Here is a 57,671-nt window from a genome sequence, read left to right on the forward strand (position 1 = left end):
CATGCGCGTACTGATCGTGCGGATCAACGCGATGGTGAGAGACGGCACCGGTTGGAGGACAGGTGCCGTGTGAAGACAGTTGCTCCTACAAAAGCAGGTTCCCCCTGTAGGAGCGGACCATGCCCGCGATGAACGGTCGAAGACCGTTCACTTCAACTGACTGGAACTCTTGCCCAGCAGCCGCCGCGCCACGATCAGCAACTGGATCTGCTGGGTGCCCTCGAAGATGTCGAGGATCTTCGAATCCCGCGCCCACTTCTCCAGCAACTCCTCTTCCCCGTAGCCCAGCGCGCCGGCCAGCTCGACGCATTTCAGCGTCACCTCGTTGGCCACTCGCCCGGCCTTGGCCTTGGCGATGGAAGCCTCCCTGGAGTTGGGCAGGCGGTTGTCAGCCATCCAGGCGGCCTTCAGGGTCAACAGGCGTGCGGCCTCCCATTCTGCTTCCAGGCGATACAGCGTGGCCTCGGCATGGCTGGCGCTGAGCAGCGGCTGGCGATAGTCGAAGCGGCAGCCGGCCTTTTTCAGCAGCTCGCGGGTGCGATCCAGCGAGGCCTTGGCCACGCCGACGGCCATGGCAGCCACCAGCGGACGGGTGTTGTCGAAGGTTTCCATCACCCCGGCAAAACCTTTCTGCACGTCAATCTCGGCGTTACCCAGCAGGTTGGCGGCCGGCACCCGGCAGTCGCTGAAGCTGATGGACGCGGTGTCCGATGCCTTGATGCCGAGCTTCTTCTCCAGACGGGTGACGGTCATGCCCGGCGTGCCCTTCTCCACCACGAAGGACTTGATCGCCGCGCGGCCCAGGCTCTTGTCCAGGGTCGCCCAGACCACCACCGCGTCGGCGCGGGCGCCGGAGGTGACGAAGATCTTCTCGCCATTGAGCACATAGTGATCGCCATCGCGGGTGGCCGTGGTGCGGATCGCCGCCGAGTCCGAGCCACAGCCAGGCTCGGTGATGGCCATGGCCGCCCAGGTGCCGGAGAAACGCTTGAGCTGCTCCTCGTTGGCTACCGCGGCGATGGCGGCATTGCCCAACCCCTGGCGCGGCATGGCCAGCAACAGGCCGGTGTCGCCCCAGCACATTTCCATCACACCCAGGCAAGCGGAGAGGTTGCCGCCGTTCTTCACGCCCTCCTCCGCGCCTGCCTTGCGCTTGCTGGCCGAGGTGGCGCCCACGGCGTCCGGCGAGCCGGCGTTCATGCCGTCCAGCAGCGCGGCCAGCAGGTCCAGTTCCTTGGGGTAGGCGTGCTCGGCCTTGTCGTACTTGCGCGAAATTGGCCGCAGGTAGTTCTCCGCCACCTGGCGGGCCTGGTTCTGCAAGGTACGGAATTTCTTCGGCGTCTCGAGGTACATGCAAAGCTCCTTACAGGTGCAGGCCGCCAGCCATCAGGCTGACGGCGCGCAGGTCGCGGTACCAGCGCTCGGCCGGGTGTTCCTGGGTGAAACCGTGGCCGCCGAGCAGTTGTACCGCGTCAGTGCCGATCTTCATCGCCTTCTCGGCACAGAGCAGCTTCGCCAGGTAAGCCTCGCGGTGGAACGCCTGGCCGCGCTCGGCCAGCGCGCAGGCGCGCCAGACCATCAGGCGCATGGCGTCCAGCTCGACGGCGATGTCCGCGACCATGAAGGCCACACCCTGGCGATGGCTGATCGGCTCGCCGAAGGCCTCGCGCTCGTTGCAGTAGGTGATCACGTAGTCCAGCGCGGCCTGGCCGGTGCCCACGGCCAACGCACACCAGGCCAGCGCCGTGTGGTCGAGGAAGGCCTGGTAGTCGAAGCGCTCCGCCGCCAGCCGCTGCTCGGCCGGAACTTTCACGCCCTTGAAGCGCACCCGAGCGGTGCCGGTGGCCTTCAGGCCCATGGCCGGTTCGGCGCGTACCTCGACGCCCTTGGCACGGGTGTCGATGAGGAACAGCGCCGGGCCGTCGCCGGCATCCGCCGCAACGATCAGCTTCTGCGCATCCACACCGCGCACGACCAGGCACTTTTCGCCGGTCAGCGTGTAGCTCGACCCCCGCTTGCGCGCCTTGGTGGACAAGCGCAGCGGATCGGCCAGCAATTGCGGTTCGCTCACCGCGATGGCGATCAGCGGCGCGGCCTCTTCGCCAACGAACGCCGGCAGCCAGCGCGCCTGTTGCTGCGGCGCCCCCCAGCGGCGAATGCAGTTGGCCGCCGACAGCGGCACCAGCAGCGCGGCAGCCAGGCTCAGGTCGCCACGGGCGAGGGCTTCGGCGATCAGCGCGTTGGTCACCACGGTGCGCTCGCCGGCCATGCCGCCATGCACTTCGCTGACGCCATAGTGGGTCAGCCCCAGTTCCTGCGCCTGGGCCAGCAGTTCGAGAGTCACGCTGGACTTGGTGTCTGCCTCATGGGCGGCCGGGCGCAGCACTTCGGCGGCGAAGCCGTCGAGCATTTCCACCAGCATCTGCTGCTCGTCGGACAGCGACAGGTCGAAGAGGCCGTCCGGGTCGGCCTTGCGCGGGGTCTTGGGCTGTTTGGCGGCACGCTCGCTGGCCAGCCGGAAGCCGGTGCGGCTGCCGCTGTAGAGGAGTCTTTCGAAGGGCTTACGCAGCTTCAGTCGGTCCGGCCAGTCGGCTTGGGCGACACGGTTCAGCACGGCCAGGGCGCGGCCCTGCACGTCGGTGGTCATGGCATCTCGCTCCGCGGAGGGTGGATGCCCCGATCATGCGCTGCAAAATGCCGCAGGGACCATGACCGCTTTGCCGCCGGTGACTGGCAGAGCGGTCAAAGAAAAACCGGCCTGACGGCCGGTTGGTGCACACCTGTAGGAGCGGGCCATGCCCGCGAACGCCGGCAAGGCCGGCGCCCCACGCAGTCGTGAACGAGATCAGCCCTGATGGCGAATCTTCTCGACGATGGCGGTGGTGGAGCTGTTTTCCACCAGTCCCAGCACGCGCACTTCGCCGCCGTAAGCCTTGACGATGTCGGCGCCGACCACCTGCTCGACGCCGTAGTCGCCACCCTTCACCAGCACGTCCGGGCGGACTTCGGTGAGCAGGCGCTCGGGGGTGTCTTCGGCGAAGCTGACGACCCAGTCCACCGCGCCGAGGCCGGCGAGCACAGCCATGCGGCGGTCGACGCTGTTGATCGGGCGGCCCGGGCCTTTCAGGCGGGTCACAGAGGCGTCGTCGTTGGTGGCGACGATCAGGCGATCGCCCTGGGCGCGGGCCTGCTCCAGGTAGGTCACGTGACCTGCATGGAGGATGTCGAAGCAACCGTTGGTGAAGACAATCTTCTCGCCGTGGGCGCGGGCGTCCTCGATGGCCAGCAGCAGTTGCTCGAGGCTCAGCACGCCACGCTCGGAGCCCTGTTCACGCTGCACGGCGCGGCGCAGTTCCGGGGCGCTGATGGCGGCAGTGCCGAGCTTGCCGACGACGATGCCGGCAGCCAGGTTGGCCAGGGCGACGGCCTGCGGCAGGTCCTCGCCGGCGGCAATGGCGCCGGCGAGGGTGGAAATCACCGTGTCGCCGGCGCCGGTGACGTCGAACACTTCGCGGGCACGGGCCGGCAGGTGCAGGGCGCTGTGGCCCGGGCGCAGCAGGGTCATGCCGTGTTCGCCACGGGTGACCAGCAGCGCGCCGAGCTCCAGCTCGGTCATCAGTTGCTGGCCCTTGGCGACCAGGTCGGCCTCGTCCGTGCAGCGACCGACAATGGCTTCGAATTCGGAGAGATTCGGGGTGATCAGGCTGGCGCCGCGATAGATGGCGAAGTCCTTGCCCTTGGGATCGGCCAGCACCGGAATGCCGCGCTGGCGGGCAGCCTGGATCAGTTGCTGGTGGTTCTTCAGCGCGCCCTTGCCGTAGTCGGACAGCACCAGCACGCGGACCTGGTCCAGCAGCGCCTCGACATCGGCGGACAGGGCCACGGCGTCGGTGCGGAAGGCTTCCTCGAAGTCCACGCGCAGCAGTTGCTGGTGGCGGCTCATGACGCGCAGCTTGACGATGGTCGGCTGGCCGGCGATGCGCTGGAAGCGGGTGGTCACGCCCACCGCCTGCAGGCTGTCGCTGAGGCTGTCGGCGGCTTCGTCGACGCCGGTGACGCCGACCAGGAAGGCAGGGGCGCCAAGGGCGGCGAGGTTCAGAGCGACGTTGGCAGCACCACCGGGGCGATCCTCATGCTGTTCGACCCGCACCACGGGCACCGGCGCCTCGGGCGAGATGCGCGAGGTCGCGCCGTGCCAGTAGCGGTCGAGCATCACGTCGCCTACCACCAGCACGGGGGCCTGATCGAATCGGGGCATGGTCAATTTCATGGGAACTCCGCAGGTCGAAATCGCCGCGGATAATACCATAGCCGCCCGCTGCGACTTGCGCCGGGCACCGGGTGGTCACGGCAATCTCTACGGGACTTTGCGCACCCAGAACAGCTCGTGGCGGCGCACCGCCTTGCGGAAGAACTCGTCGTCGCCAGTGACCGGCCACTGACGGCCGGCGAGCACGCGCTGGATCAGCCGGCGCAGGCGTTTCTTGCCGGTGAGCGGGGTCTGCAAGTCATGCTGCAGGGCCAGGGCCAGGGCCTTGTCGACGCGGGTCGCGGCGTCGAGCACCGGGCTCCACAGCGGGTCGGCCGGTAATGCCTCGATACAAGGTGGCAGGGCGATGCCGCCGTCGGCCGGCCCCATGGGCCAGCGGTCGTTGTCGTGCAGGTGGTTGGCGTAGAGCAGCAGCGTCTGCGGTTTCCAGCTGCTACGCGACATCGCCTCCAGCGTCGCCTGGGTGGCGTGCACGTGGTCGGCGTGGGGGTCCAGTTCCGGGTGCGCCGTAAGCACCACTTCCGGGCGGATGCGTTCGATCAGCGCGGTGAGGTCGGCCACCAGGTTGAGCCAGGTCGGCGCGCCATCGCTGTCGCCCGGCAAAGGGAAGGGGTTGAGGCCGCGCGCACTGCGGATATCGATATCACCAGACTCTCGCGAGCCGAATGCCTGGCTTGGATCGGCAGCCATGGCCGGCAGTTGCAAGCAGTAGTAGCCCAGTTGCACGCAGTGATCGGTAGGTACGCCGCCCCACAACGGCGCGGCGATACTGTCCCAGGTACGCAGGCGGCCCTTGAGATGGGCGGCAGCGGCCTTGTCCAGCCCCAGGCGCTGGTAGTGCTCGGCCTCGATCTCGCCCTGGGTCAGGGTGACGATCCAGGCGTCGGGACAGCGGCTGTACTGGCCGAAGGCAGCGAGCTCGGCATCGTCGGCGTGGGGCGCGACGATCAGCAGGCGCTGTCGGGTGTAGTCGGGGTTGTGGAAGGCGTGCAGCACGCCCTGCTGCGCGAGCCGGCAATGGCGGCTGCGAATGCGCAACTGGCCGGAACGCAGCGCCTCGCCCTGGCCGGACAGGTTGATGTAGCGCTTGCCGCTGACGCCGCGCTCGAAGTCCTGGCGGTCAGGCTCGACGCCCTCGACCAGTACCTGCGGGTCGAGCCAGCGGCCGAGCAACGAGGCCTTGACCTCGATCTCCAGCACCAGCGTTTCCTCGTTCTCCGGCAGCGCGTCGGTGGCGACGTGGAGGCCATGCGGACCGAGCGAAACCGGCAGAGCGATGGAGCCCTCGGGGAAGTCGTAGCGGTAGTCGTCGCGCGGCGAATAGAACAGGTGATCGGCGAACCACGCCTCATGAGCGACCCAGCCCAACAGAACGGCCAACGGCACGCTCCACCAGGGCGCGAAGATGCCCAGCAGGATCACCGCCAGCAGGGCGACGAGCAGGGTCGCGCGCTTCTTGCGACGGTGCTGTTTGAGCAGGTGCTGCTTGCGGGCGCTCATGGCGACTCTCCATCAGGCCCGCTTGCGCGGGCGGGGCGTCAGACCTGGAACACCGGCACGCGGTGGCACCAGCGGTCCTTGTACTCGCGGTCGGCGCGGCCGAAGGAATAGCGCAGCGGCTTGCCCAGCGCCTCGGCCTCGGCCCAGGCCTCTTGTGTATTGACGAAGCTGAGCACGCTGCCGGGGCTGAACTCGCGATTCTCCGGAGCCACGCCGCCGTTGATGTACTCGACGCTGACCCACTTCGGCGCTTCGACCCGATAGAGAATCTGGATCGCCACCGGCTCGCCGTCCAGGCGTACCAGCGAGCCGCGCATGAATTCGCGCATCAGGCCGAAGACTTCGGCGAGCCGCGCCTTGCCCGGCACTTCGAATTCCCAGCGGCGCTGGAACAGGTCGGCATAGATGCTCGCCTGCTCTTCAGGGCTCAGCTCGCTCATGGGCTGCAGCACGCCGCCCGCCTCTTCCAGCAGGCGCTGTTCGCGGCGTTGGTTGTAGCGGAATTTCTTCGAGAAGTCGGCCGGCGCGCGGTTCATCGCCAGCTGTTCGGGCTGCTCGCGGGCATCACTGACCTGCTCGCGGTTCAGCTCGGAGAGGTAGCGCACCTGGTGGCGCAGCTCGATGCGCGCACCCTCGGCAATGGGCAGGATGATCTCGGCGTTGCCCAGGTCGAACAGCGCCTTCTTGCCCACGCGCTTGAGCACGTCCTTGGACAGCGCAAGATTGCGCCCCCAGGTCGGCACGGCGGCGCGCAGATCATCGCTCTCGAACCAGCCCAGGTAACGCACCGGAATGCCCGCCAGATGGGCGAGACGCTCGACCACATCCGGATGGGTGGCGACGCTGCCGCCGAAGCGCTGCCAGGCGGCCGCATAGTCGGCCGCCGCGATGGGCGTCCAGCCGCGTTCGCGGAAGACTCGCAGACGATTCAGCATGCCGGAGAGGTCCGCACCTGCGTCATACCGGTTGCTCGACCGGTGCTTCTTCGGCCCCGTCGACCGGGTCGTCGGCGAACTGGCGAGCGTGCAGACGGGCGTAATAGCCGTTCTGCGCGATCAGTTCGTCGTGGGAACCGCGTTCGACGATGTGGCCCTGGTCCATCACCAGGATCAGGTCCGCTGCCTCGATGGTACTCAGGCGGTGGGCGATGACCAGCGTGGTCCGACCTTCCATGACCTTCTCCAGGGCTGCCTGGATGTGCCGCTCGGATTCGGTGTCCAGCGCCGAGGTGGCCTCATCGAGAATCAGCACCGGAGCATCCTTGAGCAGCGCGCGGGCAATCGCCAGGCGCTGGCGCTGGCCACCAGAGAGCATCACGCCGTTCTCGCCGACCTCGGTCTCGAAACCTTCGGGCAGGCGGTCGATGAACTCGCGGGCGAAGGCGTCATCTGCCGCCTTCTCTACCGCCTCGCGCGGTTTGCTGGCGAGGTCGCCATAGGCGATGTTGTTCAACACGCTGTCGTTGAACAGGTTGACCTGCTGGGTGACCAGGGCGATGTGCTTGCGCAGGTTGCTCAGCTTGTAGTCTTCGACATCGGTACCGTCGAGCAGAATTTGCCCGTCGCTGTGGTCGTAGAAGCGCGGGATCAGGTTGGCCAGGGTCGATTTGCCGCTGCCGGAGCGGCCGACCAGCGCCACCATTTGGCCTGGCTCGACGCTGAAGTTCAGATCGTTGAGGACCGTCTTCTGGGTGCCCGGGTAGGTGAAGCTGAGGTTCTTCACTTCGAGGCGGCCCTGTACGCGTTCACGCTCGACTGTGCCGTTGTCCACCTCGGGCTGCTCGTCGAGCTGCTCGAAGATGCTTTCCGCGCCGGCCACGCCCTTTTGGATGGTCGAGCTGACTTCGGACAGCTGGCGAATCGGCTTGGGCAGCAGGCCGGCCATGGAGATGTAGGCCACCAGGTCGCCTACGGTGGCATCGCCACGCAGCAGCAGCACCAGGTACAGCAGCACCGCCATGGCGCTGTAGATCACCAGCTGCAACATCGGCGTGTAGATCGCCGAGGTCTTGTTCATGCGCAGGTTCTTGCTGGTGTTCTCGTTAGTCACGTGGCGGAAGCGCGCGCGCTCATAGGGCTCGCCGCCGAAGCTGCGGACTACGCGATAACCCTGGATGGTCTCGGACGACACATGGGTCACATCGCCCATGGCGACCTGGATCTTCTTGCTCTGCTTGCGGAACTTGCGGCTGGCGGTCGTCACCATCACCGCGATGATCGGCAGGATCGCCAGCATCACCAGGGTCAGTTTCCAGTTCATCCACAGCAGCGAGAGGAACAGGAAGACCACGGTCATGCCTTCGCGGATCACCACCTTGATGGCATCGGTGGCCGCGCCGGTGACCATGGTCACGTTGAAGGTAATGCGCGAGATCAGGTGCCCGGAGTTGTTGCTGTCGAAATAGCGGTTGGGCAGGGTCAGCAGATTATTGAACAGCGCGATGCGCAGGTCCTGCACCAGCCCCAGGGAAACCTTGGCGATGAAGTAGTTGCCGAGGAAGGAGCCGACGCCTTGCCAGACGGCGATCAGCACCACCAGCAGCGGCACTGCGTAGAGCAGCGACAGGTCACGGAGCCAGGCCACGGAGGAGTTGGGGAACAGCTTGGCATCCGGATGGGCCAGGCCGTCGACGAAATACTTGAGGATGCCCGCCAGCATCGGCTGAGTCGCGGCGAAGATCAGGAAGCCGATGATGCTGAGCAGGAACATCCCGATGTACGGACGCATATAGGACAGCAGTCGGAAGTAGATCTTCAGGCTCGAAGGAGTCTGGGGTTCTTTACCGGACATGTAGGAATCGCACGCTTAAAAGGTCGACGATTATAACACAGCGTTCTCGTTTGCCCGGCGGCTGGGCTACTATAGCCGGCTATCGATTCAGGGACCCGTTATGCAAGACCTCGCTCTCTCCGCCTACGAAGCGCTGCGCGCCGGCGCCCAGGTGCTGGAAGCCGACAAGCATGGCGACAAGGTCCTGCGCCTGGCCGATGGCAACTTCCTGAAACTGTTCCGACGCAAGCGGCTGATTTCCTCGGCGGCGCTCTATCCCTATGCGCAGCGTTTCGCCGACAACACCCGGGCACTGCAGAAGCTCGGAGTCCCGTGCCCCCAGATCATTGGCGTGTATCGCATCCCGGAGATCGCTCGCGACGCAGTGCACTACCATCCACTGCCAGGCCTGACCCTGCGCCAGTTGATCAGTACCGACCAAACCGAAGAGTGGCTGCGCGTTGACCTCGGCTCGCTCATCGCCGGGCTGCATGATTCCGGCGTGTACTTCCGCTCGCTGCACCTGGGCAACGTCGTGCAGACCCCCGAAGGTGATCTAGGGCTGATCGACATCGCGGACATGAAAACTCAACGCCGAGCCTTGAGCCGACTGCAGCGTAAACGCAACTTCGCCCACATGCTGCGCTATACGCAGGACCGCGCTTGGCTGCTGGCGGATGATGGCGCGCAACTCTGCCAAGGCTATCGACAAACCAGCTCGATGCCCTGGCCGCCCGGCTCACTGGAGCAAACGCTGCAGCAACCCTAGATCAGGGCTGCTGCGCACCGCCACGACGCAGGATCACGTAGGTCTCACCCTTGCGGTTGTGGAACTGTGCCAGTGGCACCAGGCCTTGCTTCAGTAGCGCGGGCAGTTGCTGATCAGCCTTGCGCTTGAGGTCTAGGACAAAATACTCGTAGGTACCCTTGCCAGTCAGTGCCAGCGCGTGATCGCGGTCCAGGCTTTCCCGGCCATATCCCCAGCCCGCATAGTAGCTCACCCGGTTGTCATCCTGATACACGCTCGCCGACTTCGGCAGATGCGCTCCCACCCAGTGACCGGCCTCGCGCAGGTGAGTCTTGGGCGCCGACAGCGACACTACGTTCGCCAGGGCCATCGCCACCAGAATCACCACCATGGCACCACGGGTTCGCGGCCAGCGCTGGGCCATCAGGCTCAGCCCCCACGCCACCCGGGGCAGCAGCAGAAAGCCGGCGAATGCCACGTACCGACTCGACAGGAACAGGTGGCTCAGGGCGAAAACCAGCAGCAGGGCGATGTAGCCAACGGCAGCGATATCCAGCAGCAGCCAGCGGTTTTCCCGCGCCCGCCATTGCTCGACGGCACCCACGAACAGCGGCAACATCAGGACGCCGAAAACGCCGAGAACCTTGCTGGCCACATAGCACAGCAAGCCGAAGAGAATGATCTGCGGAGCACTGTCGCGGGCATACTCGAAGGGCATCGCCTGCGCCACGCCATCCGCGAAGGTGTAGAAATTCCGCAGGACGCTCGACAGGTCCAGATAGTCCACCAGCTCGGCCACCCGCCCCTGGGGAAGCAGGCCGTGACGGCCGGCCCACAGCGTCCCTGCGACTACCGCGCCGATCAACGCAATGCCAATGGCCGCACGCATGCCGCGATGCATGGAATTCCCACGGACTCTCAGCACCTCCATCACCGGCACGACCAGCAGCAGGTAGACGGCCTCGAAGCGAAACGCCGCCGCCACGACGACAGCCAGGAAGGCCAGCAATAAACTGGCGGGACGACGCTGCTGCACCCAGCTCTGCATGTAGCACAAGCCGATGAGCGAGAAAGCCCAGAAACCGTTCTCGCGCAGGATGTCGCCGCGATAGTCATTGAACGCCGGCACTGCCAGCACGGCGAAGCAGGCCCAGGGCAGCGACGCCGGGCGGAATCGGCGGACCAGATCGACGCAGGCGACACAGGCGACAGCCGTGAGCAGCTCGCAGAACACCCGGGCAAGCAGCTCAAAGCTCAGGCCCGTCACCTGGCTCGTCATGCCCAGCAATATGGAGAACCAGGGCCAGTCGAAGCGCTGCAACGCACCGGTGACACCCTGCTGCTGATAGATGCCAGCAAGATCCATGTACAGGGCCGCATCACGTCCGATGATCGGGTTGCAGAAGGATGCGATCAATGACAAAACGAGGCTGGCAAGGAAAACGCACCACAGTAGCTTTCCTTCGCTGACTGCGGAAAAAAACGAACGCCCGACTACATGACTTCCCATGAAACCCTTCATCTTGGATATGAATCACCAGAAAGGCAGCATTCAGCAGTTTCCTGCTCAAAGAATCAACCCGGAGCAAGCACTCTCCTACGCCTGAAGTGTCGAAACAGCGCCCTATAAAGGGTTGCCCGGCGAAACTCGACGACCGGCTCAGGCCGTCTGTAGAACCTTGGATACAAGTCTTTCAACAGGATACTATTCGTCGCCCGGAACGACTTGTGCAGTGGCACTCGCGTCGAGTCACCCAGGGCCCGAGCAGGCACAAGCCGCTGCGACTTGATTTGAATCTGCTGTGACGAACGCCCCAAGGCAGATCGCAGCCTCGCATATCCTGATGCCAGCTAGTGGATGGACAGCTACGCAATGACGCTCTTCTCATGACAGCAAGACCACTGATCAGCGTTGTAATCCCCGCGTACAACTATGCGCACGTGCTCCGACGCGCCGTCGAGTCCGTCGCTGCTCAATTGGATGAGCACAGCGAGTTACTGATCATCGACGACGGTTCGTCGGACGGTACGCCGGCCCTGATCGAAGCCCTTCATCATCAGTTCGGCAATTTCCGCAGCCTGCGCAAGGAAAACGGCGGCCTCGCCACCGTACGCAATCGCGGGATCGCCGAAACCCGGGGGGACTATCTGATCTTCCTGGACGCCGACGATGAAATGACCCCTGGAGCCTTGAGAGCCGCGCGTCAGCACATCGAGCAGTTCCCGCACAGTCGCATGGTGATTGGCGGCTACCTGGCAAAGACCTGCGATCGGACGGTGGAGCGAACGCCACAGGCGCTTCCGCGGACACCGTTGGAAAGGGTGCGCGGCTACCTGATCGACAAGAGCATCAACCTTTCCAATGGTGCCTGTGTCATGCATCGGGAGGTGTTCGAGCGGGGCCTGTACCCGGAAAATTTCCGCAATGCCGAGGACATCCCGGTGTTTGCGCAGGTGCTGGCCAGCTATCCCTGCACCATCCTGGAAAAGCCCCTGGCGACCATCCACCGCCACGATGACAGCCTGCGCCACCAGTTCCACTACTCGAAGGAGATCGGGGTAGAACTGGTAGAGGAAGTCTTCCGGCGCCTCGATGGCGACTGGCAGAAGCTGAGCAAGGCCTATTACACCCAGCGCTGCCTGTCACTGTTCCGCGAAGCCTACCTGACGGACGACGACCTCTCGGCCAAGCACTTCTTCCGTATGGCCCTGAAGCGCGACTGGCGCGTCATCTTCAAGCTGTCCTATACCCGCAAGGCGCTGCGACTCTGGCTCAATGCCAAGCGCAGGAAGAAGGTCGCCAGATAGTTTCTGACGCCCCGCTTCGACCCGGCCAGGCGGGGCAACCTGGCTGGCCGCAGCTTTCACCGCAACCTAGAGAATACCGTGCCTGTCCAGCCAGGTTCGCAGCTGCGCGCCCTTGTGGAAGTAGCGATTCTCCCGTTTGCCCATCGAGCGCTTCGATGAGAACGGTTCCTCCGCGAACTGTCCGTCGATGCGCACCCGCGAGGCCGTAGTATCCATCAGGCAGACCCGCGCGCCATGGCGTTGCAAGACGAACTTCAGCAACCGCTCGGAGTGCAGCGAGCGCCCGGTTGCATCACAGAAGTCCAGCATCTCCTCGGCCCGGCAGCCGTAGGCCCGGTACACCTCACGACCGCAGATGGCAAAGCGGTCGTTGAGCCCGCCCCACCACTGCCAGTTGGGCACGTAGACATTCTTGCGGCGCCTCTGCGGCTGTGCGAACACGTAGCCCGGCAAAGGATCATGGAAGAAGATGTCCGGGCGTACGTAGACCACGAAGTCCGGATCAGTCAGGGCCAGCAGCGAGGTCACCTGGTGCAGGGAGTTGAGTTGGTGGATCAAGTTGCGGATGGAGCGGAAATCGTCTTTCCAGGTATCCCCGCGCTGCTGGAGCGCTTCGTAGTTCCAGCGCTCCAGGCAAAGCTCCGGCTCTTCGATCAGACCGGTCATGCCCTGGAAAGGGGCGAAGTTCTCTTCGCCGAGTACCCCGGCCTCACCCGAGCGCGGGTTGAAGACCTCGCGCAGGCGATAGAGGTGATAGAAGCAGGACACCTGCGCGCCGGCCGGAAGGGCCTGCAGGATGTTGCGCTGAATCTGGGGGAAACACAGCTCGGAATTGCGCGGAATACCGAAGAAGGCAACAGCAATCTTCACGGAGCGACTCCGGCGACAAGGCTCGACTGGTGACCGCTCATTTCCCTTTCTTCCCTCCGAAACGCCAAGAAGGCCACCACCAGCGCTTTCCGGCGCTTTCCAGGGCAATCACACGCACGCGGGATGCATGCATCCAGGCGCGCTCGTAGTCCCACGCATGTCCTTTCCACAGAGTGCCCGCCTCATTGGAAAACCCCAGAGCGAACAACTCGTAGGTATAACCCGGCCGGCCCAGCAGCCAGTCGAACACCACCATGGCGTTGAAGCCGGTGGAAGGACCGGCGAACGGTTTGCCGCTGGGACGCATGCGGGGATAGTCGAGCAGGGTCGGCAGCGGGATGCGATCCTCGTAGATCGCCACCCGGGACAACGCAGACATCGGATTGACCACTCCCACCAGCAGGGTGAAACAGCGCTCCGGCGATTGCTCGAACAGCCTCGTTATGCACGGGCGGCACGGCAATCCGAAGAAGTGGAAGTCCTGCCCGTGGTAGCCATGGACGAACACGTTGCCCGTCTCGGGGCTAAGCAATTCGGCTTTGACAGCGGTATTGAAGCTCACCACGACATCGCGCGGGCCAAGCGCCAGAGCGTCGAAATCCCCGACACTGATTGCCGGGTTGTTCGCCACCAGGATGACTCGCTCGGCTCGCCCGAGAAGCATCCGGAGCTCCGGTGGCAGGTTGTCTTCCACCCATTGCGCAGAATGAAGACTCTGACTCACGACCGCCCCTTGGCTACGGCGCCACCGGGCGAATGCTGCATTGACGTCATGTCAGCCCACCCGGAAACCGAAGCGCACACGGGCCCACCAACGGGTCTGCGCGCCGGGCATCGACCAGCCCCGCATGGGTTCCGCGATGGCTGCCGCCAGGTCCTTGCCGACCCGGGCGAAGGTGTAGCGCTCCTCAACGAATGCCTGGCCAGCCTGGGCAATCCGCCGGGCCAGTTCGGGGTCGGCCTGAAGCTGGCGGATCTTTTCCGCCGCCTCGTCCACCGAGCGATAGAACACCACGTTGTGCATATCCTCGAAGCCCAGCAGGCGGTCCTCTTCCCCCTGGCTCCAGGCCAGCAGGACGCAGCCGCAGGCCATGGCCTCGAAGTTCTTGATCATGAACTCGCCCATGCCGATATCGGCACTGACGAAGATCGCGATGCGGTTTAGGGTCTCCAGGTACTCCGCACCCGAGGCTGTGCGGGTGATGAGCATCGGCACGCGCTTGGCGATGCTTTCCAGCATGTTCTTGCGCTGGCTGTACTCGCTGCTCTTCAGGCTGCCGAGGAAGCCGACCGGGATATCGCGTTCGCTGCCGATGTTGCGCAGCATCTCCTCGTCATATCCCTTGGAGACAAAACGCACGTCGATTCCTTCGTCCGCTAGCCGCTGGGCCACCAGCGCCCCCGACACGAGGATGCGCGCTCCCGGGAGCCTGTGCAGTAGCGCCGAGTACTTGCCCCGATACTTACTGCCGGGCATGTAGTTCTGATAGGCGTCGTGCTCGAGGATCACCAGGTTGGGCAGGCTGCGCAGCACAGCGAGCTGCGGCACCATGCGCTTGAGGCGCGAGAAGATCACGATGCGGTCGAAACGACGGAAATCGGCAGCGATGAGGTACGGCCCCAAGTTCATCTGCTGCGCCTTGCTCAGGCGATGAATCTCGCACTCGGAGCAATTGCTCTGGATGACCTCATAAAGACGATCGAGGATGACCCTCTGCTCGTCCATCACCATCAACATCACTTTCACGACGCGTCTTCCCGACATGGAAACCGGCCCCCTGGCGGAGCCGGCTGGAAACAACCTGGCGGACTCAGCCTGCCTGGCTGGCGGCGGTGCCATCCTTGACCACCAGGATGTCCTGCATGATCAAGTACTGCAGGTCCGAGCCGTAGAACATGTTCAGCGCATCGGTCGGCGAGCACACCATGGGTTCGCCACGGCGGTTCAGCGAGGTGTTGAGCGCCACACCGTTGCCGGTGAGCTTCTCCAGTTCCTTCATCATGTCGTAGTAGCGCGGGTTGAATTCACGCTTGAGGACCTGGGCGCGCGAGGTGCCGTCCTCGTGGACGACCTCCGGCACGCGGGTCTTCCACTCTTCGTTGACTTCGAAGGTGAAGGTCATGAATGGCGCCGGGTGATCGATCTTGAACATCTGCGGGCCGACAGTATCGAGCATCGACGGACAGAAGGGCCTCCAGCGCTCGCGGAACTTGATCTGCGCGTTGATGCGGTCGGCGACGCCGGCGATGCTCGGGCAACCGATGATGGAACGGCCGCCCAATGCGCGCGGGCCGAACTCCAGGCGACCCTGGAACCAGGCCACCGGGTTGCCTTCGACCAGCACCTTGGCGATGTGCTCGGGGACGTTGTCGATCTTGCGCCACTGCGGCTTGGCCTCGTGGCGGGCGCAGGCGGCGATGACGTCTTCGTTGCTGTATTCCGGGCCGAGGTAGACGTGCTCCATCTTCTCGACCGGCACGCCACGCTCCCAGGAGGCGTAGGCCGCCGCACCGACCGCGGTGCCGGCGTCGCTGGCCGCGGGCTGCACGTACAGCTCCTTGACCTCGGGACGGGCGATGATCTTCTGGTTGAGCTTGACGTTCAGCGCGCAACCGCCGGCGAAGGCAATCTTGCCGGTCTCGCGGATGATGTCGCCCAGGTAGTAATCCATCATCTCCAGCGCCAACTTCTCGAACAGTGCCTGGATGCTGGCGGCATAGTGGATGTAAGGATCGTCGGCGATATCGCCTTCCCGCTTCGGACCGAGCCACTCGATCAGCTTGGGCGAGAAGTAGTAACCCTTGCCCTTTTCCTTGTAGCGACGGAAGCCGATGACATTGGCGTAGTCGGTGTTGATGATCAGCTCGCCGTTCTCGAACTTGGCGAGGCGGGAGAAATCGTACTTGCTGGCATCACCATAGGGCGCCATGCCCATGACCTTGAACTCGCCGTCGAGCATGTCGAAGCCGAGGTACTCGGTCAGCGCGCCGTACAGGCCGCCCAGGGAGTCCGGATCGTAGAACTCCTTGATCTTGTGGATCTTGCCGTTCTCGCCGTAGCCGAAGAAGGTGGTGGCGTACTCGCCCTTCCCGTCGATCCCGAGGATCGCCGTCTTCTCCTTGAAGCCCGAGCAGTGGTAGGCGCTGGAGGCGTGGGCCAGGTGGTGCTCGACCGGCTGGATCTTGGTCTTCTTCAGATCGAAGCCCAACTGCTGCAGGCACCACTGGATGCGCTTGTAGTAGCGGTGGTAGCGGCGATTGCCGAGCAGGATAGCGTCCAGCGCACGGTCAGGTGCGTAGGCGTAGCGCTTGGCGTAGTGCCAGCGGGCCTTGTCGAAGATGCTGATGGGGGCGAAGGGAATGGCCACCACGTCAACGTCCGAAGGCTTGATCCCGGCCTGCTCCAGGCAGAACTTGGCCGACTCGTAGGGCATGCGGTTCTTCGCGTGCTTGTCGCGGACGAAGCGCTCTTCTTCGACAGCCGCGACCAGCTTGCCGTCGATGTACAGGGCGGCGGAAGGGTCATGGCTTACGGCGCCGGACAGGCCGAGGATGGTCAATGCCACAGGGTCTAGCCTCTTTCATCTGGGCGGGTGCCTGGCACCCGCGGTAAACGTTCGTCGAGCAGCCGGTGCAGTGCGCTGCCCTCTGGCCAGTTGCGCAGGAAGCGCGCACGGTCGCGGGCATAGGCGCGGGCGAAGCTCGCTTCTCGCGAGTGGCGCTGCATGGCATCGAGGTCGATCAACGACCACTGCCCGCCTTCGCCCTGCTCCTGCCAGAACAGGTTGTGCCCTTTCAGGTCGCCGTGGCTGATGCGCTCGCGCACCAGCGCCGCGAACAGTCTGTCCAGGGCCACAAGATCCGATTCCGGCGGCAGGCCGCCCCCTGCCTGTTGCTCCAGGTAGGGTTTGAAACGGGCGATTATATCCTGACCCGCCAGGTAATCGGTAATCAGGAAGGCCGGGCCACGCAGCCACAGCCAGCGGCGCTCGATGACCGCCAGCGGCTTTGGCGTGGCAATGCCGAGGAAATCCAGTCGATTGCCTTCACGCCAGGAGGCCCAGGCACGGCTGGGTCGCCAGAAGCGCTTGAACCAGTGCAGCAGGTTCTTGATGTTGTAGCGCTTGACCAACAGCAGCCGGCCGTCGAGTTCGACGCGGGCGACCGTCGCGGCGCCGCCGGTCTTATAGATATGCCCCTTGGCAATGAAGGCGTCGGGATCGGCCAGCAAGGGCTGCAGCCCTTCCTCTTCCTCGCGGCGCACCGCGCGCAGACCGAACGGTCCCTTGAACACACTGAACAGGCTGCAGTCGCGGGCGATCTTCTTCATCAGGTCGCCGACGCGCCAGCGCCGAACCCTGGCGATTTCCTTCTGCAAGGCCTCCAGGGGCAGCGCGTGCTCGCCATTGGCCAGCAAATAGTGGATCAGCAGCTCTTCGAGATAGGGGTCGAGGCTCGCCGGCAGCTGGGCGAAGAACACGCCGAGGTTTTCCAGCACATGCTTGCGCGACAGCGGCCGGCCGGGGGTTTCCGCGCGGATGCCGGCGCCATCGATCAGGTACGTCTGCCCGGCGTGGCGCAGCAGGTTGTCCAGGTGCAGGTCTTCCTGCCACAGGCCCTTGGCGTGCATACGGGCGATGGCAGTCAGCGCCTCGGAGATGACCGCGGCCTGGCCATCGGATAGCAGTGGCTCGCCCTCCGCGGCACGCCAGGCACCCCAGAGGCTCTCGGCGCTCTCGAGGAACTCGAAGAGCAACCAGCCGCCCTCACCGTCCTTCAGGCCGTCGGCGAGCAATTGAGGCGTGGTCAGGCCTTGCTCGGCGAGCAGGCGCACGCCCTCGCGTTCGCGCTGGAAGTGCCGCGCGGCTTTGCCTCCGACCAGCAGCTTGGCCAGCACCGGGCGGCCGCGCCAATTGGCCGCAGCGACGTAGCGCTGGCCGGGCAAGACGCGCAGCAGGCTGTCCAGGCGCAGTTCGGCCGGGCCGGCACCGTCTTCCAGCTCGATACGCAGGGGCAGCGCCGGAGCGCGGCCGGCATCGCGCAGGGCGGACAACCTCATGCGCGGTTTTCCTTCTTCTTGCGGCGCGCACCCAGACGGCGATACCAGTCATCCACTTCGGGGCCAGTGGACGAGGTACCCAGGTAGGCCGCCAGCAGGTTGCGCACGTCGGTCTCGCTCCAGTCCGGCGCGCGGCGCAGCAGCGGCTCGAGATCGCGCACGCGGTCGCGCTGACCGAACCACAGCGGGCGGGTCTTTTCCAGGTCGATCAGGGTCGCCTCGAAGGCGTCGTCGGTTTCGCGCAGGAAGATGTGCTTGGGATAGAAGCAGCCATGCATCTGCCCGGCTTCGTGCAGACGCCGGGCGAGCATGCCGCAGGCGCGCAGGATGGCCTGGCGGCGCTCGCCAGGCAGGCTGGACCAGCCCTGCAGCAGGCTGTCCAGGTCACGCCAGCCGTCCAGCGCGCGGGTCATGAGGATCGCCCGGCGCTCGTCGCCGACTTGCCGCGCACCGAAAAAGGCCGCCTGCATGGAGGGAATGCCCAGCTGATGGTAGCGCTGGATATTGCGGAACTCGCGGCTGAAGGTCGGCTCACCGAACGGGCGCTTCAGGCTGCGGGTCAGGTGGTTGCTCTGGCGCTTGAGGTAGTAGGCGGTGCCGTCGAGCTCCAGGCGGTAGACGCTGCTATAGCCCCCACGCTCGGTGTTGGGCTCGTCGACGGCCACCAGCTCCAGGGCCCACAAGGCATCGAAATCGGCCAGGGCGTTGCTTTCCAGCAGGGCCTGGTCGCCCTCGGCAATGAAGTCCTTCACTCGCGTCCCTCGAAGAAATGAACGATGTGGCGGATGCGCTTCTTGTCAGACGCGTTAAGACGCTCGCGCCGGCGGTACAGCAGATAGAAGCGCAGGCGCTGGGTGGCGGACAACTGGCGCTTGGCGACCTTGTCGAGCGTCGCCAAGTCCTTGGTGATGCGGTAGCGCAGCATGAAGCCGATCCAGAAGTCGCCGATCGGGCAGTCGATGAAGTACACCATCCCCTCCCCGTCGACCAGGATGTTGCGCCACTTCAGGTCGTTGTGGGTGAAGTGGTGGTCATGCATGGTCCGGGTGTAGTGGGCCAGTTGACGCATGACGTGCTCGACCCAGGCGCGATCCTTCAGACGCGGATCGGCCTGCTTGGCCAGGGCATGCAGGTCCTCGGTGCCGACCAGTTCGCGGGTAATGATCGCGCCACGGGAGAAACCGCCGTTGACGCGTTCCAGACCGTAGGCCACCACCTTCGCGGTCGGTATGCCCCACTTGGCGAACTGCTTGAGATTCTGCCACTCGGCCTTCACCCGCGGACGCGGCAGAAAGCGCCGAAAACCCTTGCCCGGCTTGCGGTAGCGCTTGACGTAATAACGCACGCCCTCGCGCTCCACGCGCACGACGTCGGACATCGCATCCTTGGTAATTCGCTCGCCCTCCAGGGCGAACACGGCATCCAGGCTACCGAAATCGGCGGCGAGATGCTGGTAGTCGGCTTCGAGTACCCAGCCGGCCATCAGAGCAGGTCTCCGTAACGTTGTTTGCGGTCGTAGAGCTTGGCAGCCTTGCGCTCCATCCACGCCAGCAGCGCGGCCTCCTCGCGGAGGATGTCACGCAGCGGGCGCCGGAAGTAGCCGCGCAGGAAGCGCAATTTGTCACGGCGCGTAAGGCCGATATCCAGCGCAGAGAAGTACAGCGCAGCCAGGTCCTTGTCGCGCCAGCGGCGCGGCGTGGCGTCGCGGGTCTGGGCGCGGTGCAGGTCGATGACCGACAGGCGTAGGTCATCAGCGCTGATCGGGCGGTCGGTGTGCAGCAGGAAGTGACAGATGTAGCAGTCGCGGTGGTTGACCCCGGCGCGGTGCATGGTGCCGACCATCTTCGCCACCTCGGAGATCAGCGCGCGCTTCAGGCGCGGTTCGGGCGGCGTCTGCAGCCAGTCCAGCGAGAGGACTTCCAGGTCGATGGTGGGCGCCAGTTCTTCGGTGATGATGAAAGAGTGCTGCGCGGCCGGATTGCCGCCGCGTTCGCCGTAGGCCACCGCAGTCATGGTCGCCACGCCGGCCTGGTGCAGGCGCTCCAGGGCACGCTGCTCCTGGCCGGCGCCGAGCACTGGGAGCTTCGCGCTGAACAGGTTCTTGACGATTTCGCCCCAACCGATGCCACGGTGGATCTTCACGAAATAGCCGCGACCTTCGACTTCGGTACGCAGCGTGCGGCGGCCTTCCAGTTCGCGGTAGACCTTGCCCTGCAGGCGCTCGACCTCGATGAACGGGTCCTTGCCAGCCCACAGGCGCATGAATGGCTCGTGCAGTTCGAGCTTCATGCGCGCTCCCGCAGGATCAGGTCGGCGGCGTGCTGCGGCATGCTGTAGAGATCGGCGCTGTCGGCGAAGGCCAGGCCATTGCGCCCCCACTCTGCGCGCGCTGCATCATCTTCCAGCATCTGCTGAAGCATCGCGTTCAAACGATCCTGCTCGAAGGGCGACGGCACCACACGCCCAGCTTTGGCCTCGTCGATGTAGTGCGCGTAGCCGCAGACGTCGGTGACCAGCACTGGCAAGCCCGCGACCAGCGCTTCGAGCAGCACGGTGCCGGTGTTCTCGTTGTACGCCGGGTGGATCAGCAGATCGGCGCCGAGCAAGAAGCGCGGAATGTCGCTGCGCCCCTTGAGGATCTGCACGTTGTCCGACAGCCCCAGCGCCTTCACCTGCAGCAGGAATGGTTTGGGATCGTCCTGGCCGATGGCGATCAGCCGGGTGCGCTTGCGCAGCGCGCGCGGCAGCGCGGCCAGCGCCTTGAGGCTGCGGTCCAGGCCCTTGGTCTTGAAGCCGGAGCCGATCTGCACCAGCAGCAGGTCGTCGTCGCCCAGCTTGAACTCGCGACGGAACTGCGCGCGGATTTCCCCGGCATTGGCCGGTGCACGACGATCCTGGGCGATGCCCGGCGGCAGCAGGTGGAAGCGCGCCTCGGGGGTGCGGTAATGCTTGATGAACAGCGGTTGCTGCACTTCGGAGATCATCAGGATCTCGGTCTTCGACTCCGGCGCAAACACCGCGCGCTCGTAATCGGCGAAGTGCTTGTAGCGACCCCAGCGACGGTAGAAAGAGTTGCGCAGGGTCTGCGCCTTGTCCTCGAAGCAGCCGTCGGCGGCGTAATACACATCCAGGCCAGGCATCTTGTTGAAGCCGATCACCCGGTCCACCGGCGAGCGAGCCAGGTCCGCCTGCAGCCAGGCGCTGAATTTCTCGTTGCGGCGATGGTTGAACAGCGACTTCACCGGCGCCACGCGCACGTCGAAGCCAGGCGGCACTTCGCCTTCCCAGATCGGTGTGTACACGCGGATGGAGTGGCCACGCTGCTGGCATTCCAGGGCGATGCGCATGAAATCACGCTGCAGCCCGCCGAACGGGAAGTATTTGTAGAGGACGAAAGCCAGGGTCATCGAAGCGTCTCCGGGGCCAGCAGCAGTGCCTCCAGCTGGTTCGCCACGCGCTGAGGATTCAGGCGCGTGAAGCACAGAGGCTGTTCATGCCGCAGGTCGAACTGGCGCTTGTCTTCGGCCGTCGGCTGGTAGGTACAGGTCTTCTGCAGGCAGGGCGCGCACGAGGGCCAGTCGCTGGCCAGGTGCACCTGCGAGCGCCCGTAGGCACCGGTCAGACCGGGGTTGGTCGGGCCGAACAGAGACAGCGTCGGCACGTCCAGGGCGGCGGCCAGGTGTCCCAGCCCGGTGTCGACCGCCACGCAGGCGGAAGCGCCGGCCAGCACCTTGGCCATGCCTGCGAGGCTTAACTTGGGGAGCACAGAGGCGTTTTCCAAGCCTTCGGCGAGCCGCTCGGCACGCTGCCGCTCGGCATCGTTGCCCCACGGCAGGCGGACATGCCAGCCGCGCTCGCCCATGCGCTGGGCCAGTTCGCGCCAGTACACCTCGGGCCAGTGCTTGGTCACCCAGGTGGTGCCATGCAGGAACACCAGGTAGGGCTCGGTTTCCACCGCGTCCAGCAGGCGATTGCGATCCAGGCCGTAGTTGCCGGTGCCGGCGGGTAGCGGGTAGTCCAGCGCCTGGGCGAACAGCTGGCGCACGCGCTCGACGGCGTGCTGGCCCCAGGCGACCGGATAGGTACGGTTATAGAACCGACTGGCGGCCGGCTCGCGGGCCGACTCCTTGTCCAGCCCGGCGACGGGCGTGCGACGGCGCGCATAGCGGGTCAGCCAGGCGCTTTTGAGCAGGCCTTGGGCGTCGATCACCAGGTCGTAGTCGACCTCCTTCAGGCGGCGCTTGAAGCGACCCCACTCGCCACTCTTGAGGGTCTGCCAGAGGTTCTTGCGCCAGCGGCGAATCGCCACCGGGATCACCTGGGCCACGGCGGGATGCCAGGCGGGTATCTCGGCGAAGCCCTCCTCCACCACCCAATCGAACTGGATGCCGGGAATAGCGCGGGCGGCGTCGGTCAACGCCGGCAGGGTGTGGATGACATCGCCCAGGGACGAGGTCTTGATCAACAGGACCCTCATTCAGCGCTTTCCACATCCACCGGGTCGGCGACCAGTCGGTCCAGCGCTTCGATCACCGGGCGCGGCTTCAGCTCGCGCAGGCAGTTGTAGTGACCGAAGCGGCACACCCGATCGAAGCAGGGGCTGCATTCCAGGCCGAGACGCACTATCTCTACGGCATCGGCCAGCGGCGGGGTGAACTGCGGCGAAGTGGAGCCATAGACTGCCACCAGCGGGCGATTCAGGGCGGCGGCCACGTGCATCAGGCCGGAATCGTTGGTGACCACGGCGCCGGCGCAGGACATCAGGTCGATGGCCTCGGCCAGGGCGGTCTCGCCGGCGAGGTTCACCGATTCTTCGCGCAGGCCGGGAATCAGGCGCATGCGGATGTCTTCGCCGCCGGGATGATCGTTCTTCGAACCGAAGATCCACACCTGCCAGCCGGCACGGATCTTCGCCTCGGCGACCTTGGCGTAGTACTCGGCGGGCCAGCGCTTGGCCTCGCCGAACTCGGCGCCGGGGCAGAGCGCCAGTACCGGGCGGTCCAGGCTCAGGCCGAACCTGGCCAACGCGGCATCGCGGGTCTGCGGGTCGATGGACAGACGCGGCTGCGGATAAGGCTGCGGCAGCTCGGCGCCCGGCTCATAGGCCAGAGCCATGAAGCGCTCGATCATCAGCGGATAGCGCTCTTTATCCAGCGTACGGATGTCGTTGAGCAGGCCGTAGCGCATCTCGCCCTTCCAGCCGGTGCGCCTGGGGATGCCGGCGAAATACGGCACCAGCGCCGACTTGAGCGAGTTGGGCAGGAGGATCGCCTGGTCATACTGGCCCTTGAGGGTCTTGCCGATGCGCCGGCGCGAGGCGATGTCCAGCACACCGTGGCCGAGCGGGAAGCTCAGGGCCTGGCGCACTTCGGGCATGCGCTCGAGGATCGGCCGGCTCCAGTCGGGCGCCAGCACGTCGATCACGCAGTCCGGATGCTGCCGCTTCAGACACTGGAAGAGCGTCTGCGCCATCACCATGTCGCCCACCCAGGAGGGGCCTACGATCAGAATTCTCATGCCTTTTCCGAAAAACGACCGGGGAGGCTCTCGCCTCCCCGTACTCCATTCATCCAGCCGTGCGGCGCATGCCGTCACGACCGGGTGCCGAGCATCGAATGCCGGCAGTCTAGCCCAGCGCACCTTGCAGCCGGGCGGATTTCGTCACTCCCTGTGACCTGGCGCAATGGCATCACGCGCCCAACTCCTGACATTCATATAGCTGCACAAGCAACCGACAGCGCAGCCCGCTCCGGCGATCATCATCCCGCCGGATGCTGGCTATTTCATGGAAAATCGCAGCGAATCAGGTCAGCTCGAAGGCCTTCCACATCTGCATCACCATGCGACGTTCCGCATGGAAGTGGTCGCCGCTCACCACGCCCGGCTGCTTCTGTAGGGACAATCGGTGCGCCGCCGCCCGGTAGGCCTTGTAGGCGTCCTGCAGCTTCAGGACATCCTCGCCGGACATCAACCCGACTCGCTCCAGCGCTTCCAGAATGCGGATATTGTCGGTGAACTCCACCAGCTCCGGGTGCTGCCACGACCAGGCCAGGGCCGCGTATTGCACCATAAATTCGATATCGACGATACCACCGGCATCCTGCTTGAGATCGAACGGGGCCGCGGCCTCGAAGGCATTCGGCGCGGTGCCGGCGACAGTGCTGGGGGTGCCGAGGTTGTCGCGCATCTTCGCGCGCATCTCGCTGACCTCCTTGCGCAACTCCGGCAGATCGCGTTGCTGGCCCAGCACTTTCGCGCGGATCGCCTCGAAGGCCACCGCCACGCGCTTGCAGCCGGCGAGCACGCGAGCGCGCACCAGCGCCTGGTGCTCCCAGGTCCAGGCCTCGCCCAGCTGGTAAGCCTCGAAGGCGCGCAGCGAACTGACCAGCAGGCCGGAGGCGCCGCTGGGGCGCAGGCGCATGTCGACCTCGTAGAGCATGCCAGAGGGCGTCTGCGCAGTAAGGAAGTGAATGATCTTCTGCCCTAGGCGCGTGTAGAACTGCGCCCCGTCGATGGGCTTGGCGCCGTCGGTCTCGCTCTGCGGGTCACCGTCGTGGATGAACACCAGGTCCAGATCGGAACCGTGGCCCAGTTCCAGGCCGCCGGACTTGCCGTAGCCAATGATGATGAAGTCCGGATCGCAGGGAGTGCCGTCCACGCGGGTCGGGCGGCCGTGGCGCTGCACCAGTTGGTCCCAGGTCAGGCTCAGCACCTGTTCGAGGATCGCCTCGGCCAGCCAGGTCAGGTAGTCGCTGACCTTCATCAGCGGCAGGGTTCCGGCGATTTCCGAGGCCACCACGCGCAGACCGTGGGCCAGCTTGAAGTGGCGCAGAGTTTCCATCTGCTGTTCGAGGTCGTCCTCGGGGATGCGCATCAGCCGCTCGCGCAACTCGGCGCCTAGTTCGGCAGCCTGCGGCGGACGGAACAGCCGCCCTTCATTCAATAGCTCGTCGAGCAGGATGGGGAAGCGGGCGATCTGCTCGGCCACCATCGGACTGGCCGCGCAGAGCGTCAGCAGGCGCTCCAGCGCGCCGGGGTTCTCGGTGAGCAGCACGAGATAGGCCGAGCGCCGCGCCACCGCCTCGATCAGCGGCAGCACCCGCTCCAGCAACACATCCGCCGGACCGCGCTCGGCGATCATGTTCAGCAGGCGCGGCATGAAGGCATCCAGCCGCTCGCGACCCAGGCGCTGCATGGCGCGCACCTGCGGGCCATTGCGCAAATCGGTCAGGCGTTTCCAGGCCGCCGCCGGCTGGGCAAACCCGGCATCGGCGAACTGCCGGCAGGCGGACTCTTCATCCACTGCCTCTTCCCACAGCGGAATCCACTCGCCGCCAATGGTGGTATCCACCTGACCCTCTTCATCTTCGTCCGGGTCAGCGATGACCTGGCGGAAGTGCCAGTCGATGCGATCGCGCCACTGGTTGGTGGCCTGGTGGAAGGCCGACCAGTTGGCGAAGCCCATGATGAAGGCGACGCGAATACGCTCGAATTCGTCCTCGGGCAGCATCTGCGTCTGCCGGTCGGCGATGGCCTGCAAGGCGTGCTCGGCGTAGCGCAGGAACTCGTAACCCTCGCGCAGCTCGCTGACCACCTGCGGCGGCAGGTAGCCCTGCCCTTCAAGGATCGCCAGCACGCGCAGCAGCGGTCGCTGCTGCAGGCTGAGGTCACGACCGCCGTGGATCAGCTGGAAGGCCTGGGCGATGAATTCCACTTCGCGGATGCCACCGGCGCCCAGCTTGATGTTCTCGCTCATGCCCTTGCGCCGGACTTCCTGCTGGATCAGCTGCTTCATGGTGCGCAGCGCCTCGATGGCGGAGAAGTCCAGGTAGCGCCGGTAGACGAACGGACGCAGCAATTCCAGCAGGCGCTGGCCGGCCTCCTGGTCGCCGCCGACCACGCGGGCCTTGATCATCGCGTAACGCTCCCAGTCGCGGCCCTGGTCCTGGTAGTACTGCTCCAGCGCGGCAAAGCTGTGCACCAGTGGGCCGCTGGAGCCGTAGGGGCGCAGGCGCATGTCGACGCGGAAGGCGAAGCCCTCGACGGTGATGGCGTCCAGCGACTTGATGAGCTTCTGCCCCAGACGGGTGAAGAACTCCTGGTTATCCAGCGCGCGCTTGGCGCCCTGGGTCTCGCCCCCCTCGGGGTAGCCGAAGATCAGGTCGATGTCGGAGGACAGGTTCAGTTCGCCCGCCCCCAGCTTGCCCATGCCCAGCACGATCATCTTCTGCGGCAGGCCGGAGCGATTGCCGATGGGCACGCCGAACTGCTGGCAGTGGCGCTGGTAGAGCCAGGCCAGGGACTGGTCGATGCAGGCGTCGGCGAGGTCCGACAGGTCGCGGCAGGTGCCGGCCAGGTCGCTGCGGCGGGTCAGGTCGCGCCAGATGATGCGCATCTGCTGACGCCGGCGGAAGCGACGCAGGCGGCGGCCCAGTTCGTCTTCGTCAGCGCAGTCGGCGAGCAGCGCTTCCAGCTGCGCGCCCATCTCGCCGGGTTGCAAGGCACGCTCCAGCTCACCGGTCGCTGCCAGCGCCAATAGAAAGGCAGGATCGCGCTGGACCTGCTCGGCGACGAAATCGCTGCCGGCGGTGACGCGAGCGAAATCGGCATGCCGCTCGTCGGACCAGCTGTCGAAGCTTTCGATCTGCTCGGGGGAAAGCGTGGCGATGGCGGTGCGGAAATTCTGCTCAGCGCGCTCGGCGAGAGGCTTGAGAGTAGCCGGCAAAGCGGCCAGGGACGGCAGGCTCATGGTCTATCCTGAGTGGTCGGCGAGGCGCCGGCATTCCTGTCTTTTCGCGCCCCTGTAGTTTTACTACTAACTTTTTCTGGCGGAGGGATGTATCCGCTAGCGATTTGTAGTAAAACTACAACCCGCCGGGCGTACCCCCGGTGCACTTCCAAGAATTCGCCGCGTCGCCCACGAGGTTGGCGCAGCTGTCGGCAACGATCTACTGGCTTCCGATTCTGGAAGCCTTTCCGCCCTGGAGCAAGCCATGCAAGACCTCGATCCCGTCGAAACCCAGGAATGGCTGGACGCCCTGGAATCGGTCCTGGACCGTGAAGGTGAAGACCGCGCCCATTACCTGATGACCCGTATGGGCGAGTTGGCCAGCCGGTCCGGCACCCAACTGCCCTACGCGATCACCACGCCTTACCGCAACAGCATCCCGGTCACCCACGAAGCCCGCATGCCCGGCGACCTGTTCATGGAACGCCGCATCCGCTCCCTGGTGCGCTGGAATGCCTTGGCGATGGTGATGAAGGCCAACAAGAACGACCCGGATCTGGGTGGCCACATCTCCTCCTTCGCCTCCTCGGCGACCCTGTATGACGTTGGCTTCAACTACTTCTTCCAGGCCCCGACCGAAGAACACGGCGGCGACCTGGTGTTCTTCCAGGGCCACGCCTCCCCCGGCGTCTACGCCCGCGCCTTCCTCGAAGGCCGCATCAGCGAAGACCAGCTGAACAACTTCCGCCAGGAAGTGGACGGCAACGGCCTGTCTTCCTACCCGCACCCCTGGCTGATGCCGGACTTCTGGCAGTTCCCGACCGTATCCATGGGTCTGGGCCCGATCCAGGCGATCTACCAGGCGCGCTTCATGAAGTACCTGGAAAGCCGCGGCTTCATCCCTGCCGGCAAGCAGAAGGTCTGGTGCTTCATGGGCGACGGCGAGTGTGACGAGCCCGAATCCCTGGGCGCAATCTCCCTGGCCGGCCGCGAGAAGCTGGACAACCTGATCTTCGTCATCAACTGCAACCTGCAGCGCCTCGACGGCCCGGTTCGCGGCAACGGCAAGATCATCCAGGAACTCGAAGGCGTATTCCGTGGCGCCGAGTGGAACGTCAACAAGGTGGTCTGGGGCCGCTTCTGGGACCCGCTGTTCGCCAAGGACACCGCCGGCCTGCTGCAGCAGCGCATGGACGAGGTCATCGATGGCGAATACCAGAACTACAAGGCCAAAGACGGCGCCTACGTGCGTGAGCACTTCTTCGGTGCGCGTCCGGAGCTGCTGGAGATGGTCAAGGACCTCTCCGACGAAGAAATCTGGAAACTCAACCGCGGCGGCCACGACCCCTACAAGGTCTATGCGGCCTACCACCAGGCGGTCAACCACAAAGGCCAGCCGACCGTCATCCTGGCCAAGACCATCAAGGGCTACGGCACCGGTTCGGGCGAAGCGAAGAACATCGCGCACAACGTCAAGAAGGTCGACGTCGAGTCCCTGAAGTCATTCCGCGACAAGTTCGACATCCCGATCAAGGATGCCGACCTGGAAAACCTGCCGTTCTACCGCCCCGAGGAAGGCAGCGCCGAAGCCAAGTACCTGGCCAACCGCCGTGCCGCGCTGGGCGGCGTGATGCCGGTTCGCCGCGAGAAGAGCTTCCAGGTCCCGGTTCCCCCGCTGGAAACCCTCAAGGCCATGCTCGACGGCTCGGGCGACCGCGAAATCTCCACCACCATGGCCTTCGTGCGGATCATCTCGCAGCTGGTCAAGGACAAGGAACTCGGCCCGCGCATCGTCCCGATCGTGCCCGACGAAGCCCGTACCTTCGGTATGGAAGGCATGTTCCGCCAGCTGGGTATCTACTCCTCCGTTGGCCAGCTGTACGAGCCGGTGGATAAAGACCAGGTGATGTTCTACCGCGAGGACAAGAAAGGTCAGATCCTCGAGGAAGGCATCAACGAAGCCGGCGCCATGTCCAGCTGGATCGCCGCGGGTACTTCGTACTCCACGCACAACCAGCCGATGCTGCCGTTCTACATCTTCTATTCGATGTTCGGCTTCCAGCGTATCGGCGACCTAGCCTGGGCCGCTGGCGACAGCCGCGCGCACGGCTTCCTGATTGGCGGCACCGCCGGCCGTACCACCTTGAACGGTGAAGGCCTGCAGCACGAAGACGGTCACAGCCACCTGCTGGCGGCGACCATCCCGAACTGCCGCACCTACGATCCGACCTATGCGTACGAGCTGGCGGTGATCATCCGCGAAGGCTCGCGCCAGATGATCGAAGAGCAGCAGGACATCTTCTATTACATCACCGTGATGAACGAGAACTACGTCCAGCCGGCCATGCCCAAGGGCGCCGAGGAAGGCATCATCAAGGGCATGTACCTGCTCGATGAGGACAAGAAGGACGCCGCGCATCACGTGCAGCTGCTGGGTTCGGGCACCATCCTGCGCGAAGTCGAAGCCGCCGCGAAGATCCTGCGCGAAGACTTCGGCATTGGCGCCGACGTCTGGTCCGTTCCGAGCTTCAACGAACTGCGCCGCGACGGCCTCGCCGTGGAGCGCTGGAACCGCCTGCACCCGGGCCAGAAGCCGAAGCAGAGCTACGTCGAAGAGTGCCTCTCCGGTCGCAAGGGCCCGGTGATCGCCTCCACCGACTACATGAAGCTCTACGCCGAGCAGATCCGCCAGTGGGTTCCTAGCAAGGAATTCAAGGTCCTGGGCACCGACGGCTTCGGCCGCAGCGACAGCCGCCGCAAGCTGCGCGACTTCTTCGAAGTCGATCGCCACTGGGTGGTGCTGGCCGCGCTGGAAGCCCTGGCCGATCGCGGTGATATCGAACCGAAAGTGGTGGCCGAAGCCATCGCCAAGTTCGGCATCAACCCCGAAAAACGTAACCCGCTGGACTGCTGAGGAGAGGCACGATGAGCGAATTGATTCGTGTACCCGACATCGGCAATGGTCAGGGTGAAGTCATTGAGCTGCTGGTCAAGGTCGGCGACACCGTCGAGGCCGACCAGAGCCTGCTGACCCTGGAATCCGACAAGGCCAGCATGGAAATCCCCTCGCCCAAGGCCGGCGTGGTGAAGAGCCTGAAGGTCAAGGTGGGCGACACCCTGAAGGAAGGCGACGAGATTCTCGAGCTGGAAGTCGAGGGTGGTTCGGCGGAGGCCGTTGCGCCCAGGGCCGAAGCGCCGGCCCCGGCCGCCGAGGCACCGAAAGCAGAGGCCCCGGCCGCTGCTCCGGCGCCGGCTGCCGCGCCTGCCGCTGGTGCCAGCGTCCAGGACATCCACGTCCCGGACATCGGCTCGGCCGGCAAGGCCAATGTCATCGAAGTCATGGTGAAAGCCGGCGACATGGTCGAGGCCGACCAGTCGCTGATCACCCTGGAATCGGACAAGGCCAGCATGGAAATCCCCTCGCCGGCCTCCGGCGTGGTGGAAAGCGTGTCGATCAAGGTCGGTGACGAAGTCGGCACCGGCGACCTGATCCTCAAGCTCAAGGTCGCGGGTGCTGCTGCCCCGGCCGCCGCCGAAGCTCCGGCTGCTGCTCCGGCCGCTGCCGCTCCTGCTGCAGCTCCCGCACCGGCTGCCGCGGCTCCTGCCAAGGCACCGGAAGCCGCGCCGGTGGGCGCGCCCAGCCGTGACGGCACCAAAGTCCACGCAGGCCCCGCAGTGCGCATGGTCGCCCGCGAGTTCGGCGTCGAGCTGGGTGAAGTCAAAGGCACCGGTCCGAAAGGCCGCATCCTGAAAGAAGACGTGCAGGCGTTCGTCAAGGAGCAACTGCAACGCGCCAAATCCGGCGCGCCGGCTGGCACCAGCGGTGGTGCGGGTATCCCGCCGATCCCGGAAGTCGACTTCAGCAAGTTCGGCGAAGTGGAAGAAGTGGCCATGACCCGCCTGATGCAGGTCGGCGCCGCCAACCTGCACCGCAGCTGGCTGAACGTGCCGCACGTGACCCAGTTCGACTCGGCCGACATCACCGAGATGGAAGCCTTCCGCGTGGCCCAGAAAGCCGTCGCGGAGAAGGCCGGCGTCAAGCTGACCGTTCTGCCGATCCTGCTGAAGGCCTGCGCCCACCTGCTCAAGGAAATGCCGGACTTCAATAGCTCGCTGGCCCCCAGCGGCAAGGCGCTGATCCGCAAGAAGTACGTGAACATCGGCTTTGCCGTGGACACGCCGGACGGTCTGCTGGTCCCTGTGATCAAGAACGTCGATCAGAAGAGCCTCCTGCAGCTCGCCGCCGAAGCCGCCGAACTGGCCGAGAAAGCGCGCACCAAGAAGCTCTCCGCCGACGCCATGCAGGGCGCCTGCTTCACCATCTCCAGCCTCGGCCACATTGGCGGCACCGGCTTCACGCCGATCGTCAACGCGCCGGAAGTGGCGATCCTGGGTGTCAGCAAGGCAACCATGCAGCCGGTCTGGGACGGCAAGGCCTTCCAGCCGCGCCTGATGCTGCCGCTGTCGCTGTCCTACGATCACCGCGTGATCAACGGGGCGGCCGCCGCGCGCTACACCAAGCGCCTGTCCGACTTGCTGGGTGATATCCGCACCCTGCTCCTGTAAGTGCGGCAGCTGTAAGTGTTGTACAGGGCAGGCCCAGCCTGCCCCTTCCTCTCGACGAGCACGCCACGCTCGTTCTCTCCAGCCCTGCCGGATGGCGGGGCTTCTTTTTGTCCGGACCGGCGGTCACGCCCCGCTCCCGGCACTGCCTCAACTTAGCTCTGTGACGGCCGATACAGTCTTGGCTTGTCATGGCCCCGTGCCTCATGCAAATCTTGCCAACGCCCATAGAAGTCGGGCGGGGCCATGTACCTCGTCCAGCACCCTGGAAATCTCCCGCGCATGAAGAGTCATCCCGATGCCGCCAGCCGTCAGGCGGCCGAGGTTGTCACGCAGCTTCCCGTCCCTTCGAGGCTTGGGATGCTGCGCTTCGAGCGTCTGAACGAACCGAGCTGGACCCTGCTGTTCCTGGACCCCGGTTGCGAACGCCAGATCGGCGTGCCGGCCCAGGACCTCTGCGGCATCCTCGACGCCCCCTACGCCAGCCTGATGGAGCCCGAAGCGCGCCATCGCCTGCATGAGCAGGTGCAGCAGCAACTGCTCAAGGACGGCCGTTACCGGGTGCGCTACCTGCTCCACTCGCCGCGCGGCACGCTGAACGTGCTGGAGGTCGGCGAAAGCTTCCAGCAGCACGGTCGCCAACTGCTCCACGGCTACATCCTGCAGGACGAGGGCAACGAGCAGAGCAGCGAGCTGGACCCGCGCCTGCTGGACCTGGAAGCCCAGAACATCCGCCTGAAGATGTCCCTGGAGATGTACCAGCGCTCCCAGGACGAACACCTGCAGCATCTGGTGCGTTCGCGCACCCAGCAGAACCTGATCGTGCGCCTGGCGCGGCACCGCTACCTGTCCAGCGACCCGCTGCTCGAAGCGGCCCAGCTGATCGCCCAGGCGGCCTGCGAGGCCTATGACGTGGCCCGTGCCGGCATCTGGCGCCTGCACACCGACCACCGCCTGGAAGCGGTGACTATCTACCGCCGCGACACCGACCAGTACGAAAAGCCACAGGACATCGACGCCAGCCACTTCCCCAACTACCTCGACGCGGTGCACAGCGGCCGCGCCATCGACGCCCACAACGCCCAGCAGGACCCGCGCACCCAGGAACTGGCCAAGCGCTACCTGCGCCCGCAGGGCATCAGCGCCATGCTCGACGCCACCATCCGCGTCGGCGGCGAAGTGGTCGGCGTGCTCTGCCTGGAACACGTCGGCGAAGTGCGCATGTGGCAGAGCGACGAGATCGCCTTTGCTGGCGAACTAGCCGACCAGTACGCCCAAGTGCTGATGAATCACGAGCGGCGCAACGTCTCCAGCGCCCTGCACCTGTTCCAGCGCGCCGTCGAGCAGAGCGCCAGCGCCTTCCTGCTGATCGACCGCGACGGCCTGGTGGAATACGTCAACCCAAGCTTCACCGCGATCACCCAGTACGGCGCCGACGAAGTGCGCGGCCGCCGCCTGCCGGAGCTGCCGGCGCTGGCGAACCTCAGCGAGCTGCTGTTCGACGCGCGCTCCACGCTGGTCACGCAGAACAGCTGGCAGGGCGAGTTCCGCAGCCGGCGCAAGAACCTCGAGCCTTACTGGGGCCAGTTGTCGCTGTCCAAGGTCTACGACGACAAGGGCGAGCTGACGCACTACATCGGCATCTACGAAGACATCACCCAGAGCAAGCTGGCCCAGCAGCACATCGAGAAGCTCGCCTACCGCGACAACCTCACGGGCCTGGCCAACCGGCACTTCTTCATCAACGCCCTGGAAGAACGCCTGCAGGTGGGCAGCGAACATTCGTTGAGCCTACTGCTGGTGGACATCGACAACTTCAAGCGGATCAACGACAGCCTCGGCCACCAGACCGGCGACAAGCTACTGGCCAACCTTGCCCGCCGCCTGCGCAGCAGCCTGAGCGACAGCGCCACCCTGGCGCGCTTCGCCAGCAACGAATTCGCCGTGCTGCTGGAGGAGTCCGTGGCCGGCCGTGGCGAGAAGATCGCCGCGCAGATCCTCGACGTGCTCGACAAGCCGCTGTTCGTCGACAACCAGCTGATCAGCATCACCGGCTCCGTGGGCATCGCCTACGCGCCGCAGCACGGACAGGACCCGCAGACCCTGATGAAGCATGCCGGCCTGGCGCTGCACAAGGCCAAGGCCAACGGCAAGCACCAGGTGCAGACCTTCACCGAAGCGATGACCGCCGAGGCCAGCTACAAGCTGTTCGTCGAGAGCAACCTGCGCCGCGCACTGGTGCAGGACGAACTGGCGGTGCACTACCAGCCCAAGCTGTGCCTGCGCAGTGGCGCGCTACTCGGCCTGGAAGCACTGCTGCGCTGGCAGCACCCGGAGAAGGGCATGATCCGCCCGGACCAGTTCATCAGCGTCGCCGAGGAAACCGGGCTGATCATCCCCATCGGCAAGTGGGTGATCCGCCAGGCCTGCCGCCAGGTGCGCGAGCTGGCCGCCAAGGGCCTGGGCGAGCTGCACATGGCGATCAACCTGTCGCCCAAGCAGTTCAGCGATCCGGACCTGGTCGGCTCCATCGCCGCGATCCTCCACGAGGAAAGCATCCCGGCCAGCCAGCTCGAGCTTGAGCTCACGGAAAGCCTGCTGCTGGATGCCACCGACGACACCCGCCAGCAGCTGGAGCGCCTGAAGAGCCTCGGCCTGACCCTGGCCATGGATGACTTCGGCACCGGCTACTCGTCGCTGAGCTACCTGAAGAAGTTCCCCATCGACGTAATCAAGATCGATCGCAGCTTCATCAAGGACATCCCGGACAACCAGGACGACATGGAAATCACCTCGGCGGTGATCGCCATGGCCCACAACCTCAAGCTGCAGGTGGTCGCCGAAGGCGTCGAGACCGCCGCTCAGTTGGCGTTCCTGCGGCGCAATCGCTGCGACATCGGCCAGGGCTACCTGTTCGACAAGCCCATCCCCAGCCACGACCTCTCCTCCAGCCTGCAGCGCTACCCCTGCCGTCCGCACTGAGCCGCGCCGGCACGGCGTGCCCGCAGCCATCCCCGCTCCTGGAAAAAACGCTGTAATCTTCGGCGAGTACCCGAGTCTATTGCCGCCCCTATTCAGAGGAGACGAATGCCATGACCCTGCGCTCGCAAATACTTGCCCACAAGCTGGAACTGCCCAGCTCCGCCCAGGCCCTGCCAGGGCGCGAAAGCCCGATGCCGGTACCCGAAGCGCATTACGTCAATGGCCGCCCGCTGACCGCGCCCTTCCCCGCCGGCGTACAGCAGATCGTTGTCGGCCTGGGTTGCTTCTGGGGTGCCGAGCGGCGCTTCTGGCAACAGCCGGGCGTGTGGGTCACCGCGGTGGGCTATGCCGGCGGCTACACGCCGAACCCGACCTACGACGAAGTCTGCTCCGGCCTGACCGGCCACAGCGAAGTGGTGCTGGTGGCGTACGACCCACGCGAAACCAGCATCCATGCGCTGCTCAAGGTGTTCTGGGAATCCCACGACCCGACCCAGGGCATGCGCCAGGGCAACGACACCGGCACTCAGTACCGCTCGGTGATCTACTGGTTCGATCAGGCGCAGAAAGCCGCTATCGACGCCAGCCGCGCCGCCTTCCAGAAGGAACTGAGCGCCAAGGGCTACGGCGAGATCACCACGGAAATCCGCGAGGTACCGCCGTTCTACTACGCCGAGGCCTACCACCAGCAGTACCTGGCCAAGAACCCCAACGGCTACTGCGGCCTGGGCGGCACCGGCGTCTGCTTGCCGGCCTGAGCCTGCTTTTGTAGGAGCGAGCTTGCTCGCGAACCGGCCTCACAGTGAATCTGTTAGCGAGCAAGAACGATGGCGTCCCCCTCGCTCCTACATAAAGACTTCACGATCGGAGCCGCACCACAAAAAAGCCCCGGCAGTGCCGGGGCTTTTTTCATTCGGCGATCAGCCAGTCCACCTGGCTGCTGCCTTCGCTCTGCGCCAGCGTCTGCGCCAACCACGGGAGCAGGCCACGCAGTTCCTCATCCAGCGGCCAGGGCGGGTTGACGATGACCAGCCCGGAGCCATTCAGACGGTCAGCCGTATCGGCCGGGTGCACGCACAGCTCCACGCGCAGCATCTTCGGCGCCGAGCTTTTCTCCAGGCGCTGATAGAAACGCTTGAGCTGGCGGCGGTCCTTGATCGGGTACCAGATGGCAACCACGGTCTGGCGCATGCGGCCGATGGCCTCGTCCAGTGCGGTCACGCAACGCTCCAGATCGTCCGGCTGCTCGAAGGGCGGGTCGATCAGTAGCACGCCGCGCTTCTCGGAAACGGGCAGGAAGGCACGGGGCAGCAGCCAGCCGTCGCCCTGGTGCACCGAAATGCGGCGCTCGCCTGTCATGTTGGCCTTGAGCAGGCGACCATCTTCCGGATGCAGCTCGTTGAGCATCACCCGATCCTGCGGGCGGGTCAGGCGACGCGCCAGCTCCGGGGAGCCTGGGTAGAACTCCAGGCCGCCATCGGGATTCAACGCGCGGACGACGTCCAGGTAATCCTGCAACAGCTCCGGCAGGTCATCGCGCTCATACAGGCGGCCGATGCCCGACTCCCACTCGCCAGTGCGGCTGGCTTCGTCGCCCAGCAGGTCGTACAGGCCGATGCCGGAATGGCTGTCGAGGTAGGCGAACGGCGTGTCCTTGCGCGCCATCAGCGCGAAGATGCGGGCGAGGACGATGTGTTTCAGCACGTCGGCATGGTTGCCGGCGTGGTAGGCATGGCGGTAGTTCATGGATAGCGGACTCCTCAAGGCGCGCAGTTTAGGTCCTGGGCGGGTGCGGTGCGAGTCCGCCGTCGCCTGGGCTCGCCGGGAGGCCAGGTGTTTTAGCCCTTTATCACGCTCATGGATGATTCTGTGCGCGCTTCATTCACCAGACTAGACTGCGCCGATTCCCACGGAGGTCGATCCATGTCCGAGACTCTGCTCAGCTCCCGCAACCTCGCTTTCGAACTCTACGAAGTGCTCGACGCACAGGCCCTGACCCAGCGCGAACGCTTCGCCGACCACAACCGCGAGACCTTCGACGCCGCCCTGAGCACTGCCCGCGGCATCGCCGAGGAACTGTTCGCCCCGCACAACCGCAAGAACGACGAGCACGAACCGCAGTATGTCGACGGCGCTGCGGTGCTCATCCCGGAAGTGAAGCCGGCGGTGGACGCCTTCAACGAGGCCGGCTTCCAGAACGCCTCGCGCAGCTTCGAACAAGGCGGCATGCAGTTGCCGCACCTGCTGTCGCGTGCCTGTTTCGCGCACTTCCAGTCAGCCAACATCGCCACCTCGTCCTACCCGATGCTGAGCATGGGCTCCAGCCATCTGATCGAGACCTTCGGCAGCGAGGAGCAGAAACGCCTGTTCCTGCAGCCGATGATCGAAGGCCGCTGGTTTGGCACCATGGCGCTGACCGAGCCCCACGCCGGCTCGTCCCTGGCCGACATCCGCACCCGCGCCGAACCCGCCGCCGATGGCAGCTACCGGATCAAGGGCAACAAGATCTTCATCTCCGGCGGCGACCACCCACTGTCGGACAACATCGTCCACATGGTGCTGGCCAAGCTGCCGGACGCCCCGCCCGGGGTGAAGGGCATCAGCCTGTTCATCGTGCCCAAGTTCCTGGTAAACGACGACGGTTCCCTCGGCGCGCGCAACGACGTGACCCTGGCCGGTCTGTTCCACAAGATGGGCTGGCGCGGCACCACCTCCACCGCGCTGAACTTCGGTGACAAGGGCGAGTGCGTCGGCTACCTGGTCGGTAAGCCGCACCACGGCCTGGCTTACATGTTCCAGATGATGAACGAGGCGCGCATCGGCGTCGGCATGGGCGCCATCATGCTCGGCTACGCCGGTTACCTGTACTCACTGGAGTACGCCCGCGAGCGCCCGCAAGGCCGCCCGGTAGACGCCAAGGACCCGACCTCCGCGCCGGTTTCGATCATCGAGCACACCGACGTGCGCCGCATGCTGCTGACCCAGAAGGCCTACGTCGAAGGTGCCTTCGACCTCGGCCTGTACGCCGCGCGCCTAGTCGACGACTGCGAGACGCTGGCCACCGAAGAAGAGCGCAAGCAGGCCCACGAGCTGCTCGACCTGCTCACCCCGATCGTCAAATCCTGGCCCTCGGAGTTCTGCCTGAAGGCCAACGAACTGGCGATCCAGATCCTCGGCGGCCACGGCTACACCCGCGAATACCCGGTGGAGCAGTACTACCGCGACAACCGCCTCAACCCGATCCACGAAGGCACCCATGGCATCCAGTCGCTGGACCTGCTCGGCCGCAAGCTGGCGCAGAACAACGGCGCCGGCCTCAAGCAGCTGACCCGCCTGATCAGCCAGTGCTGCGAGCGCGCCAGCGCGCACCCGTCGCTGGACAAGCTGCGCGAACCGCTGGAGCAACTGATGGCGCGCCTGTCCGCCACCACCCTGAGCCTGCTCGGCGACCTGATGCAGGGCCGCGTGGCGCAGGGGCTGGCCAACTCGGCGCTGTACCTGAAGGTCTTCGGCCACGCCGTGATCGGCTGGCGCTGGCTGGAGCAGGCGATTCGCGCCGAGGAAGGGTTGGCAGCCGGCAACGCTGCCGACACCGACTTCTACCGCGGCAAGCTGCAGGCCGCGCGATACTTCCTGACCTGGGAAGTGCCGTCCTGCCACCATGACCTGACGCTTCTCGAAGCCCGCGACGATACCTGTTCCACCATGCAGGACGCTTGGTTCTAGGTTCCTGCATGACTCTTGCGCCCCGGTCACGTCCGGGGCTTTTTTATGCCCGCGGATAAACCGCCGCGACGCAGCAGAGCTGCCGATTGAATTGAAGGAATTTTCAGACACCAACACCTGACCAGGCTGACAGCGAAGCCAGGGCCATTTGCCGTTGAATGGCGCCCGCGCAACTTTTCGCCTTCATGACCATGGCCACCTATACCTCTTTCCCCGCTATCGCCTCACAGCGTTTCCTTCAATTGTTGCCGCTGCTCGCCGTCACGACGGCGCTGGGCCTGGTGCTTTGCCTGTTCAACACCGGCCCGGCAGACGCCCTGCCCAAGGATGCTTCCCTCAGCAACGCAGCCTTGTCGCTGAATGCGCAGCCCATCTTCAGCGCCCCCAGCGCGGAAGCCTTCCAGCACGCCGACGACTTCCTGCTGAGCATCGACAAGGCCATGGCCAATGGCCTCGAGGTGCTGCGCGACGGCGATGGCAAGTCGATCGCCTCGCAGAGCCGCTACTTCAACGCCCTGGTCAACGCCGGCTACGCCCAGTTCGGCTCGTCCTACTACGACCCGCTGGGCAGCTGCGGCGCGACAGGCAGCTCGGCCCGCCATCTCTGGCACACGCAGATCCGCGCCGCCAGCGGCGCAGCGAACAGCGCTGGCGAGATGAGCAAGGCCCGCACCACCTTGCAGCGCGACCGCCTGGCCTGCCTCGAAGCAGTCCGGCCGCCCCTGGACGAGGCCGTCGTCTGGGCGCCCGACGAGCTGGCCTCGCCGAGTCTGGTTCCCACCTGGGCCACCCGCGGGCCGTGGCCGGAAAGCGCCGCTGCACGGTCCGCAACAAACCTTTGACAGCCTTGTAAATCCGCAGGTTAGAATCGATTGGCATGCGGCCTGCATCCTGATCCTTGAGTAGCGTCGCCACCCCCCATTCCCCAGGAGGTCGACACCTTGGATGCCGTGGCCATCAACAGCTATTTCCTGATCGCTGCGGTGCTGATCGGCATGAGCATCCTGGTCAGCTCGCTGTCCTCGCGCCTAGGCATCCCGATCCTGGTCATCTTCCTCGCTGTAGGGATGATCGCAGGGACCGACGGCCCCGGCGGCATCGGCTTCTCCAACTACCCCATGGCCTACCTGGTGGGTAACCTGGCACTGGCGGTGATCCTCCTCGATGGCGGTCTGCGCACGCGGGTGTCCAGCTTCCGCGTCGCCCTCTGGCCAGCGTTGTCGCTGGCCACTGCCGGGGTGCTGATCACGGCCGGCCTCACCGGCATTGCCGCCGCCTGGCTGTTCAAGCTGAGCTGGATGGAAGGCCTGCTGATTGGCGCCATCGTCGGCTCCACCGACGCCGCGGCGGTGTTCTCGCTGCTGGGCGGCAAGGGCCTGAACGAGCGGGTCACCGCCACCCTGGAAATCGAATCGGGCAGCAACGACCCCATGGCGGTGTTCCTCACCGTCACCCTCATCGACATGCTCGCCCATGGCGAGAGCGGTCTGTCCTGGAGCTTCCTCTGGCACTTCCTGCGCGAGTTCGGCATCGGCTCCATCCTGGGCCTCGCCGGCGGCTGGCTGCTGCTGCAGGTGATCAACCGCATCCACCTGGCCAACGGCCTCTACCCGCTGCTGGCGATCAGCGGCGGCCTGCTGATCTTCGCCCTGGCCAACGCGGTGCACGGCAGCGGCATCCTCGCCATCTATCTGTGCGGCCTGGTGCTGGGCAACCAGCCGATCCGCTCGCGCCACGGCATCATGCATATGCTCGACGGCATGGCCTGGCTGGCACAGATCGGCATGTTCCTGGTGCTGGGCCTGCTGGTCACGCCCCACGATCTGTGGCCCATCGCCCTGCCCGCGCTGGGCCTGGCGCTGTGGATGATTCTCTTCGCCCGCCCGCTGTCGGTGCTGGTCGGCCTGTTCCCCTTCCGCGCCTTCCATGCCCGCGAGAAGGCGTTCATCGCCTGGGTCGGCCTGCGCGGCGCCGTACCGATCATTCTTGCGGTGTTCCCGTTGATGGCCGGGTTGCCGAACGCCCAGCTGTTCTTCAACGTGGCCTTCTTCATCGTGCTGGTTTCGCTGCTGGTGCAGGGCACCAGCCTGCCCTGGGCGGCCAAGCTGCTGCGCGTGGTGGTGCCGCCGGACCCGGCGCCGATCTCCCGCGCCGGCCTGGAAGTCCACCCGACCAGCGAGTGGGAGCTGTTCGTCTATCACCTGAGCAAGGAAAAGTGGTGCATCGGCGCCGCCCTGCGCGAACTGAAGATGCCCGAGGGCACCCGCATCGCCGCGCTGTTCCGCGGCACCCAGCTGCTGCACCCCTCGGGTAGTACCATCCTCGAAGCGGACGACATCCTCTGCGTGATCGGCCACGAACATGATCTCTCCGCGCTCGGCAAGCTGTTCAGCCAGGCGCCGGACCGCGGCCTGAGCGCGCGCTTCTTCGGCGACTTCGTCCTCGAGGGCGATGCCCAGCTGTCCGCCGTGGCCTCGCTCTACGGCCTCAAGCTCGAAGGCGTGGATGGCGAACAGAACCTGGGCCGCTTCATCGCCCACGAAATCGGCGGTCAGGCGATCATCGGTGACCAGGTGGAATGGAACGGCCTGACCTGGACCGTTGCCGCCCTGGACGGGAACAAGATCCGCAAGGTCGGGGTCAAATTTCCCGAAGGCCGCCCCGGCCCCGGGCTCTTCCTCTGACCGCCCACCGGCACCCGCTTGCGGGTGCCGGCCTGCCAGAACTACCCTCACTCCACTTTTTTGCACGAGCCGCTGAACGCGACCATGTCATTCCTGCTGCGTACTCTCCTGACTGCCGCCCTCCTGGGCGGCTCGCTCACCGGCCTGCCCGCTCTGGCCGCCGATACCACCGTCCCCAGCGCCGAGAAGGTGCAGCAGAGCCTCGACGGTCTGGCCGACCGCAAGCTCAGCGATGCCGAAGCCAAGCCGCTCAAGGCCAGCCTGGAGAACACCCTCAAGCTGTTGGCGGCCAAGGATGACAGCGAGAAGCAGCTCAGCGAGCTCAACGGCCGCCTGGCCGATGCGCCCAAGCTGATCAGCGAGAACCAGAAGGCCCTCAGTCGCCTCAAGGGCAGCGCGGACAAGCCCGCCGCCCAGCGCTACGGCGGCTACAACGCCACCCAGCTGGAAATGCTCCTCAACGAGCAATCCACTCAACTGGCTTCCTGGCAGAAGGAGATGATCGACGCCAAGAGCGAGATCCTCACCGCGCAGACCCGCCCCGAGCGCGCCCAGGCCGACCTGAGCAAGAACCAGGAGCGCCTGCTGGAGATCAGCACCGCCCTCAAGGCTGGCAAGGAAGGCGCCAAGCCCCTGACCGACGAGCGCCGTAATGAGGTGCTCGCCGAACAGGCTGCACTGACCGCGCAGAACCTGCTGCTGCGCAAGCAACTGGCCGGCAACAACCTGCTGCTCGACCTCGCCTCCAGCCAGCGCGACCTGCTGGCCGAGCGCATCGGCCGCGAAGAGCGCGAAACCCTCGAGCTGCAGGCGATGATCAGCGACAAGCGCCGCGAGCAGTCCGAGAAGACCGTCGCCGAGCTGTCCAAGGACGCCGACCAGGCCGCCGGGACCGACAGCCTGCTCAGCCAGGAGAACGCCGCCAACCTCAAGCTTTCCGACTACCTGCTGCGCACCACAGATCGCCTCAACACCCTGACCAGGCGCAACCTGGAAACCAAGCAGCAGCTGGACAACCTGACCCAGGGCGAGCAAGCCCTCGACGAGCAGATCAACGTGCTGCGCGGCAGCCTGCTGCTGTCGAAGATCCTCTACCAGCAGAAGCAGTCGCTGCCTGTCATCAAGACCGACCAGGACCTCGCCGACGAGATCGCTGACCTGCGCCTGTACCAGTTCGAGCTGAACCAGAAGCGCGACGAGATCAACAACACCCAGGTCTATATCGACAACCTGCTGGCCCAGCAATCGCAGGAAAGCATCACCCCGCAGCTGCGCCACGACCTGGCCGAGCTGGTCGACACCCGTCTGGAACTGATGGAGCGCCTCAACCACGAGCTGAACGCGCTACTCAACGAAGCCATCACCCTGCAGCTGAACCAGAAGCAGCTCAAGGAAACCAGCAGCAGCCTGCGCGCCACCCTCGACGAGCAGATGTTCTGGATTCCCAGCAACCGCCCGCTGGACCTGTCGTGGTTCAAGATGACCCCGACCCTGCTGCACCACCAGTTGGCCGAAGTGCCCTGGGGCTCGGGGGTGAAGGAGCTGGGCGAAGGCCTGATCGACCGGCCCTTCCTGTTCCTGCCGCTGCTCCTGCTGGTCGCCGCCCTGCTGTGGAAGCGCAAGTTCCTCTACGACAAGCTGGAGTCGCTGAACGACGACATCGGCCACTTCAAGCGTGACAGCCAGGCCCACACCCCGCTGGCCCTGCTGCTCGCCGTACTGCTGGCGCTGCCCGGCACCCTGGCCCTGGCCATCGCCGGCCTCGCCCTGCTGCTCGACGCCCGCGGACAGAACGCCACCCTGGGCAGCGCGCTACTGGAGATGGCGCAGGTCTGGCTGGTGTTCTACACCGCGCACCGCATCCTGCGTCCGGGCGGCATCGCCGAGCGGCACTTCCACTGGAGCCAGCCGCAGGTGCAGTTCCTCGGCAAGCTGATGCGCCGACTGGGTCTGGTGGTGATGTCGCTGGTCGCGGTGGTCACCGTCGCCGAACACGCACCGGCCTCGCTGGCCGATGACGTGATCGGCATTGCCGTGGTGCTGTTCGGCTACGGCGCCATGACCTGGCTGCTCGCCCAGCTGCTGTTCAACAGCCCGTCCAGCGAGCGCCCGTCGATGATCAAGATGATCGTCGGCCTGGGCTTCACCGCCCTGCCGGTGGCGCTGTTCCTGGCCGTGGGCTTCGGCTACTACTACACCGCGCTCAAGCTCACCGACCGCCTGATCGACACCCTGTTCCTGCTGATGTTCTGGATGGTGGTGGAAGCCACCTTCGTCCGCGGCATGGGCGTCGCCGCCCGCCGCCTGGCCTACCAGCGCGCCCTGAAGAACCGCCAGAGCGCGCCCAAGGAAGGCATCGAGGGCACCGAGGTGGTCGAAGAGCCGACCCTGGGCATCGAGCAGATCAACGAACAATCCATGCGCCTGATCCGCCTGGGCCTGCTGATCGGCTTCGTGGTCACCCTGTACTGGGTCTGGGCCGACCTGATCAGCGTCGTTTCCTACCTCGATAATGTGACCCTCTACCAGTACACCAGCGGCACTGGCGACGCGGCGTCCACCACGCCGATCAGCCTGAGCGACTTCCTCATGGCGCTGGTCATCGCCGCCGTTACAGTCGCCCTGGCGCGCAACCTGCCCGGCCTGCTCGAAGTGCTGGTGCTGCAACGCCTGACCCTGGCCCAGGGCAGCGCTTACGCCATCACCACCCTGCTGTCCTACACCATCAGCGGCATCGGCTTCGTCAGCGCGCTGTCCACCCTCGGGGTGAGCTGGGACAAGCTGCAATGGCTGGTGGCCGCGCTGTCGGTCGGCCTCGGCTTCGGCCTGCAGGCGATCTTCTCCAACTTCGTCTCCGGCCTGATCATCCTCTTCGAGCGCCCGGTGCGGATCGGCGACGTGGTGACCATCGGCACGCTGTCCGGCACCGTCAGCCGGATCCGCATCCGCGCCACCACCATCACCGACTTCGACCGCAAGGAAATCATCGTCCCCAACCAGACCTTCATCACCGGCCAGTTGGTGAACTGGTCGCTGAGCGATACGGTGACGCGGGTGACCATCAAGATCGGCCTGGCCTACGAGAGCGACCTGCCCCTGGCGCGCAAGATCATGCTCGACGCCGCCCACGCCAACACCCGCATCCTGCGCGACCCGGAACCAGTGCTGTACTTCACCACCATCAGCGCCAGCACCTTCGACTACGAGCTGCGCTTCCACGTGCGCGAACTGGGCGACCGCAACCCGGCGGTGGACGAGACCCTCACGCGCATCGCCCTGGCTTTCCGCGAAGCCGGCATCGACATGGCCTTCAACCAGGTCGATGTGTTCCTGAAGAACTTCCAGGGCCAGGAAGCCCAGGTCATCGTCGGGCAGCAGCCCGCCGCCACACCAGTGAAGATCAGCGCCCCCCAGGGCACCGACAAGCCCGGCGGCGACAAGGCCTGAGGGTGGACGCCTTCGGACAAGTCCGAGCACAATGCTCGGACTTGTCCGGAGTTAGCCTGTGAAAAAGCTCGACGAACTGACCTTCGATAACCGCTTCGCCCGCCTGGGCGACGTGTTTTCCACCCAGGTCCTGCCCGATCCTATCGCCGACCCGCGCCTGGTCGTCGCCAGCCCCGCCGCCATGGCCCTGCTCGACCTCGACCCGAGCGAGGCAGACACCCCGCTGTTCGCGGAAATCTTCGCCGGCCACAAGCTCTGGGAAGAAGCCGATCCGCGCGCGATGGTCTATTCCGGGCACCAGTTCGGCTCCTACAACCCCCGCCTGGGCGACGGCCGCGGCCTGTTGTTGGGTGAAGTGGTGAACGAGGCCGGCGAGCACTGGGACCTTCACCTGAAAGGCGCCGGACAGACGCCCTACTCGCGCATGGGCGATGGCCGCGCCGTGCTGCGCTCGTCGATCCGCGAATTCCTCGCCAGCGAGTACCTCGCCGCCCTGGGCATCCCCAGCAGCCGTGCGCTGTGCGTCATCGGCTCCAGCACCACAGTGTGGCGCGAGTCAAAGGAAACCGGCGCCATGCTGCTGCGCCTGGCGCCCAGCCACGTGCGCTTCGGCCACTTCGAATACTTCTACTACACCAAGCAGGAAGACCAGCTGCGCACCCTCGGCGAGTTCGTCCTGCAGTCGTACTACCCGCAGTGCCTGGATGACGAGAAGCCCTACCTCGCATTCTTCCGCGAAGTGGTCGAGCGCAACGCCGAGATGATTGCCTACTGGCAGACCTACGGCTTCTGCCACGGGGTGATGAACACCGACAACATGTCGATCCTGGGCATCACCTTCGACTACGGCCCCTACGCCTTCCTCGATGACTTCGACGCCAACCACATCTGCAACCACTCCGACGACACCGGCCGCTACTCCTTCAGCAACCAGGTGCCCATCGCCCACTGGAACCTCGCCGCCCTCGGCCAGGCGCTGACGCCCTTCGTCGAAGTGGACGACCTGCGCGCCACGCTGGACCTGTTCCTGCCGCTCTACCAGGCCAGCTACCTGGACCTGATGCGCCGCCGCCTCGGCCTCACCACTGCCGAAGAGGGCGACCTGGAGCTGGTGCAGCGCCTGCTGCAGACCATGCAGAAAGGCGCGGTGGACTACTCGTTGTTCTTCCGCCGCCTTGGCGAACAGGCACCGGAGCAGGCGCTGGCCGTGGTGCGGGAAGACTTCGTCGACCTCGCCGGTTTCGACGCCTGGGCCGCCGACTACCAGGCCCGCGCAGAACGCGAAGGCGGCAGCCAGGACGAGCGCCGCGCCCGCATGCACGCGGTCAACCCGCTCTACGTGCTGCGCAACTACCTTGCCCAGGAAGCCATCAGCGCCGCCGAGCAAGGCGACTTCAGCCTGGTGCGCCGCCTGCACGAAGTGCTCGGCAAACCCTTCGACGAGCAGCCAGACGCCGAGGTCTTCACTCGGCGCCCGCCGGACTGGGGCCGTCACCTGGAGATCAGCTGCTCGTCCTGAGGCGGTTATAAGCTCAGCGAAAAGCGATCTAGCGGCGCCCGGCCAGCATTGCTCCCGGTCATTGACCGGGGCCGGGCGCCGCCAGCATCCTCGGGGCTTTCTGCCACAAGGACGCTCGAACAATGAAACCGGAAACCCTGGCCATCCACGCTGGCTACAGCCCCGACCCGACCACCAAGGCCGTGGCCGTGCCGATTTACCAGACCAGCTCCTACGCCTTCGACGACACCCAGCACGGTGCCGACCTGTTCGACCTGAAGGTCGCCGGCAACATCTACACGCGCATCATGAACCCCACCAACGCGGTGCTGGAGGAGCGCGTGGCCGCACTTGAAGGCGGCGTCGCCGCGCTGGCGGTGGCTTCCGGCATGGCCGCCATCACCTACGCCATCGAGACCGTCGCCGAAGCCGGCGACAACATCGTCTCGGTGGCCAAGCTCTACGGCGGCACCTACAACCTGTTCGCCCACACCCTGCCGCGCTTCGGCATCCAGACCCGCTTCGCGCCGCACGATGACATCGCCGCCCTCGAGGCGCTGATCGACGAACGCACCAAGGCGGTGTTCTGCGAATCCATCGGCAACCCGGCGGGCAACATCGTCGATCTCCAGGCCCTGGCCGATGCCGCGCACCGCCACGGCGTGCCGCTGATCGTCGACAACACCGTCGCCACGCCGATCCTCTGCCGCCCGTTCGAGCACGGCGCGGACATCGTCGTGCACTCGCTGACCAAGTACATCGGTGGCCACGGCACCAGCATCGGCGGCATCGTCGTCGACTCCGGCAAATTCCCCTGGGCCGACAACAAGGCGCGCTTCCCGCTGCTCAACACGCCGGATCCGTCCTACCACGGCGTCACCTACACCGAAGCCTTCGGCCCCGCCGCCTTCATCGGCCGCTGCCGTGTCGTGCCGCTGCGCAACACCGGCGCCGCGCTCTCACCGTTCAACGCCTTCCTCATCCTGCAAGGCCTGGAAACCCTCGCCCTGCGCATGGAGCGCCACTGCGAGAACGCGGTAAAAGTCGCGCAATACCTGCAGGACCACCCGCAAGTCAGCTGGGTGAAATACGCCGGCCTCGCCGATCACCCCGAGCAGGAACTGGCGCTGCGCTACATGGGCGGCAAGCCCGCGTCGATCCTCTCGTTCGGCATCAAGGGCGGGCAGGAAGCCGGCGCGCGCTTCATCGATGCGCTGAACCTGGTGGTGCGCCTGGTGAACATTGGCGACGCCAAGTCCCTGGCCTGCCACCCGGCCTCCACCACACACCGCCAGCTCAACGACGAAGAACTGGAGAAGGCCGGCGTGCCGCGCGACATGGTGCGTCTGTCCATCGGCATCGAGCACATCGACGACATCCTCGCCGATCTGGCTCAGGCGCTGGACGCCGCCGGAGCCTGACACCCGCTTCCCGCTCGCTTCAACCGAACCGCCGACCTGCTGCGCAGCAGGTCGGCGTTTTTTTTCGCCTCGACCATACGGTTCTGCCGAACGCTGCCGATAGCGACTGAGCGCGGTACTCCCGCCTGGCCCCCAACAAGAACAATCTCCGAACGGCCTGACTTCACACAACCTTTCCTGGAGATCGTCAATGAACAGCTGGATTTCCAACCTGAGCGTGAATCTCAAGTTGGCCCTGGGCTTCGGCCTGGTCCTCGCCTTCACCGCCATCCTCGCCATCGTCAGCTGGGTCGGCCTGGGCTCGCTGATCGACCGCAGCAACTGGATGAGCGACATCACCGAACTGAACTCGCGCCTCACCAAGCTGCGCATCACTCGCCTGCAGTACATGATCGCCGACGGCGCCGAGCAGGAAGCCGCCAACGTCATGAGCACCCTGGCCGACTTCAAGGCGCAGCAGCAGAAACTGCGCGCGTCCTTCGTCAGCCCCGAGAACGTGCGCATGCTCGATCAGCTCGGCGGCATCATCGGTGACTACGAGAAATCCCTGGCCGCCATGCGCGCCGGCTACCAGAGCGCCGGCATCACCCGCCGCATCCTGCAGGACAACGCCGCCCGCGCCAACGAGCTGACCGCTCAGATCCAGCAGGACATCCTCAAGGCCCCGGCCGACGAAGAGCGCGCCACCCGCTTCCAGGCCATCACCGGCACCCGCGAGGACCTGCTGCAAGCCCGCTACGACGTGCGCGACTATCTTGCCACCGCACTCACCAGCAACGGCGACGGCGTGACTCGCGGCCTCGACGAAAGCATCGCCGGCCTGCCGGCCCTGGAAAACGTGCTCGGCGTCGCCGAAGCGCAGTACATCCAGCAGCTCGGCAGCGCCCTGCGCACCTACCGCGACGCCGTGCAGACCCTGCGCCAGAACATGGCCGCGATCGTCCAGGCGCGCAAGGAAATGACCGCCCAGGGCCAGGACATCGTCAAGATCAGCGAAAATCTCTACCAGCTGCAGCTCGATCGCCGCGACGTCGAAAGCGCCAAGGCCCGCAGCCTGCAAACCCTCGTGACCCTGCTCGCGCTGGTACTGGGCAGCATCGCTGCGCTGATCATCACCCGCCAGATCACCCGCCCGCTGCACGACACCATGGCTGTGGTCGACCGCATAGCCGCCGGCGACCTGTCACAGACCATCCAGGTCAGCCGCCGCGACGAACTCGGCCGCCTGCAGCAGAGCATGCAGCGCATGAGCCAGAGCCTGCGCGAGCTGATCGGCGGCATTCGCGACGGCGTCACCCAGATTGCCAGCGCTGCAGAAGAACTCTCCGCCGTCACCGAGCAGACCAGCGCCGGCGCCAACACCCAGAAGGTCGAGACCGACCAGGTCGCCACCGCCATGCACGAGATGTCCGCCACCGTGCAGGAAGTCGCGCGCAACGCCGAGCAAGCCTCCCAGGCCGCCTCCGCCGCCGACCACCAGGCCCAGGACGGCGACCGCGTGGTGAACAAGGCCGTGGAACAGATCGAGCGCCTGGCCGAGGAAGTGGAACGCTCCGCCGAGGCCATGCAGCGCCTCGAACAGGAAAGCGAGAAGATCGGCAAGGTCATGGACGTGATCAAGTCAGTGGCCGAGCAGACCAACCTGCTGGCCCTTAACGCTGCCATCGAAGCCGCCCGCGCGGGCGAGGCCGGGCGCGGCTTCGCCGTGGTCGCCGACGAAGTGCGCGGCCTGGCCCAGCGCACCCAGCAGTCCACCGAAGAGATCGAAGCACTGGTCGCCGGTCTGCAGAGCGGCACCCGCCAGGTCTCCAGCGTCATGCTCGGCAGCCGCGAACTCACCGCCAGCAGCGTCGCCCTGAGCCGCCAGGCCGGTGAGTCCCTCGGCGAGATCACCCGTACCGTTTCCAACATCCAGGCGATGAACCAGCAGATCGCCACCGCCGCCGAGGAACAGAGCGCAGTGGCCGAGGAAATCAGCCGCAGCGTGGTCAACGTCCGCGACGTCTCCGAGCAGACCGCCTCGGCCAACGAAGAAGTCGCCGCGTCCAGCGTCGAGCTTGCCCGCCTGGGTGGGCAACTGCAGACACTGGTCAGTCACTTCCGCGTGTGATGCACATGGGCCGACATCCAAGTCGGCCCATCTTCGGAAAAGCATTCAAGGTGCCGTTGAGATCGGACCTCCGAGACTCCATCTTTGCTTCATAGCCTCTGGAGCCCCGCCATGTCCGATTCCCTGATCATCCCCTGCCCCAACTGCAACGGCCTGAACCGCGTGCCCGCCACGCGGGTGAACGATTCGCCCAGTTGCGGGCGCTGCCAGTCACCGATCGTGCTGGATACGCCGTTCGACCTTGACGAGGCCGGCTTCTCCGCCCAGGCCAAGGGCGACTTGCCGTTGCTGGTGGACGTCTGGGCCGACTGGTGCGGGCCGTGCAAGGGCTTTGCGCCGGTGTTCGAGCAGGCCGCCGCGCGGCTGTCGGGCAAGGTGCGTCTGGCCAAGCTGGACAGCGACGCCAACCCGAACCTCTCCACGCGTCTGGGCATCCGCTCGATCCCGAGCCTGATCCTGCTGCGCAATGGCCAGGAAGTGGCGCGCCAGAGCGGTGCGATGCCGCTGCCGCAACTGCTCGACTGGCTATCCCGCCAGGGCATCTGAAGGCGAGCGTTTCGGTCAATCCACGCGGTCATTGCCAGGCCGCGTGGTGTGGCTAGGCTTGGGTGCACACCCCGCTGGCGAATCGGAGCGCGCCCATGCGTCATAACCTGGAATTCATCCGTCAACTCACCGAAGAGCACATCGCCTTCGTCAAGCGCACCGGCCTAAAGGCCGAGGTGCTGGAACCGGGCCTCGTGCGCCTGCGCATGCCGCTCAAGGGCAACGAAAACCACCTGCGCAACATGTACGCCGGCGCACTGTTTACCGTGGCCGAACTGCCCGGCGGCGTGCTGATGCTGACCAGCTTCGACGCCCGGCACTTCTATCCCATCGTCAAGGAAGCCGGCCTGCGTTTCCTGCGCCCTGCAGCGAGCGACGTGACGGTCGAGGCGCGGCTCAGCGAAGAGGACATCCAGCGTATCGGCGAGGAAGCCACGAACCTCGGCAAGGCCGAATTCGTCCTCGACCTGCAACTGAAGGACGAAGACGGCAACGTCGTCGCCGAAAGCCACGCCATCTATCAGCTGCGCAGCCGCTGAATCCGGGCCATTGCCCTGCATCAAGGTGAAATTTCCTACGTGGCGCGACAGTGGAGGCGCCACAGAGGGAGCCCACCATGTACAGGAACCTGCTCGTCGCCCACGACCTCAGCGTCGAGGCGGATATCGCCGTGCGCCGCGCCGCCCAGCTGGCCCGCCAGCACGGTGCCAGCGTCACGCTGCTGCACGTCATCGAGGAATTCTTTCCCGACCGCATGATGACCACGGTGCGCGAAGCCGCCGAAGTGGCGCTGCGCGATGCGGCCCGCGCCAGTGACATCACCGACTACCAGTTGGTGATCCGCCAGGGCCGCGCGGCGAATACGGTCACCCAGGCAGTGCAGGAACTGAACGCCGACCTGCTGGTGATCGGTGCGCACCATCAGCAGTTGCTGGAGCGCTTCGATGGCACCACCCTGGAGCGCATCGCCCGACATTGCCGCGCGCCGATCCTGCTGGCCGTGGACGAATCGGCCAAACCTTACGCGAAGGCTCTTGCCGGCCTGGACCTGTCGCACTGCGCCTGCCAGGCCTGGCGCGCCGGTTACCGACTGCTCGCGCCCGACGCCGAGCTGCTGGCGCTCAATGCCTACCAGCCAGGCAAGAGGGCCGGGCGCGTCGACAGCCACCTCGACACCCAGCGCGAACTGCTACGCCAGGCGCTGCAGGATGAGCGCACGCAGGTGCCGGCCGCCGGACCGCAATTGCTTTGCGCAGTGCAGCAGGGCACGCCCCAGCAGGCGCTGGAAACGGCATTACGGGAATGGACGCCGGACCTGCTGGTGCTCGGCAGCCGCAGCCGCGGCGCCATCGAGCAGGCCATGCTGGGCAGCTCGACGCGCTATTTCCTGCGCCGGCCGCCCTGCGATGTGCTGATCAGCCAGTAAGCGTTCAGGCTTCCAGCAGGCTGTGCAGTTCGACGAACTGCTGGGTCAGTTTGTGCCGCGGCTCGAGGAAGATCAGCGGGGTGCAGGCCTGGTGCGACTCGCGCATCTTCACCGAGCTCATCAGGTACACCGGCAGCACCGGCAGTTCCTCTTCCACCAGCTCATCCAGCAGTTGCTGCGGCAGGGTCGCGCGCGGCTGGAACTGGTTGACCACGATGCCTTCGACTTCCAGCTCTTCGTTGTGGTCTTCCTTCAGCTCTTCGATCTCCTGCAGCAGGCCGTAAAGCGCCTGACGGGAGAAACTGTCGCAATCAAAGGGGATCAGGCAGCGATCAGCGGCGATTAGCGCAGAAACCGTATAGAAGTTCAGCGCCGGCGGGGTATCCAGGTAGATGCGATCGTAGTCTTCGGACAGCTCGTCCAGCAGTTTGCGCAGCTTATTGATCTTGTGCTTCTGCTCGAGCTTGGGCTGCAGGTCCGCCAGCTCCGGGCTGGCGGTGACGATGTGCAGGTTGTCGAAGGGCGTCTCGTAGATATCGACCTTGCCCTTGCGACTGAAAGGCCCGGAAGACAGCGTCTGCTTGAAGAAGTCGGCGATGCCCACCGGCAGGTCCTCGCCGGTCAGGCCGGTGAGGTAGTGCGTGGAGTTGGCCTGGGCATCCAGGTCCACCAGCAAGGTGCGATAGCCCTCCGCTGCGCTCACTGCCGCCAGGTTGCAGGCGATGCTGGACTTGCCGACCCCGCCCTTCTGATTGAACACCACGCGCCGCATGAGCCATCCCTCCAGAACCATTCAAGACTTCGGGATTCTATGCAAAGCCCATGACAAGGGCGAGCACCCTTCGCCACACGACCGCTCGGCGGCTCCTGACCATTCATACCAGCGTCCCAACAGTGGCCAACCAAGGTTTCAGCGCCTGATCTCGAGACCGACGGCGCCTGGTCCGCTGTGGAGGGCTGTCACTTCCTGGGTCACCAGGTCGAAGAACGACTGCGCCAGGCGCGACGTCTCGTTGCGCCGTCGCACCAACCACACCGAACTGGTCGCGCCCGGATCGCTCAGGGTGCGATAGACCACGCCATCCACCCGCGTCCGACGGAACGACGCCGGTAGCATCGAGACGCCGAGCCCTGCGGCCACCAGGCCGATGATGGTCATCGCCTCGCCCGCTTCCTGGGCGATGCGAGGGCTGAAGCCGGCCTGCCGCGACAGCGCCATCAGCTGACTGTAGAGGCCCGTGCCATAGCTGCGCGGGAAGAACACGAACGGCTCGTCCGCCAGCAAGGCGAACTCCAGACCCTCCTGGCTGGCCTGCGCCAGCGGGTGATCGGCACGCAGCACTGCCACCAGCGGCTCGCTGAACAGCTCCACGGCTTCGAGGGTTTCCGGCAGCGGGATCGGGCGGATCAGGCCGACCTGCACGCGCTCTTCCAGCAGCGCCTGCACTGCCTGGCCGCTGCTCAGCTCCTGCAGGTCCAGATGCACATCCGGGTAGGCCTGGCGGAACGCCAGGATGGCGCGCGGAATGCTGGAGGTGAACGGCGCCGAGGCGGTGAAGCCGACCTTCAGCTCGCCGATCTCGCCCTGATGCGCACGCCGCGCCAGCAAGACGGCGCGATCCACCTGCTGCAGCACCTGCCGCGCTTCGTCGAGAAACAGCTTGCCGGCCTCGGTGAGCGCCACACGGCGGTTGGTTCGCTCCAGCAAGCGCGCGCCGATCTCTTCCTCCAACGCCTGGATCTGCTGGCTGAGGGGCGGCTGGGAAATTCCCAGCTGCTCGGCGGCGCGGCCGAAGTGCAATTCTTCCGCCACGGCGATGAAATAACGCAGGTGTCGCAGCTCCATCCGGCCCCCGCCATCAATGATTCGTAAAACGACTCAAACGTGTCGATTAATATATTGGAAATAATAAATCCCGCTCCTTATCCTTTCCACACAAGCCCAATAACGACTACCAACCTGCTCTCTGCCTGGCCGCGCGGGCCTTTGCCGCCATTCCAGGCCCTCCTGCTTTTACCAACCTGAGGTGTGTCGTGAGTCAACCTGCCCTGCGGGCTTTGCGGGAAGAACATTCCATGGCGGCCGAACCGGCTGTCATCCAAGAGCCGTCCGCCGCCAACGATCCGGTAGAGGTGCTGCCTGACCTGCGCGAAAGCGCGCGTGAAGCCAACGACGACGTGGTGCGCGCCGTCGAAGAGATCGAAACCTACATCGAGAAAGGCACCCCGGAATTCATGCGCACATCGCTTGCGTTGTTCTCCGGCGGCTTCGCCACCTTCGCCCTGCTCTACTGTGTGCAGCCGATGATGCCGGTGTTGTCCAAGGCGTTCAGCCTGACCGCCGCGCAGAGCAGCCTGGTGCTGTCGATCTCCACCATCACCATGGCCTTCGGCCTGCTGGTCACCGGCCCGATCTCCGACGCCATCGGTCGCAAATCGATCATGGTCGCCTCGCTGATCTTCGCGGCGCTGTTCACCATCGGCAGCTCGCTGATGCCGACCTGGCACGGCGTACTGGCCATGCGCGCGCTACTCGGCCTTTCCCTCAGCGGCCTGGCGGCGGTGGGCATGACCTACCTGTCGGAGGAAATCCACCCGCAGCACATCGGGCTGTCCATGGGGCTGTACATCGGGGGCAACGCCATTGGCGGCATGAGCGGACGGCTGATCAGCGGTGTGCTGGTGGACTACGTGAACTGGCACGTGGCGCTAGCCACCCTGGGCGTGCTCGCCCTGGCCGCGGCCCTGCTGTTCTGGCGCATCCTTCCCGAATCGAAGAACTTCCGCCCGGCACCGCTCAAGCCGCGCCGGCTCATCGAGGGCTTCACCGGGCACTTCCGCGATGCCGGCCTGCCCTGGCTGTTTCTCGAAGCCTTCCTGCTGATGGGTGCCTTCGTCACCCTGTTCAACTACATCGGCTATCGCCTGCTGGCTGAGCCTTATCACCTGAGCCAGGCCATCGTCGGCGTGCTCTCGCTGGTCTACCTCTCGGGCATCTACAGCTCGGCGTGGGTCGGTTCGCTGGCCGACAAGCTGGGCCGGCGCAAGGTGCTCTGGGCGATGATCGCGCTGATGCTCGGCGGCGTGCTGATCACCCTGCTGCAACCGCTGGCCGTGGTCCTGGTCGGTCTGCTGATCTTCACCTTCGGCTTCTTCGGCGCGCATTCGGTGGCCAGCAGCTGGATCGGCCGCCGCGCTCTGAAAGCCAAAGGCCAGGCCTCCTCTCTGTACCTGTTCAGCTACTACGTCGGCTCCAGCGTCGCCGGCACCGCTGGCGGGCTGTTCTGGCACCAGTACGGTTGGAACGGCGTGGGCCTGTTCATCGCCAGCCTGCTGGGCATCGGCCTGCTGGTGGCCCTGCACCTGGCACGCCTGCCAGTGTTACCGTGCGACCTTCCTGGACTCAACAAAGCTGGGTAGTTTCTACACACACGACATCGTGCATGCCTGAAAACGACATGGAACTGTCGTGCAAAGACATTAATCTCATATCCGACAACGCCTGCCAGGCGGGCGTTGTAGGATAAATTCCCAACCTACGACTTAAGTCGTAACAAAGTGTGGCGCGATCCTTGCGTTCACAATGTCGAACGACTTGTTGGAATCCTGAAACGGACCTCGACTCCCGCAGTACGCAATTCCCTCCGTAGTTGTAGGTAAAGCATGAGCAGCACCCCAACCTCCGGGCTCTCCCAGGGCCTGCAAAATCGTCACGTCACGATGCTTTCGATCGCCGGCGCCATCGGCGCAGGCCTGTTCGTAGGCTCCGGCCACGCCATCGCCGAAGCCGGCCCGGCCGTCATGATTTCCTATCTGGTCGCCGGCCTGCTGGTGGTCCTGGTGATGCGCATGCTGGCCGAAATGGCCGTCGCGCAGCCGGACAGCGGCTCCTTCTCCACCTACGCCGACCGCGCCATCGGTCACTGGGCCGGCTTCACCATCGGCTGGCTGTACTGGTGGTTCTGGGTCCTGGTTATTCCGCTGGAAGCCAACGCCGCCGCGGCCATCATCCATGCCTGGTTCCCCGGCGCCCCGATCTGGGTACTGGCCTTCCTGATCACCTCGGCGCTAACCGTGACCAACCTGTTCAGCGTGAAGAACTACGGTGAGTTCGAGTTCTGGCTGGCGCTGATCAAGGTCGTTTCGATCATCGCTTTCCTGGTGCTGGGCTGTGCGGCCATCTTCGGCTTCTCGCCCAACAGCGAAGTCTCCGGCATCGGCCACCTGACCAGCGAAGGCTTCCTGCCCAAGGGCTGGGGCGCCGTGCTCGCCGCCCTGCTGACCACCATGTTCTCCTTCATGGGCTCGGAAATCGTCACCATCGCCGCCACCGAATCCAAGGACCCGGAGCAGCAGATCACCCGCGCTACCAATTCGGTGATCTGGCGTATCGCGCTGTTCTACCTGCTGTCGATCCTGATCGTGGTCTGCCTGGTGCCGTGGAACGACCCGCGCCTGGTGAGCATGGGCTCCTACCAGACCGTACTGGAACACCTGCATATCCCCTACGCCAAGCTGATCGTCGACATCATCGTGCTTGTCTCGGTGACCAGCTGCCTGAACTCGGCGCTCTATACCGCTTCGCGCATGATGTACTCCCTGAGCAAGCGCGGTGACGCGCCGAAGATCGCCCAGGTGACCAGCGCCAGCCGCACCCCGGTCTACGCCGTGCTGCTGTCCACCGCCATGGCCTTCCTGTGCACCTTCGCCAACTACCTGGCCCCGGCCGAAGTGTTCAACTTCCTGCTGGCCAGCTCCGGCGCCATTGCCTTGCTGGTGTACCTGGTGATCGCCATGTCACAGCTGCGCATGCGCAAGAAGCTGCTCGCCCAGGGCCACCAGTTGAAGCTGAAGATGTGGCTGTTCCCCTGGCTGACCTGGGCGGTGATCCTCTTCATCGTCGGCGCTCTGGTGATCATGCTGATCCGCCCGGACCACCGCATGGAAGTGGTCGCTACTACCCTGCTGACCGTCGTGGTGGTCTGCTCCGGCCTGCTGGTGTCCAACCGCCGCAAGTCCCAGCGCGCCGCCGGCCTGGTGGGCGATGCTGCGTGATGCACTCTGAAGGGGCCTGAGGCTCCTTGAGGGAATGAAGAAGCCCCGCTGCAGAGCGGGGCTTTTTCATTGCGTCGTGGAACCTCGTGCGTTGCGGTTCGCGAGCAATAACGATGGCGTCCCCCTTGCTCCTACGAATAGCCGATGCCCCGCTTTGCTTTAGCTCTGGCTCTTAAGGTCTTCCAGAGAAACACCCGCACACTCCAACTGCCCCGTTCAGGAGGCCTCGTTGAAGCGGAGTTTCAGGGGTTGAGCGACATGGATGTCGCGAGAGCGCTGTCGGGCCAGGGATGGCCCGTAAGCGCGTGCCCCTGAAACTTCGTTTCAACGAGGGTATTTTTCGCCTAGGCGAAAAACCGGATGTCCGGGCAAGACCTTTGCCTACTTTGGGGCGTTTGCCAAAGTAGGTCGCCCGAGGGGGCGAAATACAGCGTCCGCACGCACGTCGAAGCGGCGCTGAAACTCCAAACCCAACGCAAAAAGCATCGCGGAGAAGCTCCGCTCCTACAGAAAGCCCACTTCGCAGGCCTGCACTAGATACAAAAAAGCCTCGCAAATACGGGACTTTTTCAATCAAGCATCAGGCTCAGTGGTACTGCGCCGACAGCTCGTGCACCGCCTCGAAGAAGGCGCCGGCATGGGCAGGATCGACTTCCGGGGTGACACCATGGCCAAGGTTGAACACGTGGCCATTGCCATTACCGAAGGAACCGAGGATACGCGCCACTTCAGCGCGGATGGCTTCCGGCCTGGCGTAGAGCACCGCCGGGTCCATGTTGCCCTGCAGGGCCACCTTGTCGCCGACGCGGGCGCGAGCGCTGCCGATGTCGCAGGTCCAGTCCAGGCCCAGCGCTTCGGCGCCGGTATTGGCCATGGACTCCAGCCACAGGCCGCCACCCTTGGTGAAGAGGATCACCGGCACACGGCGCCCTTCATGTTCGCGGATCAGGCCGTCGACGATCTTCTGCATGTAGGCCAGGGAGAATTCCTGGTACGCCGCTGCCGACAGCGCACCACCCCAGGAATCGAAGATCTGCACCGCCTGTGCGCCCGCGAGAATCTGGCCATTCAGGTAGCTGGTGACCGACTGCGCCAGCTTGTCCAGCAGCGCGTGCAGGGCCTGCGGGTTTTCGTAGAGCATCGCCTTGGTCTTGCGGAAGTCACGGCTGGAACCACCTTCGACCATGTAGGTGGCCAGGGTCCAGGGGCTGCCGGAGAAGCCGATCAGCGGCACACGGCCGTTCAGTTCGCGGCGGATGGTACGCACGGCGTCCATCACGTAGCCAAGGTCCTTTTCCGGATCAGGGATCGGCAGGGCTTCGATGTCGGCCAGGTTGCTGACGACCTTCTTGAAGCGCGGGCCTTCGCCGGTCTCGAAGTACAGACCCTGGCCCATGGCGTCGGGGATGGTGAGGATGTCGGAGAAGAGGATCGCCGCGTCCAGCTGCGGGTAGCGATCCA

The 57,671-nt window shown here is 65.2% G+C and carries 41 protein-coding genes (1 of these 41 running past the window's edge); 18 read left to right on the forward strand and 23 right to left on the reverse strand.

Annotated elements, in window-relative coordinates; all coding sequences use genetic code 11:
• Positions 1–147 precede the first annotated feature (147 nt).
• The 6 genes from ACIPK7_RS25635 to msbA all read right to left on the reverse strand — a co-directional run bounded on the left by ACIPK7_RS25635 (position 148) and on the right by msbA (position 8,560).
• On the reverse strand, positions 148–1,353 hold the full coding sequence (locus ACIPK7_RS25635) for an acyl-CoA dehydrogenase family protein (RefSeq protein ID WP_401091005.1): 1,206 nt from the start codon (positions 1,351–1,353) through the stop codon (positions 148–150).
• A gap of 10 nt (positions 1,354–1,363) precedes the next feature.
• Positions 1,364–2,647 (reverse strand): acyl-CoA dehydrogenase family protein, encoded by a 1,284-nt coding sequence (locus tag ACIPK7_RS25640; RefSeq protein ID WP_401091007.1) that lies wholly within the window; start codon positions 2,645–2,647, stop codon positions 1,364–1,366.
• 198 nt (positions 2,648–2,845) lie between these two features.
• A complete protein-coding gene (hldE, locus tag ACIPK7_RS25645; protein ID WP_192434016.1) occupies positions 2,846–4,270 on the reverse strand; it encodes a bifunctional D-glycero-beta-D-manno-heptose-7-phosphate kinase/D-glycero-beta-D-manno-heptose 1-phosphate adenylyltransferase HldE in 1,425 nt (474 codons plus the stop codon).
• Positions 4,271–4,357: 87 nt separating this feature from the next.
• Positions 4,358–5,770: a PIG-L deacetylase family protein gene (locus tag ACIPK7_RS25650; RefSeq protein WP_192434014.1), complete on the reverse strand. Its 1,413-nt coding sequence runs from the start codon at positions 5,768–5,770 to the stop codon at positions 4,358–4,360.
• A gap of 38 nt (positions 5,771–5,808) precedes the next feature.
• On the reverse strand, positions 5,809–6,705 hold the full coding sequence (locus tag ACIPK7_RS25655; RefSeq protein WP_192434012.1) for a GNAT family N-acetyltransferase: 897 nt from the start codon (positions 6,703–6,705) through the stop codon (positions 5,809–5,811).
• 22 nt (positions 6,706–6,727) lie between these two features.
• A complete protein-coding gene (msbA, locus tag ACIPK7_RS25660) occupies positions 6,728–8,560 on the reverse strand; it encodes a lipid A export permease/ATP-binding protein MsbA (RefSeq protein ID WP_401091010.1) in 1,833 nt (610 codons plus the stop codon).
• Positions 8,561–8,660: 100 nt separating this feature from the next.
• Here msbA and ACIPK7_RS25665 point away from each other — a divergent pair, with 100 nt between their 5' ends.
• Positions 8,661–9,308 (forward strand): toluene tolerance protein, encoded by a 648-nt coding sequence (locus ACIPK7_RS25665; RefSeq protein WP_192434008.1) that lies wholly within the window; start codon positions 8,661–8,663, stop codon positions 9,306–9,308.
• Between the two features lies 1 nt (position 9,309).
• Here ACIPK7_RS25665 and ACIPK7_RS25670 read toward each other — a convergent pair whose 3' ends face one another.
• On the reverse strand, positions 9,310–10,809 hold the full coding sequence (locus ACIPK7_RS25670; RefSeq protein ID WP_401091012.1) for a hypothetical protein: 1,500 nt from the start codon (positions 10,807–10,809) through the stop codon (positions 9,310–9,312).
• A gap of 332 nt (positions 10,810–11,141) precedes the next feature.
• Here ACIPK7_RS25670 and ACIPK7_RS25675 point away from each other — a divergent pair, with 332 nt between their 5' ends.
• On the forward strand, positions 11,142–12,095 hold the full coding sequence (locus ACIPK7_RS25675; RefSeq protein WP_401091014.1) for a glycosyltransferase family 2 protein: 954 nt from the start codon (positions 11,142–11,144) through the stop codon (positions 12,093–12,095).
• 66 nt (positions 12,096–12,161) lie between these two features.
• Here ACIPK7_RS25675 and ACIPK7_RS25680 read toward each other — a convergent pair whose 3' ends face one another.
• From ACIPK7_RS25680 to glnE, 12 genes are all read right to left on the reverse strand, one after another.
• Entirely contained in the window at positions 12,162–12,965 is an 804-nt protein-coding gene (locus ACIPK7_RS25680; RefSeq protein ID WP_192434004.1) for a hypothetical protein, read from the reverse strand.
• Between the two features lie 37 nt (positions 12,966–13,002).
• Positions 13,003–13,689, reverse strand: coding sequence for a hypothetical protein (locus tag ACIPK7_RS25685; protein WP_401091016.1), 687 nt, complete (start codon positions 13,687–13,689; stop codon positions 13,003–13,005).
• Between the two features lie 51 nt (positions 13,690–13,740).
• Positions 13,741–14,712, reverse strand: a complete 972-nt coding sequence (locus tag ACIPK7_RS25690) for a glycosyltransferase (RefSeq protein WP_192433999.1) — start codon at positions 14,710–14,712, stop codon at positions 13,741–13,743.
• Positions 14,713–14,776: 64 nt separating this feature from the next.
• The gene (locus tag ACIPK7_RS25695; protein WP_192433997.1) at positions 14,777–16,531 is read right to left on the reverse strand and encodes a carbamoyltransferase; all 1,755 of its coding nucleotides are present in this window, start codon (positions 16,529–16,531) and stop codon (positions 14,777–14,779) included.
• A gap of 5 nt (positions 16,532–16,536) precedes the next feature.
• Positions 16,537–18,024 carry a lipopolysaccharide kinase InaA family protein gene (locus ACIPK7_RS25700; protein WP_192433995.1) on the reverse strand — a complete coding sequence of 496 codons (1,488 nt, stop codon included), beginning with the start codon at positions 18,022–18,024 and terminating at the stop codon, positions 16,537–16,539.
• Entirely contained in the window at positions 18,021–18,776 is a 756-nt protein-coding gene (locus ACIPK7_RS25705; RefSeq protein ID WP_192433993.1) for a lipopolysaccharide kinase InaA family protein, read from the reverse strand. Before ACIPK7_RS25705 ends, ACIPK7_RS25700 begins: the two co-directional genes overlap by 4 nt.
• Positions 18,773–19,507 (reverse strand): lipopolysaccharide kinase InaA family protein, encoded by a 735-nt coding sequence (locus ACIPK7_RS25710; RefSeq protein WP_192433991.1) that lies wholly within the window; start codon positions 19,505–19,507, stop codon positions 18,773–18,775. Before ACIPK7_RS25710 ends, ACIPK7_RS25705 begins: the two co-directional genes overlap by 4 nt.
• A complete protein-coding gene (rfaP, locus tag ACIPK7_RS25715) occupies positions 19,507–20,313 on the reverse strand; it encodes a lipopolysaccharide core heptose(I) kinase RfaP (protein ID WP_192433989.1) in 807 nt (268 codons plus the stop codon). Before rfaP ends, ACIPK7_RS25710 begins: the two co-directional genes overlap by 1 nt.
• The gene (locus tag ACIPK7_RS25720) at positions 20,310–21,431 is read right to left on the reverse strand and encodes a glycosyltransferase family 4 protein (RefSeq protein ID WP_192433987.1); all 1,122 of its coding nucleotides are present in this window, start codon (positions 21,429–21,431) and stop codon (positions 20,310–20,312) included. Before ACIPK7_RS25720 ends, rfaP begins: the two co-directional genes overlap by 4 nt.
• Positions 21,428–22,501 (reverse strand): lipopolysaccharide heptosyltransferase I, encoded by a 1,074-nt coding sequence (gene waaC, locus ACIPK7_RS25725; protein ID WP_192433968.1) that lies wholly within the window; start codon positions 22,499–22,501, stop codon positions 21,428–21,430. The genes ACIPK7_RS25720 and waaC overlap by 4 nt, the downstream gene beginning before the upstream one ends.
• Positions 22,498–23,541: a lipopolysaccharide heptosyltransferase II gene (waaF, locus tag ACIPK7_RS25730; RefSeq protein WP_192433966.1), complete on the reverse strand. Its 1,044-nt coding sequence runs from the start codon at positions 23,539–23,541 to the stop codon at positions 22,498–22,500. Before waaF ends, waaC begins: the two co-directional genes overlap by 4 nt.
• 286 nt (positions 23,542–23,827) lie before the next feature.
• The gene (gene glnE, locus ACIPK7_RS25735; RefSeq protein ID WP_192433964.1) at positions 23,828–26,773 is read right to left on the reverse strand and encodes a bifunctional [glutamate--ammonia ligase]-adenylyl-L-tyrosine phosphorylase/[glutamate--ammonia-ligase] adenylyltransferase; all 2,946 of its coding nucleotides are present in this window, start codon (positions 26,771–26,773) and stop codon (positions 23,828–23,830) included.
• 244 nt (positions 26,774–27,017) lie between these two features.
• Here glnE and aceE point away from each other — a divergent pair, with 244 nt between their 5' ends.
• The 4 genes from aceE to msrA all read left to right on the forward strand — a co-directional run bounded on the left by aceE (position 27,018) and on the right by msrA (position 35,055).
• The gene (aceE, locus tag ACIPK7_RS25740) at positions 27,018–29,666 is read left to right on the forward strand and encodes a pyruvate dehydrogenase (acetyl-transferring), homodimeric type (RefSeq protein ID WP_192433962.1); all 2,649 of its coding nucleotides are present in this window, start codon (positions 27,018–27,020) and stop codon (positions 29,664–29,666) included.
• Positions 29,667–29,677: 11 nt separating this feature from the next.
• The gene (gene aceF, locus ACIPK7_RS25745) at positions 29,678–31,318 is read left to right on the forward strand and encodes a dihydrolipoyllysine-residue acetyltransferase (RefSeq protein WP_401091020.1); all 1,641 of its coding nucleotides are present in this window, start codon (positions 29,678–29,680) and stop codon (positions 31,316–31,318) included.
• 279 nt (positions 31,319–31,597) lie between these two features.
• The gene (locus ACIPK7_RS25750; protein ID WP_401091022.1) at positions 31,598–34,297 is read left to right on the forward strand and encodes a putative bifunctional diguanylate cyclase/phosphodiesterase; all 2,700 of its coding nucleotides are present in this window, start codon (positions 31,598–31,600) and stop codon (positions 34,295–34,297) included.
• A 110-nt stretch (positions 34,298–34,407) separates the two neighbouring features.
• A complete protein-coding gene (gene msrA, locus ACIPK7_RS25755) occupies positions 34,408–35,055 on the forward strand; it encodes a peptide-methionine (S)-S-oxide reductase MsrA (RefSeq protein ID WP_401091024.1) in 648 nt (215 codons plus the stop codon).
• Between the two features lie 151 nt (positions 35,056–35,206).
• Here msrA and ACIPK7_RS25760 read toward each other — a convergent pair whose 3' ends face one another.
• Positions 35,207–36,043: a 23S rRNA (adenine(2030)-N(6))-methyltransferase RlmJ gene (locus ACIPK7_RS25760; RefSeq protein WP_401091026.1), complete on the reverse strand. Its 837-nt coding sequence runs from the start codon at positions 36,041–36,043 to the stop codon at positions 35,207–35,209.
• 177 nt (positions 36,044–36,220) lie between these two features.
• Here ACIPK7_RS25760 and ACIPK7_RS25765 point away from each other — a divergent pair, with 177 nt between their 5' ends.
• The 10 genes from ACIPK7_RS25765 to ACIPK7_RS25810 all read left to right on the forward strand — a co-directional run bounded on the left by ACIPK7_RS25765 (position 36,221) and on the right by ACIPK7_RS25810 (position 51,155).
• Positions 36,221–38,023: an acyl-CoA dehydrogenase gene (locus ACIPK7_RS25765; protein ID WP_401091028.1), complete on the forward strand. Its 1,803-nt coding sequence runs from the start codon at positions 36,221–36,223 to the stop codon at positions 38,021–38,023.
• Between the two features lie 158 nt (positions 38,024–38,181).
• Positions 38,182–38,865, forward strand: coding sequence for a hypothetical protein (locus tag ACIPK7_RS25770; protein ID WP_401091030.1), 684 nt, complete (start codon positions 38,182–38,184; stop codon positions 38,863–38,865).
• Positions 38,866–38,964: 99 nt separating this feature from the next.
• Entirely contained in the window at positions 38,965–40,707 is a 1,743-nt protein-coding gene (locus tag ACIPK7_RS25775; RefSeq protein ID WP_192433948.1) for a potassium/proton antiporter, read from the forward strand.
• Between the two features lie 84 nt (positions 40,708–40,791).
• Entirely contained in the window at positions 40,792–44,154 is a 3,363-nt protein-coding gene (mscK, locus tag ACIPK7_RS25780) for a mechanosensitive channel MscK (protein WP_401091032.1), read from the forward strand.
• Between the two features lie 58 nt (positions 44,155–44,212).
• Positions 44,213–45,673, forward strand: a complete 1,461-nt coding sequence (gene selO / locus ACIPK7_RS25785; RefSeq protein ID WP_401091034.1) for a protein adenylyltransferase SelO — start codon at positions 44,213–44,215, stop codon at positions 45,671–45,673.
• 122 nt (positions 45,674–45,795) lie between these two features.
• Positions 45,796–47,073 carry a bifunctional O-acetylhomoserine aminocarboxypropyltransferase/cysteine synthase gene (locus tag ACIPK7_RS25790; protein ID WP_401091036.1) on the forward strand — a complete coding sequence of 426 codons (1,278 nt, stop codon included), beginning with the start codon at positions 45,796–45,798 and terminating at the stop codon, positions 47,071–47,073.
• Positions 47,074–47,398: 325 nt separating this feature from the next.
• Positions 47,399–49,183: a methyl-accepting chemotaxis protein gene (locus tag ACIPK7_RS25795; protein ID WP_401091135.1), complete on the forward strand. Its 1,785-nt coding sequence runs from the start codon at positions 47,399–47,401 to the stop codon at positions 49,181–49,183.
• Positions 49,184–49,294: 111 nt separating this feature from the next.
• On the forward strand, positions 49,295–49,729 hold the full coding sequence (gene trxC / locus ACIPK7_RS25800; protein ID WP_192435959.1) for a thioredoxin TrxC: 435 nt from the start codon (positions 49,295–49,297) through the stop codon (positions 49,727–49,729).
• Positions 49,730–49,824: 95 nt separating this feature from the next.
• Positions 49,825–50,268 (forward strand): YiiD C-terminal domain-containing protein, encoded by a 444-nt coding sequence (locus ACIPK7_RS25805; RefSeq protein WP_192435958.1) that lies wholly within the window; start codon positions 49,825–49,827, stop codon positions 50,266–50,268.
• Between the two features lie 77 nt (positions 50,269–50,345).
• A complete protein-coding gene (locus ACIPK7_RS25810) occupies positions 50,346–51,155 on the forward strand; it encodes a universal stress protein (RefSeq protein WP_401091038.1) in 810 nt (269 codons plus the stop codon).
• Positions 51,156–51,159: 4 nt separating this feature from the next.
• On the opposite strand, the gene ACIPK7_RS25815 is transcribed toward ACIPK7_RS25810, so the two are convergent.
• Together ACIPK7_RS25815 and ACIPK7_RS25820 are read right to left on the reverse strand one after the other, a co-directional pair.
• Positions 51,160–51,927, reverse strand: a complete 768-nt coding sequence (locus tag ACIPK7_RS25815) for a ParA family protein (RefSeq protein WP_192435955.1) — start codon at positions 51,925–51,927, stop codon at positions 51,160–51,162.
• A 138-nt stretch (positions 51,928–52,065) separates the two neighbouring features.
• Entirely contained in the window at positions 52,066–53,001 is a 936-nt protein-coding gene (locus tag ACIPK7_RS25820) for a LysR family transcriptional regulator (RefSeq protein ID WP_192435953.1), read from the reverse strand.
• Positions 53,002–53,231: 230 nt separating this feature from the next.
• Between ACIPK7_RS25820 and ACIPK7_RS25825 the strand changes: the two genes are divergently transcribed.
• Both ACIPK7_RS25825 and gabP read left to right on the forward strand, forming a co-directional pair.
• Positions 53,232–54,575 carry an MFS transporter gene (locus tag ACIPK7_RS25825; protein WP_401091041.1) on the forward strand — a complete coding sequence of 448 codons (1,344 nt, stop codon included), beginning with the start codon at positions 53,232–53,234 and terminating at the stop codon, positions 54,573–54,575.
• Between the two features lie 243 nt (positions 54,576–54,818).
• Positions 54,819–56,210 (forward strand): GABA permease, encoded by a 1,392-nt coding sequence (gabP, locus tag ACIPK7_RS25830; protein WP_401091043.1) that lies wholly within the window; start codon positions 54,819–54,821, stop codon positions 56,208–56,210.
• 586 nt (positions 56,211–56,796) lie between these two features.
• On the opposite strand, the gene hemE is transcribed toward gabP, so the two are convergent.
• Positions 56,797–57,671 carry the 3' portion of a uroporphyrinogen decarboxylase gene (hemE, locus tag ACIPK7_RS25835; RefSeq protein ID WP_401091045.1) on the reverse strand. 190 nt of this gene lie beyond the right edge of the window, so 875 of the gene's 1,065 nt are visible here — the last part of the coding sequence; its start codon lies beyond the right edge, outside the window — the gene reads right to left on this strand; it ends in the stop codon at positions 56,797–56,799.

The sequence above is a fragment of the Pseudomonas sp. NPDC086581 genome (genome assembly GCF_044746165.1).
Lineage (GTDB): Bacteria > Pseudomonadota > Gammaproteobacteria > Pseudomonadales > Pseudomonadaceae > Pseudomonas.

What these genes read in the sequence shown, in the direction of transcription:
- waaC (WP_192433968.1), bottom strand. Translation starts at nt 22,501, where the DNA reads ATGAGGGTCCTGTTGATCAAGACCTCGTCCCTGGGCGATGTCATCCAC.
- ACIPK7_RS25815 (WP_192435955.1), bottom strand. Translation starts at nt 51,927, where the DNA reads ATGCGGCGCGTGGTGTTCAATCAGAAGGGCGGGGTCGGCAAGTCCAGC.
- ACIPK7_RS25650 (WP_192434014.1), bottom strand. Translation starts at nt 5,770, where the DNA reads ATGAGCGCCCGCAAGCAGCACCTGCTCAAACAGCACCGTCGCAAGAAG.
- msbA (WP_401091010.1), bottom strand. Translation starts at nt 8,560, where the DNA reads ATGTCCGGTAAAGAACCCCAGACTCCTTCGAGCCTGAAGATCTACTTC.
- ACIPK7_RS25805 (WP_192435958.1), top strand. Translation starts at nt 49,825, where the DNA reads ATGCGTCATAACCTGGAATTCATCCGTCAACTCACCGAAGAGCACATC.
- ACIPK7_RS25670 (WP_401091012.1), bottom strand. Translation starts at nt 10,809, where the DNA reads ATGAAGGGTTTCATGGGAAGTCATGTAGTCGGGCGTTCGTTTTTTTCC.
- ACIPK7_RS25720 (WP_192433987.1), bottom strand. Translation starts at nt 21,431, where the DNA reads ATGACCCTGGCTTTCGTCCTCTACAAATACTTCCCGTTCGGCGGGCTG.
- rfaP (WP_192433989.1), bottom strand. Translation starts at nt 20,313, where the DNA reads ATGAAGCTCGAACTGCACGAGCCATTCATGCGCCTGTGGGCTGGCAAG.
- ACIPK7_RS25765 (WP_401091028.1), top strand. Translation starts at nt 36,221, where the DNA reads ATGTCCGAGACTCTGCTCAGCTCCCGCAACCTCGCTTTCGAACTCTAC.
- ACIPK7_RS25750 (WP_401091022.1), top strand. Translation starts at nt 31,598, where the DNA reads ATGAAGAGTCATCCCGATGCCGCCAGCCGTCAGGCGGCCGAGGTTGTC.
- aceF (WP_401091020.1), top strand. Translation starts at nt 29,678, where the DNA reads ATGAGCGAATTGATTCGTGTACCCGACATCGGCAATGGTCAGGGTGAA.
- ACIPK7_RS25790 (WP_401091036.1), top strand. Translation starts at nt 45,796, where the DNA reads ATGAAACCGGAAACCCTGGCCATCCACGCTGGCTACAGCCCCGACCCG.
- mscK (WP_401091032.1), top strand. Translation starts at nt 40,792, where the DNA reads ATGTCATTCCTGCTGCGTACTCTCCTGACTGCCGCCCTCCTGGGCGGC.
- ACIPK7_RS25770 (WP_401091030.1), top strand. Translation starts at nt 38,182, where the DNA reads ATGGCGCCCGCGCAACTTTTCGCCTTCATGACCATGGCCACCTATACC.
- ACIPK7_RS25760 (WP_401091026.1), bottom strand. Translation starts at nt 36,043, where the DNA reads ATGAACTACCGCCATGCCTACCACGCCGGCAACCATGCCGACGTGCTG.
- msrA (WP_401091024.1), top strand. Translation starts at nt 34,408, where the DNA reads ATGACCCTGCGCTCGCAAATACTTGCCCACAAGCTGGAACTGCCCAGC.
- ACIPK7_RS25825 (WP_401091041.1), top strand. Translation starts at nt 53,232, where the DNA reads ATGGCGGCCGAACCGGCTGTCATCCAAGAGCCGTCCGCCGCCAACGAT.
- aceE (WP_192433962.1), top strand. Translation starts at nt 27,018, where the DNA reads ATGCAAGACCTCGATCCCGTCGAAACCCAGGAATGGCTGGACGCCCTG.
- waaF (WP_192433966.1), bottom strand. Translation starts at nt 23,541, where the DNA reads ATGAGAATTCTGATCGTAGGCCCCTCCTGGGTGGGCGACATGGTGATG.
- ACIPK7_RS25640 (WP_401091007.1), bottom strand. Translation starts at nt 2,647, where the DNA reads ATGACCACCGACGTGCAGGGCCGCGCCCTGGCCGTGCTGAACCGTGTC.
- ACIPK7_RS25635 (WP_401091005.1), bottom strand. Translation starts at nt 1,353, where the DNA reads ATGTACCTCGAGACGCCGAAGAAATTCCGTACCTTGCAGAACCAGGCC.
- ACIPK7_RS25820 (WP_192435953.1), bottom strand. Translation starts at nt 53,001, where the DNA reads ATGGAGCTGCGACACCTGCGTTATTTCATCGCCGTGGCGGAAGAATTG.
- gabP (WP_401091043.1), top strand. Translation starts at nt 54,819, where the DNA reads ATGAGCAGCACCCCAACCTCCGGGCTCTCCCAGGGCCTGCAAAATCGT.
- glnE (WP_192433964.1), bottom strand. Translation starts at nt 26,773, where the DNA reads ATGAGCCTGCCGTCCCTGGCCGCTTTGCCGGCTACTCTCAAGCCTCTC.
- ACIPK7_RS25655 (WP_192434012.1), bottom strand. Translation starts at nt 6,705, where the DNA reads ATGCTGAATCGTCTGCGAGTCTTCCGCGAACGCGGCTGGACGCCCATC.
- trxC (WP_192435959.1), top strand. Translation starts at nt 49,295, where the DNA reads ATGTCCGATTCCCTGATCATCCCCTGCCCCAACTGCAACGGCCTGAAC.
- ACIPK7_RS25795 (WP_401091135.1), top strand. Translation starts at nt 47,399, where the DNA reads ATGAGCGACATCACCGAACTGAACTCGCGCCTCACCAAGCTGCGCATC.
- ACIPK7_RS25700 (WP_192433995.1), bottom strand. Translation starts at nt 18,024, where the DNA reads ATGAGGTTGTCCGCCCTGCGCGATGCCGGCCGCGCTCCGGCGCTGCCC.
- hldE (WP_192434016.1), bottom strand. Translation starts at nt 4,270, where the DNA reads ATGAAATTGACCATGCCCCGATTCGATCAGGCCCCCGTGCTGGTGGTA.
- ACIPK7_RS25810 (WP_401091038.1), top strand. Translation starts at nt 50,346, where the DNA reads ATGTACAGGAACCTGCTCGTCGCCCACGACCTCAGCGTCGAGGCGGAT.
- ACIPK7_RS25665 (WP_192434008.1), top strand. Translation starts at nt 8,661, where the DNA reads ATGCAAGACCTCGCTCTCTCCGCCTACGAAGCGCTGCGCGCCGGCGCC.
- ACIPK7_RS25710 (WP_192433991.1), bottom strand. Translation starts at nt 19,507, where the DNA reads ATGGCCGGCTGGGTACTCGAAGCCGACTACCAGCATCTCGCCGCCGAT.